At 63.2% G+C, this 56,557-nt stretch carries 53 protein-coding genes and 1 tRNA gene (2 of these 54 running past the window's edge); 32 read left to right on the top strand and 22 right to left on the bottom strand.

The window, feature by feature from the left end:
• The 4 genes from EN861_RS01075 to EN861_RS01060 form a co-directional block, all read left to right on the top strand.
• Positions 1–359 carry the final stretch of a polyamine ABC transporter substrate-binding protein gene (locus EN861_RS01075; RefSeq protein WP_135861895.1) on the top strand. 739 nt of this gene lie to the left of the window's left edge, so 359 of the gene's 1,098 nt are visible here — the last part of the coding sequence; its start codon lies off the left edge, out of view; its stop codon occupies positions 357–359.
• A gap of 78 nt (positions 360–437) precedes the next feature.
• Positions 438–1,580 carry an ABC transporter ATP-binding protein gene (locus EN861_RS01070; protein WP_127277032.1) on the top strand — a complete coding sequence of 381 codons (1,143 nt, stop codon included), beginning with the start codon at positions 438–440 and terminating at the stop codon, positions 1,578–1,580.
• 10 nt (positions 1,581–1,590) lie between these two features.
• A complete protein-coding gene (locus EN861_RS01065) occupies positions 1,591–2,559 on the top strand; it encodes an ABC transporter permease subunit (RefSeq protein WP_127870860.1) in 969 nt (322 codons plus the stop codon).
• A complete protein-coding gene (locus tag EN861_RS01060; RefSeq protein WP_127277034.1) occupies positions 2,556–3,374 on the top strand; it encodes an ABC transporter permease subunit in 819 nt (272 codons plus the stop codon). The genes EN861_RS01065 and EN861_RS01060 overlap by 4 nt, the downstream gene beginning before the upstream one ends.
• Positions 3,375–3,524: 150 nt before the next feature.
• Here the strand turns inward: EN861_RS01060 and EN861_RS01055 are convergent, their stop codons facing one another.
• A complete protein-coding gene (locus tag EN861_RS01055) occupies positions 3,525–5,378 on the bottom strand; it encodes an AsmA family protein (RefSeq protein ID WP_127277036.1) in 1,854 nt (617 codons plus the stop codon).
• A 204-nt stretch (positions 5,379–5,582) separates the two neighbouring features.
• Here EN861_RS01055 and EN861_RS01050 point away from each other — a divergent pair, with 204 nt between their 5' ends.
• A complete protein-coding gene (locus EN861_RS01050; RefSeq protein WP_127870861.1) occupies positions 5,583–7,541 on the top strand; it encodes an acetoacetate--CoA ligase in 1,959 nt (652 codons plus the stop codon).
• Positions 7,542–7,843: 302 nt separating this feature from the next.
• Here EN861_RS01050 and EN861_RS01045 read toward each other — a convergent pair whose 3' ends face one another.
• The 4 genes from EN861_RS01045 to EN861_RS01030 form a co-directional block, all read right to left on the bottom strand.
• Positions 7,844–9,952, bottom strand: coding sequence for a catalase (locus tag EN861_RS01045; RefSeq protein WP_127870862.1), 2,109 nt, complete (start codon positions 9,950–9,952; stop codon positions 7,844–7,846).
• Positions 9,953–10,032: 80 nt separating this feature from the next.
• Entirely contained in the window at positions 10,033–10,641 is a 609-nt protein-coding gene (locus tag EN861_RS01040) for a general stress protein (RefSeq protein WP_127870863.1), read from the bottom strand.
• Between the two features lie 24 nt (positions 10,642–10,665).
• Positions 10,666–11,421 carry a DUF4142 domain-containing protein gene (locus EN861_RS01035; RefSeq protein WP_135861891.1) on the bottom strand — a complete coding sequence of 252 codons (756 nt, stop codon included), beginning with the start codon at positions 11,419–11,421 and terminating at the stop codon, positions 10,666–10,668.
• A 169-nt stretch (positions 11,422–11,590) separates the two neighbouring features.
• Positions 11,591–15,601, bottom strand: a complete 4,011-nt coding sequence (locus tag EN861_RS01030) for a PAS domain S-box protein (RefSeq protein WP_135861889.1) — start codon at positions 15,599–15,601, stop codon at positions 11,591–11,593.
• A 247-nt stretch (positions 15,602–15,848) separates the two neighbouring features.
• Between EN861_RS01030 and EN861_RS01025 the strand changes: the two genes are divergently transcribed.
• From EN861_RS01025 to EN861_RS01010, 4 genes are all read left to right on the top strand, one after another.
• The gene (locus EN861_RS01025) at positions 15,849–16,307 is read left to right on the top strand and encodes a phasin (RefSeq protein WP_127870866.1); all 459 of its coding nucleotides are present in this window, start codon (positions 15,849–15,851) and stop codon (positions 16,305–16,307) included.
• A gap of 350 nt (positions 16,308–16,657) precedes the next feature.
• Positions 16,658–16,734 (top strand) — tRNA-His (locus EN861_RS01020).
• Between the two features lie 201 nt (positions 16,735–16,935).
• The gene (locus tag EN861_RS01015) at positions 16,936–17,127 is read left to right on the top strand and encodes a hypothetical protein (protein ID WP_245464296.1); all 192 of its coding nucleotides are present in this window, start codon (positions 16,936–16,938) and stop codon (positions 17,125–17,127) included.
• Between the two features lie 43 nt (positions 17,128–17,170).
• Positions 17,171–17,392: a hypothetical protein gene (locus EN861_RS01010; protein WP_127870867.1), complete on the top strand. Its 222-nt coding sequence runs from the start codon at positions 17,171–17,173 to the stop codon at positions 17,390–17,392.
• 11 nt (positions 17,393–17,403) lie between these two features.
• Here the strand turns inward: EN861_RS01010 and EN861_RS01005 are convergent, their stop codons facing one another.
• Complete coding sequence (locus EN861_RS01005; protein WP_127276932.1) at positions 17,404–18,123, bottom strand: Crp/Fnr family transcriptional regulator; 720 nt, start codon at positions 18,121–18,123, stop codon at positions 17,404–17,406.
• 206 nt (positions 18,124–18,329) lie between these two features.
• Here EN861_RS01005 and EN861_RS01000 point away from each other — a divergent pair, with 206 nt between their 5' ends.
• Complete coding sequence (locus tag EN861_RS01000; RefSeq protein WP_127276934.1) at positions 18,330–18,566, top strand: hypothetical protein; 237 nt, start codon at positions 18,330–18,332, stop codon at positions 18,564–18,566.
• 5 nt (positions 18,567–18,571) lie between these two features.
• Here the strand turns inward: EN861_RS01000 and EN861_RS00995 are convergent, their stop codons facing one another.
• Complete coding sequence (locus EN861_RS00995) at positions 18,572–18,829, bottom strand: hypothetical protein (protein WP_127276936.1); 258 nt, start codon at positions 18,827–18,829, stop codon at positions 18,572–18,574.
• A 404-nt stretch (positions 18,830–19,233) separates the two neighbouring features.
• On the opposite strand from EN861_RS00995, the gene EN861_RS00990 reads away from it, so the two are divergent.
• From EN861_RS00990 to EN861_RS00980, 3 genes are all read left to right on the top strand, one after another.
• Positions 19,234–20,217, top strand: coding sequence for an ABC transporter substrate-binding protein (locus tag EN861_RS00990; RefSeq protein WP_127870868.1), 984 nt, complete (start codon positions 19,234–19,236; stop codon positions 20,215–20,217).
• A 92-nt stretch (positions 20,218–20,309) separates the two neighbouring features.
• On the top strand, positions 20,310–21,113 hold the full coding sequence (locus EN861_RS00985; protein WP_127870869.1) for an ABC transporter permease: 804 nt from the start codon (positions 20,310–20,312) through the stop codon (positions 21,111–21,113).
• Between the two features lie 122 nt (positions 21,114–21,235).
• Positions 21,236–21,994 (top strand): ABC transporter ATP-binding protein, encoded by a 759-nt coding sequence (locus EN861_RS00980; protein WP_245511674.1) that lies wholly within the window; start codon positions 21,236–21,238, stop codon positions 21,992–21,994.
• Positions 21,995–22,317: 323 nt separating this feature from the next.
• Here EN861_RS00980 and EN861_RS00975 read toward each other — a convergent pair whose 3' ends face one another.
• Positions 22,318–23,937 carry a GMC family oxidoreductase N-terminal domain-containing protein gene (locus tag EN861_RS00975; RefSeq protein ID WP_135861887.1) on the bottom strand — a complete coding sequence of 540 codons (1,620 nt, stop codon included), beginning with the start codon at positions 23,935–23,937 and terminating at the stop codon, positions 22,318–22,320.
• A gap of 387 nt (positions 23,938–24,324) precedes the next feature.
• On the opposite strand from EN861_RS00975, the gene EN861_RS00970 reads away from it, so the two are divergent.
• From EN861_RS00970 to EN861_RS00950, 5 genes are read left to right on the top strand one after another with little or no spacing between them, the layout of a single operon-like run.
• A complete protein-coding gene (locus tag EN861_RS00970; RefSeq protein ID WP_135861884.1) occupies positions 24,325–25,599 on the top strand; it encodes an NAD(P)/FAD-dependent oxidoreductase in 1,275 nt (424 codons plus the stop codon).
• A 44-nt stretch (positions 25,600–25,643) separates the two neighbouring features.
• Positions 25,644–26,090 carry a RidA family protein gene (locus EN861_RS00965; RefSeq protein WP_127870873.1) on the top strand — a complete coding sequence of 149 codons (447 nt, stop codon included), beginning with the start codon at positions 25,644–25,646 and terminating at the stop codon, positions 26,088–26,090.
• A complete protein-coding gene (locus tag EN861_RS00960; RefSeq protein ID WP_127870874.1) occupies positions 26,087–26,761 on the top strand; it encodes a DUF1028 domain-containing protein in 675 nt (224 codons plus the stop codon). The genes EN861_RS00965 and EN861_RS00960 overlap by 4 nt, the downstream gene beginning before the upstream one ends.
• Before the next feature lie 19 nt (positions 26,762–26,780).
• Positions 26,781–28,271 carry an aldehyde dehydrogenase gene (locus EN861_RS00955; protein WP_127870875.1) on the top strand — a complete coding sequence of 497 codons (1,491 nt, stop codon included), beginning with the start codon at positions 26,781–26,783 and terminating at the stop codon, positions 28,269–28,271.
• 48 nt (positions 28,272–28,319) lie between these two features.
• The gene (locus EN861_RS00950; RefSeq protein WP_135861883.1) at positions 28,320–29,255 is read left to right on the top strand and encodes a LysR family transcriptional regulator; all 936 of its coding nucleotides are present in this window, start codon (positions 28,320–28,322) and stop codon (positions 29,253–29,255) included.
• A gap of 15 nt (positions 29,256–29,270) precedes the next feature.
• Here EN861_RS00950 and argE read toward each other — a convergent pair whose 3' ends face one another.
• On the bottom strand, positions 29,271–30,428 hold the full coding sequence (gene argE, locus EN861_RS00945) for an acetylornithine deacetylase (protein WP_127870876.1): 1,158 nt from the start codon (positions 30,426–30,428) through the stop codon (positions 29,271–29,273).
• A 225-nt stretch (positions 30,429–30,653) separates the two neighbouring features.
• On the opposite strand from argE, the gene EN861_RS00940 reads away from it, so the two are divergent.
• Positions 30,654–32,723: an FAD-dependent oxidoreductase gene (locus EN861_RS00940; protein ID WP_135861881.1), complete on the top strand. Its 2,070-nt coding sequence runs from the start codon at positions 30,654–30,656 to the stop codon at positions 32,721–32,723.
• Between the two features lie 53 nt (positions 32,724–32,776).
• Here the strand turns inward: EN861_RS00940 and EN861_RS00935 are convergent, their stop codons facing one another.
• From EN861_RS00935 to EN861_RS00910, 6 genes are all read right to left on the bottom strand, one after another.
• On the bottom strand, positions 32,777–33,802 hold the full coding sequence (locus tag EN861_RS00935) for an ABC transporter ATP-binding protein (RefSeq protein WP_135861879.1): 1,026 nt from the start codon (positions 33,800–33,802) through the stop codon (positions 32,777–32,779).
• Positions 33,803–33,810: 8 nt separating this feature from the next.
• On the bottom strand, positions 33,811–34,653 hold the full coding sequence (locus EN861_RS00930; protein ID WP_135861877.1) for a carbohydrate ABC transporter permease: 843 nt from the start codon (positions 34,651–34,653) through the stop codon (positions 33,811–33,813).
• Complete coding sequence (locus tag EN861_RS00925; RefSeq protein WP_127275847.1) at positions 34,650–35,504, bottom strand: sugar ABC transporter permease; 855 nt, start codon at positions 35,502–35,504, stop codon at positions 34,650–34,652. Before EN861_RS00925 ends, EN861_RS00930 begins: the two co-directional genes overlap by 4 nt.
• Positions 35,505–35,594: 90 nt before the next feature.
• A complete protein-coding gene (locus EN861_RS00920; RefSeq protein ID WP_135861875.1) occupies positions 35,595–36,839 on the bottom strand; it encodes a sugar ABC transporter substrate-binding protein in 1,245 nt (414 codons plus the stop codon).
• Between the two features lie 75 nt (positions 36,840–36,914).
• A complete protein-coding gene (locus EN861_RS00915; protein WP_135861873.1) occupies positions 36,915–37,700 on the bottom strand; it encodes an SDR family oxidoreductase in 786 nt (261 codons plus the stop codon).
• Entirely contained in the window at positions 37,697–38,455 is a 759-nt protein-coding gene (locus EN861_RS00910) for a FadR/GntR family transcriptional regulator (RefSeq protein WP_135861871.1), read from the bottom strand. The genes EN861_RS00915 and EN861_RS00910 overlap by 4 nt, the downstream gene beginning before the upstream one ends.
• Positions 38,456–38,586: 131 nt before the next feature.
• Here EN861_RS00910 and EN861_RS00905 point away from each other — a divergent pair, with 131 nt between their 5' ends.
• The 4 genes from EN861_RS00905 to EN861_RS00890 all read left to right on the top strand — a co-directional run bounded on the left by EN861_RS00905 (position 38,587) and on the right by EN861_RS00890 (position 41,839).
• Complete coding sequence (locus EN861_RS00905) at positions 38,587–39,726, top strand: mandelate racemase/muconate lactonizing enzyme family protein (RefSeq protein ID WP_245511975.1); 1,140 nt, start codon at positions 38,587–38,589, stop codon at positions 39,724–39,726.
• Positions 39,727–39,784: 58 nt separating this feature from the next.
• On the top strand, positions 39,785–40,651 hold the full coding sequence (locus EN861_RS00900; RefSeq protein ID WP_127275846.1) for a DUF6772 family protein: 867 nt from the start codon (positions 39,785–39,787) through the stop codon (positions 40,649–40,651).
• Positions 40,651–40,986 carry a hypothetical protein gene (locus tag EN861_RS00895; protein WP_127275836.1) on the top strand — a complete coding sequence of 112 codons (336 nt, stop codon included), beginning with the start codon at positions 40,651–40,653 and terminating at the stop codon, positions 40,984–40,986. The genes EN861_RS00900 and EN861_RS00895 overlap by 1 nt, the downstream gene beginning before the upstream one ends.
• A gap of 70 nt (positions 40,987–41,056) precedes the next feature.
• Positions 41,057–41,839 (top strand): SDR family oxidoreductase, encoded by a 783-nt coding sequence (locus EN861_RS00890; protein WP_127275835.1) that lies wholly within the window; start codon positions 41,057–41,059, stop codon positions 41,837–41,839.
• A gap of 53 nt (positions 41,840–41,892) precedes the next feature.
• On the opposite strand, the gene EN861_RS00885 is transcribed toward EN861_RS00890, so the two are convergent.
• Positions 41,893–43,215, bottom strand: a complete 1,323-nt coding sequence (locus EN861_RS00885) for an MFS transporter (protein ID WP_127275845.1) — start codon at positions 43,213–43,215, stop codon at positions 41,893–41,895.
• A 205-nt stretch (positions 43,216–43,420) separates the two neighbouring features.
• Here EN861_RS00885 and cyoA point away from each other — a divergent pair, with 205 nt between their 5' ends.
• The 8 genes from cyoA to EN861_RS00845 all read left to right on the top strand — a co-directional run bounded on the left by cyoA (position 43,421) and on the right by EN861_RS00845 (position 51,681).
• Entirely contained in the window at positions 43,421–44,602 is a 1,182-nt protein-coding gene (gene cyoA, locus EN861_RS00880) for a ubiquinol oxidase subunit II (RefSeq protein ID WP_127275834.1), read from the top strand.
• Between the two features lie 10 nt (positions 44,603–44,612).
• Entirely contained in the window at positions 44,613–46,610 is a 1,998-nt protein-coding gene (gene cyoB, locus EN861_RS00875) for a cytochrome o ubiquinol oxidase subunit I (protein ID WP_135861867.1), read from the top strand.
• 9 nt (positions 46,611–46,619) lie between these two features.
• Positions 46,620–47,246, top strand: coding sequence for a cytochrome o ubiquinol oxidase subunit III (cyoC, locus tag EN861_RS00870; protein ID WP_135861865.1), 627 nt, complete (start codon positions 46,620–46,622; stop codon positions 47,244–47,246).
• Positions 47,243–47,620 (top strand): cytochrome o ubiquinol oxidase subunit IV, encoded by a 378-nt coding sequence (gene cyoD / locus EN861_RS00865; RefSeq protein WP_127275832.1) that lies wholly within the window; start codon positions 47,243–47,245, stop codon positions 47,618–47,620. Before cyoC ends, cyoD begins: the two co-directional genes overlap by 4 nt.
• Positions 47,617–48,432 carry an SURF1 family protein gene (locus EN861_RS00860; protein WP_135861863.1) on the top strand — a complete coding sequence of 272 codons (816 nt, stop codon included), beginning with the start codon at positions 47,617–47,619 and terminating at the stop codon, positions 48,430–48,432. The genes cyoD and EN861_RS00860 overlap by 4 nt, the downstream gene beginning before the upstream one ends.
• Positions 48,429–49,781, top strand: a complete 1,353-nt coding sequence (locus tag EN861_RS00855) for an ATP-binding protein (protein ID WP_127275830.1) — start codon at positions 48,429–48,431, stop codon at positions 49,779–49,781. The genes EN861_RS00860 and EN861_RS00855 overlap by 4 nt, the downstream gene beginning before the upstream one ends.
• The gene (locus EN861_RS00850) at positions 49,771–50,307 is read left to right on the top strand and encodes a response regulator transcription factor (protein ID WP_189343529.1); all 537 of its coding nucleotides are present in this window, start codon (positions 49,771–49,773) and stop codon (positions 50,305–50,307) included. The genes EN861_RS00855 and EN861_RS00850 overlap by 11 nt, the downstream gene beginning before the upstream one ends.
• Before the next feature lie 111 nt (positions 50,308–50,418).
• Complete coding sequence (locus tag EN861_RS00845) at positions 50,419–51,681, top strand: DUF763 domain-containing protein (protein ID WP_135861861.1); 1,263 nt, start codon at positions 50,419–50,421, stop codon at positions 51,679–51,681.
• An 18-nt stretch (positions 51,682–51,699) separates the two neighbouring features.
• Here EN861_RS00845 and EN861_RS00840 read toward each other — a convergent pair whose 3' ends face one another.
• Complete coding sequence (locus tag EN861_RS00840; RefSeq protein WP_127281024.1) at positions 51,700–51,900, bottom strand: KTSC domain-containing protein; 201 nt, start codon at positions 51,898–51,900, stop codon at positions 51,700–51,702.
• A 67-nt stretch (positions 51,901–51,967) separates the two neighbouring features.
• Positions 51,968–52,354 carry a GFA family protein gene (locus EN861_RS00835; RefSeq protein WP_245511998.1) on the bottom strand — a complete coding sequence of 129 codons (387 nt, stop codon included), beginning with the start codon at positions 52,352–52,354 and terminating at the stop codon, positions 51,968–51,970.
• 218 nt (positions 52,355–52,572) lie between these two features.
• Here EN861_RS00835 and EN861_RS00830 point away from each other — a divergent pair, with 218 nt between their 5' ends.
• A complete protein-coding gene (locus tag EN861_RS00830) occupies positions 52,573–53,184 on the top strand; it encodes an alpha-ketoglutarate-dependent dioxygenase AlkB (protein WP_127281025.1) in 612 nt (203 codons plus the stop codon).
• Between the two features lie 122 nt (positions 53,185–53,306).
• Here the strand turns inward: EN861_RS00830 and EN861_RS00825 are convergent, their stop codons facing one another.
• From EN861_RS00825 to EN861_RS00810, 4 genes are all read right to left on the bottom strand, one after another.
• Positions 53,307–54,092 (bottom strand): DUF1236 domain-containing protein, encoded by a 786-nt coding sequence (locus EN861_RS00825; protein ID WP_135861859.1) that lies wholly within the window; start codon positions 54,090–54,092, stop codon positions 53,307–53,309.
• Between the two features lie 120 nt (positions 54,093–54,212).
• Positions 54,213–54,914, bottom strand: a complete 702-nt coding sequence (locus tag EN861_RS00820) for an RraA family protein (protein WP_127278944.1) — start codon at positions 54,912–54,914, stop codon at positions 54,213–54,215.
• The gene (locus EN861_RS00815; RefSeq protein ID WP_135861857.1) at positions 54,914–56,029 is read right to left on the bottom strand and encodes a mannonate dehydratase; all 1,116 of its coding nucleotides are present in this window, start codon (positions 56,027–56,029) and stop codon (positions 54,914–54,916) included. The genes EN861_RS00820 and EN861_RS00815 overlap by 1 nt, the downstream gene beginning before the upstream one ends.
• Before the next feature lie 4 nt (positions 56,030–56,033).
• A protein-coding gene (locus EN861_RS00810) for an SDR family oxidoreductase (RefSeq protein ID WP_135861855.1) crosses the window boundary here: on the bottom strand, positions 56,034–56,557 show its 3' portion. It continues 262 nt past the right edge of the window; 524 of the gene's 786 nt are visible here — the last part of the coding sequence; the start codon falls outside the window, past its right edge; it ends in the stop codon at positions 56,034–56,036.

Here is a 56,557-nt window from a genome sequence, read left to right as displayed (position 1 = left end):
GCAACCGCGCGGTCGAGGCCAAGCAAGGCGTGGAAATCGGCTATTCCGTGCCGAAGGAAGGCGCCCAGATGTGGTTCGATCAGATGGCGATCCCCGCCGATGCGCCGCATGTCGCCGAGGCGCTCGAATTCATCAACTACATGATGACGCCGGAAGTGATCGCCAAATCGTCGAACTATGTCCTTTATGCCAACGGCAACAAGGCATCGCAGCAATTCGTCGACAAGGCGCTGCTCGACGATCCTTCGGTTTATCCGGACGCCGCGACCTTGCAGAAGCTCTATACCATCCAGCCTTACGATCCCAAGACCCAACGCATCGTCACGCGCAGCTGGACCAAGATCGTCACCGGCCAGTAGGCAATCCGACGCGACCCCGGCAGCCAACTGCCGGGGTCGTTTTCTGTTTTTGGGGAATATAAAAACACGGAGTGGGATATGAAATCGCTTGGCAGCATCCGCAGGGACTTCGCGCCATGGAACGACCCGAACGCCAAGCCATATATCCAGTTTGACAACGTCACCAAGAAGTTCGGTGACTTCACCGCCGTCAACAATCTGTCGCTGACCATTTTCGAGCGCGAGTTCTTCGCCCTGCTTGGCGCCTCGGGTTGCGGAAAGTCGACGCTGCTCAGGATGCTTGCCGGCTTCGAGGAACCGACGGCCGGCCGCATCCTGCTCGATGGCCAGGATCTGCGCGGCATTCCGCCTTATCGCCGGCCGGTCAACATGATGTTCCAGTCCTATGCCCTGTTCCCGCATATGACGGTAGAGAAGAATATCGCCTTCGGCCTCAAGCAGGAAGGCATGGCCAAGCCCGATATCGAAAAGCGCGTCGCCGACATGCTGAAGCTGGTCAAGCTCGAGCGGTTCGCCAAGCGCAAGCCCCATCAGCTCTCCGGCGGCCAGCGCCAGCGCGTCGCGCTTGCTCGCTCGGTCGCCAAGCGACCTAAGGTGCTGCTGCTCGACGAGCCGCTCGGCGCGCTCGACAAGAAACTGCGCGAGGAAACCCAGTTCGAACTGATGGATCTGCAGCAGGAGCTTGGTCTCACCTTCGTCGTCGTCACCCATGACCAGGAAGAGGCGATGACGATGGCCGACCGCATCGCCATCATGGACAAGGGCGAGGTGATGCAGGTGGCGACGCCGCCGGAAGTCTACGAAGCCCCGACGTCGCGCTTCGTCGCCCATTTCGTCGGCAACGTGAACATGTTCGAGGGCAAGGTTGCCGAACAGTCGGCCAACACGACGCGCATCACAGGTCCAAGCGGGGCCCAGATCGTCGTCGAGAATGGTGGCGCGAATGCAAAGGCCGATGCCAATATCGTCTTCGCCATCAGGCCGGAGAAGATCAGGGTCTCGTCGAAGAAGCCGGCCGATGCCGTCAACGCGCTGGAGGGCGAGGTTTACGACATCGCCTATCTCGGCGACATGACGGTCTATCACGTCAGGCTGGACGACGGGCAGATCGTGCGGGCAAGCGCGCTGAACGCGGCCCGTGTGACCGAGGACCCGCTGACCTGGAACGACCGTGCCTGGGTGTCCTTCCGGCCCGACGCCGGCGTCGTGCTGGCGCGGTAGGGGGGCGGTCATGTCCAATGTCGCCGTCGCCGATGCCGCCGCGCCATCGACTGCCGCCGAGCCGTTCCTGATACGGCTGGGTGCCGGCTTCGTCAGCCGGCTCGTCATCATCGTTCCCTATCTCTGGCTGTTGTTCTTCTTTCTCGTCCCCTTCATCATCGTCTTCAAGATCTCGCTGTCGCAGACGGCTATCGCCATGCCGCCCTATACGCCGGTGCTCGATTTCAGCGACGGCGTTTCCGGCTTCTTCGCCGGCTTTCGCGACCTCAACTTCGACAACTATGCCTGGCTGACGCAGGACGCACTCTACTTCAGGGCCTACCTCACCAGCGTCGTCATCGCTGCCGTCTCGACGGTGTTGACCTTGCTGGTTGGCTATCCCATCGCCTATGGCATGGCGCGCGCTCCGGCCACGATCCGCCCGACATTGCTGATGCTGGTCATCCTGCCGTTCTGGACCTCGTTCCTGATCCGCGTCTATGCCTGGATCGGGATCCTGAAGCCCGAGGGCCTGCTCAACCAGCTGCTCCTGGCGCTGCGCATCATCGACCAGCCGCTGGTGATCCTCAACACCTATACGGCAATCTTCATCGGCATCGTTTATTCCTACCTGCCGTTCATGGTGCTACCGCTTTATTCGTCGCTGGAAAAAATGGACTATTCCTTGATCGAGGCAGCCAAGGACCTCGGCTGCCCGCCGACAGCTGCCTTCTGGAAGATCACCTTCCCGCTGTCGCTGCCGGGCGTCATTGCCGGCTGCCTGCTGGTGTTCATCCCGGCCGTCGGCGAGTTCGTCATCCCCGACCTGCTCGGCGGCTCACAGACGCTGATGATCGGCAAGACGCTGTGGAACGAGTTCTTCGCCAATCGTGACTGGCCGGTGTCGTCGGCCGTTGCCGTCATCCTGCTATTGCTGCTGATCGTACCGATCGTGTTGTTCCAGCATGCCCAGGCCCGCGCGCAGGAGCAGGACAAATGAACACCACCTGGAGCCGCTTCAACATCACCTCGATCACGCTTGGTTTTGCCTTTCTCTATTTGCCGATCGTGCTGCTCGTCGTCTTCTCCTTCAACGAGTCCAAGCTCGTCACCGTCTGGGGCGGCTTCTCGACCAAATGGTACGTGTCGCTGTTCCACAATCAGGGCCTTATGGACGCCGCATGGGTGACCATCCGCGTCGGTCTGATTTCAGCGACCGTGGCCACGGTTCTCGGCACCATGGGCGCCTTGGCGCTGACCCGCTACACACGCTTCCGGGGCAGGGTCCTGTTCTCGGGCATGATCTTCGCACCATTGGTCATGCCTGATGTCATTACCGGCCTGTCGCTGCTCCTGCTGTTTGTCGCCATCGGCATGGATCGCGGCATGACGACCGTGATCCTCGCGCATATCACCTTCACAATGTGCTTTGTCGCGGTCGTCGTGCAGTCGCGGCTTGTCAGCTTCGATCGTTCGCTGGAGGAAGCCGCCATGGATCTTGGCGCGCCGCCGGTGAAGACCTTCTTCCAGATCACGCTGCCGGTCATCCTGCCGGCGATCGTGTCCGGCTGGATGCTGGCCTTCACGCTGTCACTGGACGACCTGGTCATCGCCAGCTTTGCTTCGGGCCCTGGCGCCACCACGCTGCCGATGAAGATCTACAGCCAGGTCCGTCTCGGCGTGACGCCGGAGATCAATGCCGCCTGCACCATCCTGATCGCGATCGTCACGGTTGGCGTGATCATCGCTTCGGTCGCCAACAAGCGACGCGAGGTGCAGCGGCAGCTTGACGAGCGGGCCGCGCAACGCGGGTAGAGCAATTCCAGGAAAAGTGCCTAGCGGTTTTCCCGGGAGAAGCGCGTAGCGCTTCCCCTTGGGAATTGCATAGAAACAAGAAGTTAGAGCGGATCGGCGATTCTATCAAACGCTGAACCTCTCTAGGAGCGGCGCTTCAGGAGCAATGCCTTATTCGCCCGAAACGCCACGGCTGATGGGTGAAATGAACGGCGTGCTCCACGTTCCGCCGACGAAAAACGACGACTGGTTGGGGCCTTGCTGGCCAGTTTTTTGCGTTGCAGGCTGATCCGGCTGGATAACACCGCCCGACAGTGCCAGTCCGCGTCCTGCGTAGGATGCGATGCCGGAAAGCCAGATCTTGTATTTCGCCGAATTGGCCTCTGCCTTGTCGAGTCTCGCCACACCTCTCGAAATGGTTGCCTTCACTTCGGCGCCATCGATGGGCAGCGTCCCGTCCGAGACGTCGTCGAGCGCGAAGAAGCCGCCTTGTTCGGTATGCTTGAGAAACGCCGGCAGGTTGAACTTGCTGAGCGCGCCAGGGCCGAAGGTCGCCGAGACCGAGCCGTCGGCGTTTTCGAAGATCGAATCCCAGGTCCTTCCCGGTCCCTTGAGGATGACCGAAACGGTGCCCGTGCCAACCGGCACCAGCCGGGTCATCCCGGCCGCGGTACCGAACGCGCCGCCATCGACGTCGGAGGCCAGTAGCCGGATCTCGACCTGGGTGCCTTCGGGTTTGCGGTCGAAGCGAAGGCTGGTCTGGACGTTGCCGCCAAAAGCCGAGGCGTCGGAGATATCGAAGACGGAAAGACCGTCCTTGACCTGGGCGGTGGCCGCGACATCGGCAAGCTGGATGCTTCCCGCCGTGGCATGGGCCGCCGACAACCTGAGATCGAGGTTGACCCGGTCGGCGAAACTCGTGTCGACCTGGCCCGGCTCGGCGCTGGTCGCCGGTCCCAGTGGCGTGAAGGCGGACAGGAACGACCTGAGGTCGAGCGTGTCGAAGGCAAGCGTGCCCGAAATCACCGGCTGCGTCTCGCCGAGCGACACGTCCAGCGCGCCCATGCCCGGGTTATTGTCCAGCGCCAGCGCCGTGTTCTCGAATTTGATGCGGCCGGCCGACGCCGTGACCTTGCTCGAAATGCTGACCGAGCCGATTGCCGCGCTCGGCGCGATGCCGGCCTGCGACCATTCCAGTACGCGGCGCAGCGATGGGGCCGCGAATTTCACCTGGCCGTCGAAATAGGCGTTTTCGGACATGCTGGCGGTGCCGTCGAAGGAGAAGGTGGCGGGCGCTGCCTTGAAGGACAGGGTGAGCGGCGCCGTGCCCCCGGCAAACAGCACCAGCGGTCTCGGCGAGGCGGCATCCACCGTCACGCTTTCGCCGCGCCAGATCCCGGTCGCGGACAGTGTCGCATTGCTGTTCATCGCCGCCCAGGTGGCCTGGCCGCTAAGACTGCTCAGGATCTCCACATCCTTGCCGTTGACGGACGCCACCATGCGGCCATCCCTGAACTCGACGGTGCCGAAAGTGTCGGCTGGCAGCTTGTCGAGATCGGGCTTGGCGGGGTCGGCATTGACCACGCCGCGAGCCGCGTCGATGGAGCGCGCGATGCGCCCGCCCGTCGGCGCCGTGGGCAGGAACAGGCCATCCGCCGTGCGCTGCACCCGGATTGTCGGCCGCACCAGCCGTGCCGTGGAAAACGCCACATCGCCCTGCAATGCCGCCATGGCCGAGAGGTCAACCTCGACCCTTTCGGCTTCGACGACCGGCGGGGCATCGCCGTCGGTCCACTTCGACAGTGTCACATCGGTCAGGATCGCGCGGAATTTCGGCCAGACCTCGATGCGCGGCGACCCTTCGATGGCAACTCGAAAGCCGCTCCAGGCGCTTAACTCCCACGCGATGCGGTCACGCACGATCCGCGTCGAGGCGATCAGCGGCAGGGCCGCGACCACCAGCGCGATGACGATGGCGGCAACGCCGATCGCCCACACTCCGCGGCGGATCAAGGATGATGGCATATAGCCCCGTATGCTTCCATTCCGATAAAAACCGATCGTCCGACGGGTGTAACCCTGTCGTCACTACGACTTAGGGCTGACGCATTTCAAGTCTTTATGGCCCAGCGATGGCATTTGCGCACACCTGGGCGCATCGGCCCAACAAAATCTTGCTCTGCTGCGCTGCGATATGCATAAGCGATGGCGACCGTGGGAGGATCGATCATGGCTGGCGAAGTACCGCTCTGGACCCCGACGCAAGACCAGATTGATGCCTCCCCCTTGACCGCCTTCATGAAGGCCGCGGCAACGACTACCGGCAGTCCGTTCTCGTCCTATACCGATCTTCATCGCTGGTCGGTCGAGAACCGGGAGGCGTTCTGGGATCTCGTCTGGGATTTCTGCGGACTTGAAGGCGACAAGGGCGAGCGACTGCTACTTGATGGCGGCAAGATGCCCGGCGCTTCGTTCTTCCCGGACGCGTCGCTGAATTTCGCCGAAAACCTTCTGAAGAAGACCGGTGCCGGCGAAGCAATCGTCTTTCGCGGCGAGGACAAGGTCGAGAGGCGGCTGTCGTGGAACGAATTGCATGGCCTGGTTTCGCGCCTGCAGCAGCTTTTCCTGTCGCTTAAGGTGAAGAAGGGTGACCGTATCGCGGCAATGATGCCCAACATGCCCGAAGCCGTCGCCGCCATGCTGGCCGCGGCCTCGATCGGGGCGGTGTGGTCATCCTGTTCTCCTGATTTCGGCGAGCAGGGTGTGCTCGACCGGTTCGGCCAGATCGAGCCTGTCGTCTTCATCGCGCCGGACGGCTATTGGTACAATGGCAAGGCGATCGAGGTCGCCGACAAGGTCAAGGCGGTCGCGGCCAGGCTCGGCAGCGTCCGCAAGGTTCTGCTCGTCGACTATCTCGGCACATCCGCGGATGTTGCCGATACCATCGACAAGGCCGTGGCGATGGAAGAGGCGCTGTCGCCCTTCGCCGTCAAACCAGTCACCTTCGAGCGGCTGCCGTTTTCGCATCCGCTCTACATCCTGTTTTCGTCCGGCACCACCGGCATTCCCAAATGCATCGTCCATTCGGCCGGCGGCACGCTGATCCAGCATGCCAAGGAACACCGGCTGCATGCCGGCCTCGGTGATGGCGACCGCTTCTTCTACTTCACCACCTGCGGCTGGATGATGTGGAACTGGCTGGTATCGGGTCTTGCCTCCGGCGCCACGCTGCTGCTCTACGACGGTTCACCCTTCTATCCCGACGGTAATGTGCTGTTCGACCTCGCCGATGCCGAGAAGATGACCTTCTTCGGCACTTCGGCCAAGTTCATCGATTCGGTGCGCAAGGCCGGTCTCAAGCCGATCCGCAGCCATGATCTGTCGACGGTGCGCGCCATCTCCTCCACCGGATCGCCGCTTTCGCCCGAGGATTTCCGCTTCGTCTATGACGGCATCAAGAAGGATGTGCACCTGGCCTCGGTGTCCGGTGGCACCGATATCGTCTCGTGCTTCGTGCTCGGCGTGCCGATCGAGCCGGTCTGGACAGGAGAGATCCAGGGGCCGGGCCTCGGCCTCGCCGTCGACGTCTGGGATGATGACGGCAAGCCGGTCAGGCAGGCGAAGGGCGAACTGGTTTGCACCAAGGCTTTCCCGTCCATGCCGATCGGCTTCTGGAACGATCCCGACGGCAAGAAATACCAAGCCGCCTATTTCGAGCGTTTCGACAATGTCTGGTGCCATGGCGATTTCGCCGAATGGACCGGTCATGGCGGCATGGTCATCCACGGCCGCTCGGACGCGACGCTCAATCCAGGTGGCGTGCGCATCGGCACGGCGGAAATCTACAACCAGGTCGAGCAGATGCCCGAAATCCTGGAGGCGCTGTGCATCGGCCAGGATTTCGACAATGACGTGCGCGTCGTGCTGTTCGTGCGGCTGGCCGCTGGTGTCCAATTCGACGAGGATCTGGAAAAACGCATCCGCGCCAAGATCCGCACCGGCGCCAGCCCGCGCCATGTTCCGGCCCGGATCGTCGCCGTGTCGGACATCCCCCGCACCAAGTCGGGCAAGATCACCGAGCTTGCGGTGCGCGATGTCGTGCACGGCCGCGCCATCAAGAACAAGGAAGCGCTCGCCAACCCGGAAGCGCTGGAGCTATTCAGGAACCTGCCGCAACTTGCGCAGTGACCGCAACCGGCATGGTTAACGAAATATGTCGCGCGAATTTACCTAGATTTCACGAGTGGTACACATTCGTAAATTTTTTGGCGACCCGGTAAGGACTTGTTAAGGGCCGGCGTCGATAGTCGCATGTAACTTGAGGGAGAAATCCCGTTCCTCAGCCCCCGAGGAGCTGAATTCAGCTCAAGCCCCCGTTGTGACAGCAATCCCATCTCTTAAGGCGTCCTTTGGGCGCCTTTTCTTTTACCGGAGCAGTCTCTTCCCAAGGCTTCGTCGGTGCACTCGGCTCGCAGAAGGGCGCAGGCTGATCACAGTTTTACAGCCATTTCCCGCCCCCAGAGACGGAGTTTGCGGCATGATTCCACAAAGCCGGCAACAGCTTTGGGGTCGGTCAGGTCAATCATGCCCTCATCGGCCTTCGGGTCGACGCCCGCTTTCTGCAGCAGCGGCACAGAAGCGGCCGTGAAGGCGATGAACTTGCAGTGGGCGAATGCGTCGGCGACGAAGTCGCGCGCCGCTGCCTCGCCGGTCAGCCGTTGCGCCCCCTCGTCCGACAGGACGAGGGCGACGGCGTCGAACAGGACGGAGGGACCGCCGTCGATCATATGCCGGGCCTCGATCCAGCTTCCATCGCTGGCCTCGACGCCACCGACCTTGGGGGCGACCACTTCCATGGTGGCTCCCTCCTTCTCGACCGCCGATTGCAGCCGCTTCAGAAGCGCGGCATCCGCGCCCGCGCTGACAAGCACGCCGACCTTGCGGCCCGCGAAACTTTCCGGTCCGTTCTGGATGATGCTGAGCGCCGGCGACGGTGCGAGATCGTTCCTCGGCACGATTGCGGCGTCCGCCGGTCTGGGCAATTCCTTGATGCCCAGCCTGTCGGCAACGGTTACGGCAAGTCCTTCGTCGATATTCATGAGATGGGCGACCATTCGCTCGCGTATGACCGGTGTCTCGACCTTGCTCAGCTCGAAGGTCAGAGCCATCGCTATGTGCCGCTGCTCGGGCGGGGTCTGGCTGTTGAAGAACTGCCGCGCCTGGCTGTAATGGTCCGCGAAACTCTCGGCGCGCAGGCGTAGTTTTTGTCCGGCTTCGGCGTCGGCGAAGGAACGAAAGCCGCGCTGAGGCGATTCCCTCGGGCCTTCATCGAATGAATTTGGCTGGTAGTTTGTCCTGCCCACAGGATTGCGCATGGCCATATGCCCATCCTGCTGGAAGTGGTTGAACGGGCACTTCGGCGCGTTGATGGGGATGTGCGTGAAGTTCGGGCCGCCCAGGCGCTTCAACTGCGTGTCGAGATACGAGAAGTTCCGGCCCTGCAGCAAAGGATCGTTGGAAAAGTCGACCCCAGGCGGGACGTTCTGCGTCATGAACGCCACCTGCTCGGTTTCGGCGAAGAAATTGTCGGGCATGCGGTCGAGCACCAGGCGGCCGACCGGGATCGGCTCGAGCACCTCTTCCGGAATTAACTTGGTCGCATCCAGGACATCGAAATCGAAGCTGTCGGCGAAATCCTGGTCGAAGAGCTGAACCCTGAGTTCCCATTCCGGGAAATTGCCGGATTGGATGGCCTGCCAGAGGTCGCGGCGATGGAAGTCCGGGTCGGCACCGTTGATTTTCACCGCCTCGTTCCAGGCCACCGACTGCAGGCCGAATTTCGGCTTCCAGTGAAATTTGACGAATGTCGATTCGTCCTTGGCGTTCAAAAACCGGAACGTGTGCACCCCAAACCCTTCCATGAAGCGGAAGGAACGCGGGATCGCGCGGTCCGACATGACCCACATGATCATATGCATGGACTCTGGCGTCAGCGAGATGAAATCCCAGAAATTGTCGTGTGCGGACTGGGCCTGTGGAAACGCCCGGTCGGGCTCTTCCTTGACGGCATGCACCATGTCCGGAAACTTGATCGCGTCCTGGATGAAGAAAACCGGTATATTGTTGCCGACAATGTCCCAGTTTCCTTCCTTCGTATAAAGCTTCACCGCGAAGCCGCGGACGTCGCGCGCCAGATCGAATGAGCCCTTCGACCCGGCAACCGTCGAGAACCGGACGAAGGCTGGCGTCTTCTCGCGGGCGCGCTGGAAAATGTCGGCCCGGGTGTATTTGGCGAGCGAGTCATAGGTCTCGAAATAGCCATGCGCTCCGTAGCCGCGCGCGTGCACGACCCGCTCGGGTATGCGTTCATGGTCGAAGTGGAAAATCTTTTCGCGAAAGTGGAAATCCTCGAGGACCGTCGGTCCTCGCGGTCCGATCTTCAGCGAGTTCTGATCGTCCGAGACCGGTCCGCCCTGGGCCGTGGTCAATACCGCGCCGTCGCTTTCGGCGCGCTGGTGCAATTCACCGCCATCACCTCTCGTCAAGGTCTGATCGTGAATAGCGGCGGTGTTGCCGTTGCGGCGTGGTGCCTTGGCCATTTAGCGTGTTCCTTCGAGCTTCGATGCGGGCTTGCGCGCGGCAGACTTTCCCCCGCCGCCTTTGGCGGCGGGCGAGGGGATCAAGGGCGATTGGCGTAGCGCCCGCGATCGCTTTCGATCTCATCGGGTGTGAAGGCCTTGGCGTTGCTGTCGAAACCCGTCCAGCCGTCGGCCTCGTATGCGCTGCGGCGGTCTTCCAGATTGACCGAATTGGCTTGTCCGAGAATCCGCTCGGCTTGGCCAGCCAACTGATCATCGACCTTGGCTGTCACCAGCGTGCCGCCACGGCGCACACCTTCCGCATAAACATGGGCATCCCTTTCTGGGACTCCGGACTCCGTCAGTGCCCCGACGATTCCGCCGGCAGCTCCGCCGACGACAGCGCCTCCAACGGCGCCGACAGCAGTGGCGGCCAGCCAGCCGGCGGCCACCACCGGGCCGACGCCGGGAATGGCCACGATGCCGAGCCCGGCCAGCAAGCCACCCGCACCGCCGATGACGGCACCCACACCCGCGCCGCTGGCGGCATCCTCGGCGGCATTGGAGCGGTCGTCATCCCCGTCGTACCATTCGGTCGAATTGTTGGCGACGATGCTGATATCGGCGTGCGGCACTCCGCTTGCCTCCAGCTCGCCGACAGCATCGGAAGCGTCATCATAATTGTCGAAAAGTCCGGTCACGGTTTTCATGGTCAAGATCTCCAGATTTGCTGTTCAGTTGGTGCCGGCAACGACGTTGCCCTGGTAGTCGAGCGCGACGGCCGTCTTCTTGCCGTCCTTGGTCGCCTGTCCGCGCCAGATGCCCTGTTCGTCCTTGTTCAACGCGGACACATCCGAGAAGCCGGCATCCTGGATGCGGCTCTTGGCCTGATCTTCGGTGAAGCTGTTGGCGCCCGGCACCGGGGCGGACGGATCTGCCGTGTCGGTCGTGGTGACGGCAGGGGTCGTCGAACCCGTCGCGGAAGACTTGTCATCCATCGTGGAAGCGATCTTCTCGATCATGTCCTGATGCATCTTGAGCGTCGGCAAGGTCTGCTGCGCAAACGTCTTCAACTGCGCGTTGTCGCCGTCCTTGGCGTAGCCGTCGAACAGCTTCACCGCATCGGCATGGGCATCGCGCTGCATCTGCACGTAAGATTTGTCGACCGGATCCTTCGCGCTTTGCAGAGCGTCAATATCGCTCTTGTGCTTGGCGTCCGTTGCCGACGGCACCTGCAGCTTCTGCTCGCCGGCGATCGTCTCGAGTTTAGCATTGGCCGCGCCATGATCAGCGATCATCTTCTGGGCGAAGTCCTTGACGCTTTGATCCTGCGCCTTCCCTTCGGCGATCTTGCTCGATTCCACCTCGAACATCCCGCCGGACGCCGCCTTGTCGATGAAGTCCTGCGCCTTGTCCGCGGCCAGGGCAGGCATGGCAAAGGTGATTGCCGTGGCCGCGCCGAGCGCGGCCAGTAACAGCCGATTTTTCATGAATAGATCCTTGTTAGGCACACATCGTGCTGTGTGCCTAACAAGCGCCTGCAGGCTTTGTTCCGGCGGCCGAACGATTTTCCCGACGGTCCCGGATTCGGCGGGCAGCCAATATCACCGCGCGGAAACTGCAAAGCTTGCGGCAGAACCGCTGCCGCGGAGGCTCACCTTACTCGGCGAGCACCCGGGTCGACGGGAAGGCGACTTCGACCAGCGTGCCTTCGCCGGGCGTCGAATTGATGGTGAACCGGGCGCGGTTGGCTTCCACCATCGCCTTGGTCAGCGGCAGGCCAAGGCCGGTGCCGTCGCCGCGCCCGCGCTTCAGGGCGTTGATCTGCTTGAACGGCTTCAGCGCCTGCTCGATCTCGGCCTGGCTCATGCCGATGCCGGTGTCGCGCACCCGCATGACGACGTCACCCGAGGTCTCATAGGCGGTCGAGACGATCACCTGGCCGCCGGCCTGGGTGTAGCGGACGGCGTTGGACAGGATGTTGAGCGCGATCTGGCGCACGCTGCGCAAATCCGCCACCACTTCCGGCAGCAGCGAGGCGAAGCTGGAGCGGATGATGACGCGTTCGCGGTTGGCCTGTGGCTGCATCATCGCCACGGTTTCGGCCAGCGTATCGTTGAGCGACACCGCCTCATAAGCCATTTCCTGCTGGCCGGCCTCGATCTTCGAGATGTCCAGGAGATCGTTGACTAGGTCGAGCACGTGGTTGCCCGAGCGGTTGATGTCGCGCAGGTAGTCGCGGTAGCGGTCATTGGCGACCGGCCCGAACTTCTCGTCGACCATCAGCTCGGAAAAGCCGATAATGGCATTGAGCGGCGTGCGGATCTCGTGGCTGATGCGGGCGAGGAAATCGGTTTTCTGCGAGGAAGCGCGTTCGGCCACCGCACGCGCCTGGGTGAGATCCTCCTCGGCCCGCTTCCACTGTGTGATGTCGCGTACCACGGCGCAGAAGCCGCTGTCGTTGGGCAGCCGGCCGATGGTCATGAACAGGGGGATGAAGCGCCCCTGTGCTTCGCGGCCGATCACCTCGCGGCCGTCATTCAACACGCTCGCCACGCCAGGCTCCGACAGGCCGGTGAGATAGTCGCGCGCCGCGCGTTGGCTCTCGATGGCAAACAGCGAGGCGAAAGGCTTGCCGGTCACCTCGTCGCTGTCGAAACCGAACAGCGCCTCGGCTGGGCGGCTGATCGAACGGATGGTGCCGTCGCTGCCGATCAGCACGACCCCGTCGGTGGCGGTGTCGATGATGGTACGCATCTCGGCGATGCGTGCCTTGAGCTCGGAAATGTCGGGCTGCGTTGGCCCCTCGCCAATCGCGTGCGCCGCCGCGGGGGCATCATCCTCGCCGGAACGGCGAACGACCAGCATCAGCGCCCTGCCGTCGCGCCAGGGCACGGAGCGCAGGATGGCGTCGATAGGAAATTCCTGTCCGTCGCGCGTCTTCAGCCGCAGAGCCCGGTCGCTGCCGTCGAAAGCGCCGTCATCGGCATAAGGATCGGCAAACAAAGCGCCGAGGCCACCCGCTTCCTCCAGGTCCTCCAGCGTCTCGTATCCGGTCAGGTCGAGGAATTCGTCGTTGGCATAGTGCAACTGGTCGCCCGAATGGATGATCAGCGGCACGGGCAGCTTGCCGAGCAGCGATGTATCCGGCGTCTTGTTTTCGCTACCGACGGAAAAGGCCGACGGCATGAATCCTTCGGTTTTGAGTGGTGGCACTTGCAGGCGTGGCCGCTCGGCAAATGTCCCGGCCGCATCATCCGGGCCGCCGCTTCGGCCGGGGGCAGCAATCGGTTCCTCGCCGGATGCAGTCGCGTCCTCGTCGGTCCAATCCTCATTGTCTTCGGCGTCGCGTAAATCGTCCGCCGTCATGTCGTCGTCATCAGCTGGCGGTGACTTGGCGGATCCTGCCTGCGCTGGCGCCTCGCGATCCTCGGCCATCGCTTTCGTCGCGATTATCTCTTGTGCCTCGGGCGCTGTGGCCTCGTCGCTGCCGTCGGCGACATCAGCAGGCTTGTCCTCTTTATCGGCGTAGTCGAGCAGGGAGCCCGAGGCCGCCGGCGGCGAGGATTCGGAGCTCGGCGCCTGTTGTTCGACCTGGTCCGCTTGCGCACCGTCGAGCCGCGCAAGATCCCTTTGATCCTCGGCATCGCTCAGGGAGGGTTCGCCCGCGTCCGGTGCGTCTTGCGCATCAGGCGTTGGCATACCATGCGCCTGGCCGGTCGCCGGTTCCTGGCTCGAGTCTGCTGGTTTGGTATCTGGGGTGGCGATGTCCGCCGGCGGCGTCGCATCGGTCGCGGGCTTGGTCGCGTGGTGCGGCTCCGACAAAGGGCCTGTCCCGGCATCTGGGTCCGCCTGCCTTGCCGGCTCGGCCGGTTCAGCCTCCGGCGAACTTTCTTTCTTCAGCCGCTCGCCGATCTCGCGGAACGCGCTGCGTTCCAGCGTCGACAGTCCCTTGTCATTGGCCGGTTGCCGGTGTTCGGCCAGCCGGATGACCTTGTCGGCAAAGCGCCGCTCCGGTTTCGGTACGATGGTCAGCGCCGGCACTTCGCCCTTGAACGGGTCCGATACCTTCGGCCCCTCGGCCTCGGGTTGTTCAGGCGCCGTCTTCACGGCCTCGGGTTTCGGTCCCGCCGGCATTGCGCCATTGGGCACCAGTGCCATGCCGATCGCTTCCGGATCGACGACCGCATCCCCGGTTCGCGCGACGCCGAAGCCGCGAAAACCTTCGAAGGCGCGGCTGCGGCCATAGACGGGCAATGCCGCCAGGTCGACGGGTATCTTCAGGTCGGTGCCGACGACCGGCCACAGCACCGAGCGGCCGGACCAAGTGTCGCGCCGCTCCAGCAGGCCGGCGATCTCGCCGGACGCATCAAGACCGAAGGCCGCCGCGACATCCCTGAAGCGTCGACCGATCACGTCGGCTGCCGGATGGCCGACGATATCGGCGAATTCCGGCGACAGCGCGCTGAACTTGCCCTCGGCGTCGGTACGCCAGACAAAACGCAACGGTGCCGCCGAGCGGTCTATCCTGCGGGTGGCCACGGTTGCGGCCGGGGCCGTAGGCGAGATGGCCTGCTTCACGCTGTCCGCTGAAGTTTCGGGGCCAACCGCTTCGGTCCCGCCTTTCGGTTCCGGCGCGGTTGACGCGTCGTCTTCCCCAGCATGGAAATACCAATGATCGTGCTGTGCCGGCGTGCCCGCCGCCGGCTGATCATTGTCGGCGGCGACCGGTGTCGGGCCTGTCGGTTCCTCGATCTCCCGCGTTGCCTGTTCCGGCCTATCGTCAGCCACGGGCCCGGAAGGGGCGGGCGCCTGTTCGGTCTCGGCAGCGGCAGCGGGCTGTTTGGTCGCCTCCGTCCGCGAAACATCGGCCGTCGGCTGATTGTTCTGCCGAGACCCGGATTCGACCGTGGCGGTTTCCGCCGCCTCCGTTGTGCGGTCAATCTCCTTGGCAGGGCGTTCCGTTGCCGCGGACAAGCCGTCCGCCGAAGCGCCAGATGCGCTGTCCTCGAGTTGATCCTCGTCGATCACCACCAGCAGATGCCGCTCCGGCGTCAGCCGGGCGAGGCCCGCCGGGTAGGAGGTTCTGCCGCCCGGAACGAGGCGCTTGACGATGCGCTCGCCCTCGGCCGCGACGTCGGCCACCAGGGCCGCCAGTGTCGCGGGCTGGATGCCGAGTGCCGAAAATCCCTGCGAGGCGGCCTCGACATTGCCCTTGGCATCGATAAAGGCAATGAAATGGCCGTCCTCGGTAAGGCCGCTGATCGCCCGGTTGGCGATCTCGGCGGCACTGCGCGAGCCGGTCTGCGCCGCCGGCACGGCCAGCATGATGGCATGCTCGCCATCGGGCAGCGTCAGGGCACTGGCAAGAAAGCCGACGGCGCGGCTGGTCATGCCGGTCGCCAGGCGCACCGTGATCGAGCGATCGCCGCCGATCTGCGGGAAACCGCTGGTCGCCATGATCTGGCGGCGCGCGACCAGCGGCAGCCGCGCCGAGGCGCCGATGATCGCCTCGATATCGGGATAGCCGAACATGGCGGCGCCCGGCCCATTGGCCCAGATGACCTGCTCGAGGTCCACCGACAGGATCGCGATCGCGTCGCCGGCGGCAAACCGCTGGCGGACCGCGTCGAGCACGGCGACGTCGAGGAAGGAATATTCGGACGGCATGCGCTTGGCGGACCCTTACGGAGCGGCGATTTGCAGTTAACGCTTTGTTAATAAAAGCCGCAGCCACGAAGGTCCACAAGCCAGAACGTGCAAAGGCTGAATTCTGGCTGTTTGGTTAACGGCCAAAAACATTTTTTTGTGCACTGCAACAAGGATATTGCAATGCACAAAATTTGCCTTTATATTGCCATCATACATGAACGAGACGGCTTTCTGTCAAAGCCGCTGCCGCTGAAAAGGATGGAAAATGTCCAGGACCAAGACTGCCGAGACGATCGAAAGCGTTGAATTCCCGAGCTTCGACGCTTCCAAGGCCACCGACCAGATGCGCGCTTTCGCCGAAAAGGGCGTTGAGCAGTCGAAAGAGGCCTACGCCAAGCTCAAGACCGGTGCCGAGGAGACCCAGAAGGCTCTGGAGTCGACCTACGAGACCGCCAAGACTGTTTCCAGCGACCTGTCGCTCAAGACCATTGCCGCGCTGCGCGCCAATGCCGAGGCCGGCTTCTCGCATCTCGAAGCCCTGATCGGCGCCAAGTCGCTGTCGGAAGTCGTCGAGTTGCAGACCGCCTTCCTGCGCAAGCGCGTCGAACTGACCGTCGAGCAGGCCAAGGACTTCCAGGCTGTCGCCTCCAAGGCGGCCGAGGATGTCTCGAAGCCGATCAAGACCGCTTTCGAGAAGGCGATCAAGGAAATCAAGGCCGCCTAATAATTGCGCATCGTCCGCGGATGCAACAAAAGGTCGCATTTTGTCGGACAAATAGATGTGAGATAGTGACGGTCGAGCGAATACCCGGCGGGTGGAACCTCCTCCCTCCACCTCCGGGGTGACCAGCCAGCACCTCCTCCCGCTGGCTCGTAACAGGAAAAGGCCGGCACCTCCTCCCGCCGGCCTTTTTCTTTGCCCGGCGAAAGCTGCACCGCTGTGGGGAAGTGGCCTTTGCTTTGCAAAAGCCTTGAATTAGAATCCATAAGCCCGTATGGACGCATCGCCGAACGACAGAGCGGATCGCGGAGAGTGAACCTTCCACCTCGATCCTGCTACCAACGTTAAGACGTGCCGTTGTAGCTCAGATGGTTAGAGCGCCGGATTGTGGATCCGGAGGTCGCTGGTTCGATCCCAGCCAACGGTACCATCGGCTTTGCCAAGCTATTGGATCTTCTGTTTAGGGCTCCCGAGCCTAATCCTGTGCGAGCCGCGTTTTATGCCGCCGGCGCGACAGATTGGCTCGGCACGGTTTGGCAAAACTCGTACAGCGCAAAGACATCAAATTTAAATGACGGAACCTCGTTCTGGTGCGAGAATCCCGCGTTGGCTGATGCTTGCGAGGAAAGCCGTGCACGATACCCAGCACAAAAGCAAAGTCGGAACCCGGATCGAGGTCGTCGAAGGCTGCGGTGAATGGTTCGTCCGTGTGATCGGCGGCGGTGAGGAAACGACCTGCCAATTCGACCTCGAATCCTTTGCCCTGGCCTATGCCGAGGGCCAAAGGCTTCGCTTGAAGCTGGGTGGTATCAAGCGCCTTTAAACACCTGCCATGCCGATTAGGCAGGCGAGTCGGACGTAAGGCCATGTCGATAAATCCCGAACCGACAAACGTCGCGGCGTCGGTGGACGCCATCCTCGACGAGTTGCAGGACCGTCCCTTTTCGTCGATGCAAGCCGCCATAGCCATGCTGCGGGAGCGGACCGGCACAGAGCGATCGGATGCGGATCTGAAAGGCTTGATCACCAAGAAGGCTGCTGTGCGGGGCATTCAGTTTTTTGACGAGAACAGCAGCACCGCAAATTGAGCCAAGCCTGTTTATCTCGGTTCGTTGTTGATGCTCAGATAGGTGGGATCGAACTCGGCAAGCCTGGCAAGTTGGTCCCAGTCCAGAATGGTGACCACATGGTTCGTCCAGGTGATCACCTTGATCTTTTTCAAGCCCCCGATCACCCGGTTCATGTGCACGACCGACAACCCAAGCACGTCGGCCATTTCGGCCTGTGACAGCGGTAGATGGAAGCTCATGCCGTTGGTGCGTTTCACCGCCTGCAGGCGCACGAACAATTCGCACATGAGATGGGCCAGGTGCGAGGTCTTGGAACGGCGGCCCATCGCCACGATCCATTCGCGATGAATGGCGCCATCGACCAGCGTGTCCAGCCACAACAACCGGGTCAGGTGAGGGGCCTGTTCGGTAATGGCTTTCAGCTTGTTGTGATCCGCGAACATCACCCGGCAAGGCGACAGCGCGACGATGCCGTGATCCATGGTCTTGAGCAAAAAGGCGTGGAGATCGACAAAGTCGCCGGGCACCTGCAAGGACGTGAACTGCCGGCCGCCGTCCTCGAGCACCTTATAGCGTGCCGCCAAGCCATCCAGCAGCATGGTGCTATAGGTTGGCCGCGACCCCGCCTTGACCAGATCCTGCCCCTTTTCGAACTCCCGTCCGAAACAAACCGTTTCGGCCAACAAGGCCTTCTCTTCGTCCGACACTGTGTCGTGCTGGCCGAGTTGCAGATAGAGAGACTCTAACATGATGGCCTCGAAGGGATCGGGGTTGAAACGCCGATCGCCAACTGTCTCGGACGCAAGGATAGCGCTCGGACCCTAGGCCTTCGGAAGATGGCGGACACTATCATTTGACAGCCTGCGCCCATTCTGGCGCAAACGCCGGAGCCGACAGGGAACCTCCAGCGTCGCCAAGTATTTAGCACGCTAGAGATGTCCAAGGCTGCCCGAAAATGAAACGGTATCATTTCGATCTTTATAACGGCGATGGCCTCGTGCCGGACGACGATGGCCAGCCGTTCGAATCGCGAGAACAAGCGAGAGCAGAAGCCATTCGCATTTTGCAGGATGTCGCCCGTGACGAAATGCCGGATCGCGACCTGGTCAAGATCACCGTCAAGGTGCGCAATGAGACCGGTGCCCAGGTGCTCGAGGCGTCGCTTGTCCTGACCGCCTTGTGGAGCGCGTGACCCGGTCAGCGTAGGAGTCGCTCTGGAATTTGCACCACATTTTCCGATCCAGGCAGCTCGAAGGCCATGGCCAACCGACGCAAGGAGGCCATTTCCACGATCAGCTCTTCAATTGAACGGTCCGGCAAACCCGTCTTCACTTTCTGCCTTACCCTTGCTGTGAGTTCATGAACCCGGACAGGCGCGAAAAGAGCGCTGTCGTCCAGCAACCTGCTGATTTCGATCACCACATCGGCGTCAATGTCTTTCGGCAATTCCCGCATGGGCGTCACCTTTGGTCTCGAACCGGCCCGAAGCGATCAGGCATTGCGCACCAGAAGGCATGCCGGACGCGCGGATCGATCACCGGATTCATAAAACCACCCGCCCAGCGTGTCACGAAAAAACATTTGTACGAAAATAACCAAACGGCTGGCTCCCGCAATCCATGCATGAAGACCGGCACTAGGTCGCCGATTTGGCTATCGACCGCGCTTCGGTTTCGACGAAGCAATGGGCAGAAAAAGACTTCTTTTTGCGATCCGGTCCGGATGCTCTCTTGCGGACCTTAAAACACGCAAGGCTCGCTGGGAGGCGACGCCCAAACAAGAGCGGCTGCCGAAACACAGCCGGCATACGCCACTTGCATGAGGCCGATGTCGGCAACAGCCATAGGGGAACGACGACAATGAAGACATTCCGAAATTGCCTGATGGGCGCGGTCGGCGCAGGCCTGCTGGGCCTGGGGCTTGCGGCGCCAGCCAACGCAGGCGCCATTCGTCTTGGCATGACGACCTGGGTGGGCTACGGGCCGCTGTTTCTTGCCCGCGACCTTGGTTACTTCAAGGAGGCCGGCGTCGATGTCGACCTGAAGATCATAGAAGAATCAGCACTTTACATGGCGGCGGTCGCCGGCGGCGATCTCGATGGCGCCGCCTCCACCGTCGACGAGCTGATGAAGTACCGCTCCGACGATCTCTGTTTCAAATACGTCCTGGCGCTGGACGACAGCCATGGCGGTGATGGCGTCGTGACGCAGCCCGACGTCAAGGCGCTCAAGGATCTGAAGGGCCAGCAAGTGGCCTTGAACGAGGGCTCCGTTTCCGAATTCTGGTTCAACGTGCTCCTGAAAAAGGAAGGCATGACCGAGGACGACGTCACCATCACCAACATGACCGCCGATGACGCGGCGACCGCCTTCATCGCCGGCCAGGTTCCCGCCGCGGTGACCTGGGAGCCTCACCTCACCGAAGTCCGCAAGGGCGGCAAGGGCAAGGTGCTGATCGATTCCACGACCACCCCCGGCCTGATCGTCGATGTGATCGCCCTCAAATGCGATCTGATCGAAAAGCATCCCGAAGACGTGAAGGCCCTCGTCAAGGGCTATTACAAGGCGGTCGAATACATCAAGACCAATCCGGAAAAGGCCTATGAGATCATGGCCAAGGGCATTGGCGGCTATCTCGAAAAGCCCGAGGATTTCGCCGCCGGCGCCAAGGGCGTGCGCTATTACGACCGCGATCGCAACCTGGAATTCTTCGGCACGCCGCAGAAGAGCGAGGCGTCCGACCTGGTGAACTTCGCGCAGGACATCTGGGGCAAGGCCGGCAAGCTCAAGATGACGATCGACGCGAAGACAATCCTCGACACCGATTTCATCAGGGAACAGTGAGCCTTCGGGAAGCCGGGTCGGTCCGTGTGGGCCGAACCCGGTTTCCGACAGGCCAGAACTTCGCGCTTCAGAAGATCAACGGAGACCATCCCATGGCACAGAGGCGGACGGCGTGGACGCGCCTGACGACCCCATTCGCCAACATTCCCGCCAGCACGGCGACAACGCTGGCCCTGGCGATGTGGGTGGTCGTGATCGGCGGCTGGGCTTTGCTGTCCTATGGCCGCGTCGTGCCGAACATGTTCCTGCCGACGCCCGGAACCGTGCTGCAGACGACCTATCGCATGTCTTTGGACGGCAGCCTTTTCTACCACACCTTGACCAGTGCCAAGGTGGTGATCCTGGGCTTCATCGTCTCCTCGCTGATCTCGGTGCCGCTGGGACTGTGGATGGGGACCTACCGGGTGGTGCAGGCGCCGCTCGAGCCCCTGGTCAACTTCATCCGATACTTGCCCGTGACCTCGTTCGTGCCCCTGTTCATCCTCTGGATCGGCATCGGCATCGAGCAGCGCATAGCAGTGATCTTCTTCGGCACCTTCTTCCAGCAGCTCGTGATGATTTCCGACTGCGCGCGCGGCGTATCCAGGGATCTGGTCAACGCCTCCTACACCCTCGGCACGAAGCGCAGCGAAGCCGTGTGGCACGTCATTTTCCCCGCAGCGCTTCCAGCGATCCTCGACACGCTTCGCGTCACCATGGGCTGGGCCTGGACCTATCTGGTGGTGGCCGAACTCGTCGCCGCGTCGAGCGGCCTTGGCTACATCAGCCTGAAGGCGATGCGAGGTTTTCAGGTCGATGTGATCTTCATGGCGATCGCCGCCATCGGCCTTCTCGGCCTCATAACCGACACGGCGTTCCGTCTTGTCCGGGCGAGGGTCGCGCCATGGGCACCCTGATTTTGAACGCAAGCTCGCAAACCGCAGTCGGATCAAGGATGGCAATGACCGAAACCATCAAGGCGAAAAATCTGGCCGGCACGGCCTCGACGACCGGCGATCCGCGCCCGACCGGCACGACGATGGCCATCGAAGACGTGACATTGCGTTACGGCGACGCCAACGGCGTGCTGGCGCTGGACGATGTGTCGCTGGGGGTGGCAAGGAATGAATTCTGCGTCATCGTCGGCCCTTCGGGATGCGGCAAATCCAGCCTGCTCTACCTTGCGGCCGGCCTCAATGACGCGACTTCGGGCAGCATCAAGGTCGATGGCAGGGAAGTGATCGAGCCTGGCCCCGACAGAGGCATGGTGTTCCAGAGCTACACCTTGTTTCCCTGGCTCACGGTGCGCGCCAACATCGAATATGGGCCCAGGCGCAAGGGTCTGCCGGCGGGGCAGCGCAAGCAGATCGTCGACCAGTATCTCGACGAGGTCGGCCTCGCGCCCTTTGCCGACCACTACCCCGCTCAGCTTTCCGGCGGCATGAAGCAACGCGTGGCGATTGCGCGTGCCCTTGCCAACGACCCGGCCGTTCTGTTGATGGACGAGCCCTTCGGCGCCCTGGACAGCCAGACGCGCGGCACCATGCAGAAACTGCTCTTGCGCGTCTGGGAGCGGCAGCAGAAGACGGTGCTGTTTGTTACCCACGATATAGACGAGGCGCTTGTCCTGGGCGATCGCGTTCTGGTGATGACGGCCCGGCCCGGCAAGATCAAGGCCGAGATCAAGGTCGAGATCCCCAGGCCGCGCTCGATGGACGTGATCCTCGAACCCGAGTTCATCGCGCTCAAGCGCCGCATCCTCGGCCTCTTGCATGACGAGATCGACGAGGACCACTGAACCAGTCTCTCGACATGGGGCCTCTGAAAAGGCTGCAGGCTTTCAGCGCGGATGCTGGGAATTGGCCGAAGCCTCTCTGCTTCGTCATCCACGGGCGGAGCGGGAGCGAAGCGGACGCGGAGACCCGAGGATCCATTCCGTGACCTTGGCCGAGCGACGCAGCGGGGCAGAATTCTTCACCGTGGCAACGCCTCGGCGTCACGGCATGGATTCCAGGGTCTGCGCGACGGAGCTTCGCTCCTGCTCCGCCCTGGAATGACGACGTTTGGGAGGGCTTAAGACAATTCTGGACGTTTGCGACGGTTCACCAGAACAGCGATGGCCTACTTGCCACCGCGATGTGCCGAGCCGAGGATCATTTCGGAAACCTTCTGTCCGATCATCATGCTTGGCGCGTTCGTGTTGCCGCCGATCAGCTTCGGCATGACCGACGCATCCGCGACCCGGAGCCCGTCCACGCCGCGCACTTTCAGCGTCGCCGGATCAACGACCGCCATCGCGTCCGTTCCCATCTTGCAGGTCCCGACAGGGTGGTAGACGGTCAGCGCTTCGGCGCGCAGATAGGCGAGGATCTCGTCATCGCTGCGAACGTCCTTGCCAGGAAGCATTTCCTTGCCACGCACCGGATCGAACTCGGATGCGGCGAGGATTTTGCGCGCGATCTTGATGCCTTCGACAAGCACCGTGGCGTCGTCTTCATGCGTGAAGAAGCGGTGGTCGATCAGGACGTCCCGGCGGGAGCTGTCGCGTGACAGCCTGATCTCGCCCACGCTTTTCGGCCTCAGCACGCAGGTATGAATGGCATAGCCATGGCCATATTCGATGAGCCTGCCGCGGTGGCTGCGATAGCCCGGCACGAAGTGGAACTGAATGTCGGGCAGGCCGTTCGCATGCCTGGTTTTCGCAAAGCCGCCAGCCTCGACATAATTGGTGGTGAGCATGCCCTTGCGGCGCGCGAAATACTGGAACGGTGCTGCCGCGATGCGGGGCAGGTTGGCAAGCGACAGGCCGAGCGTCCTGGTGCTCCTGGAGCGCACGGTGATCATGCCGTCTATGTGGTCCTGCAGGTTCTTGCCGACGCCGGGCAGGTCGAGAACTGGCGTGATGCCGATCCGCCGCAACTCGTCCGCGGGGCCGATGCCGGACGCCATCAGGATCTTGGGCGAGTTGATGGCTCCGGCACAGAGCACGATCTCGTGGCTGGCCGAGAGCATTTTCTCCTGGCCGTCATGGCGCACGCGCAGTCCAGTCGCGCGCCCTTCGGCGATGACAAGGTCGATCACCTCGCATGCGCTGAGCAGGGTCAAGTTCTTGCGATTGAGCACCGGACGCATGAAAGCGGTGAAGCTGCTGAAGCGCTGGCCCCGGTTCTGCGTGACGTTGTAGATGCCGAGGCCGAACTGGCCCTCGGCATTGAAATCTGCGTTGGCGGGCAGGCCGGCATTTTCACCGGCCTTGACGAACATGCCCGAAAGCACGTTTGGATCGCGCGGATTGTCGACCATAAGCTCGCCGTCCGTGCCGTGGTAGCGCGGGTCCTGGGCGACCAGATTGCGCTCCAGTTTCCTGAACACGGGCAGCACGTCGCTGTAGGCCCATCCGGCGCAGCCGAGCCCGGCCCATTCGTCATAATCCTGCGCGGCGCCGCGAATATAGACCATGGAGTTGATCGAGCTCGATCCACCCAGCGCCTTGCCCCGGTTTACCGGAATGCTGCGGTTGTTGAGATGGGGCTGTGGCAGGCCGACGAAACAATAGTCGTAGTTCGGGTTGCCATAGAGCGACAGAATGCCTGCCGGCACGCTGACCCGCAGGCTGTTGTCGCTGCCGCCTGCCTCTATCAGGCACACTCTGACCGAGGGATCGGCACTCAGCCGATTGGCCACCACGCAGCCGGCCGAACCCGCGCCGACGACAATGTGATCATAGCGTTCAGCCTTCATGGCAGCCCCTCGAGAATGCCGGCGCGCGAGGCATTGCGGAACGGGCCGCCGCGGTAGCGCATCCTGTTCCGCAACCAGTTCCGTGCCGACCCATGCCCGGCTTCGCCCGCCACGCCATGCGGCGCCGCGGACCCCATCGCTGAAACTGTAGATGCGTCTGTCGGCGCGAGAAATTCGGAAATGGTTACGCGTGACTTCGGAGATTCGTTATGGGCGCCCACCGGCACGTGCTGCTACTTGTGAGCGCCAATAGCGAGACCGGATGGCGCAAGCGGTTTGTCCGGGACACGGCGAAATGGATCACGCCGGGCTGCGTCTGCCAGCCGCCGGAAATCGGCTTTCGTCCCGTGCGGCAGGAGCTGTCGGATGGTCAGGAGAGGACTGGGCATGTCGGTTGAGACGATAGACACGCTTGTTGTTGGCGGCGGCCAGGCGGGAGTGGCCATGAGCGAGCACCTGAGCAAGTGCGGGGTGCCTCATCTCGTTCTAGAACGCGGCCGCATTGCCGAGCGCTGGCGCTCGCAGCGGTGGGATTCCCTGGTCGCCAATGGCCCGGCCTGGCACGACCGCTTCCCGGGCATGGAGTTTCCGATTACGGGTCCCGATGGCTTTCCCTCCAAGGAGGAGGTTGCCGACTATTTTGTCGCTTACGCAAAGCAGATCGATGCGCCGATCCGTAGCGGCGTCGAGGTCAGGCTTGTGCAAAGAAATGTCGGCCGGCCCGGATTCCGCGTCGAGACGTCCGATGGCCTGATCGAGGCAAACAGCATCGTCGCCGCGACCGGACCCTTCCAGGTCCCCGTCATCCCGCCTCTCGTCCCCAAGGAGGCAGGCATCCTGCAAATCCATTCCAGCGCCTACCGCAATCCCGATCAGCTGCCAAAAGGCTCGGTGCTGGTGGTCGGCGCGGGATCCTCGGGCGTGCAGATCGCCGACGAACTCCAGCGCGCTGGCAAGCGCGTCTACCTCTCGGTCGGCCCGCACGATCGCCCGCCGCGGGCCTATCGCGGGCGCGACTTCTGCTGGTGGCTGGGTGTTCTCGGCAAATGGGACCTCGAAACCCCCGGACCCGGCACGGAACATGTGACGATCGCGGTGAGCGGCGCGCGCGGCGGCGAAACGATCGATTTCCGCCGTCTGGCGAAGCAAGGGCTCACCTTGGTCGGCATGACAAGGACCTATCAGGACGGGCTGATGAGCTTCGCGCCTGATCTTGCGAAGAACATTGCCCGCGGCGACGCCAATCTGATGTCGCTGCTGGACGAGGCCGACGCCTATGTGGCGCGCAACGGTCTCGACCTTCCCGAAGAGCCCGCTGCCCGACGGATCGAACCGGATCCCGAATGCATGACCAATCCGATCCGCGAACTGCACCTGGCCGAGGCGGGGATAGCGGCGATCATCTGGGCGACGGGTTTTGCCGCCGATTACAGTTGGCTGAAGGTCGATGCCTTTGACGAGAAGGGAAGGCCAAGGCACCAGCGCGGCGTCTCGACGGAACCCGGAATCTATTTCCTGGGCTTGCCCTGGCAATCGAGAAGGGGTTCCAGTTTTATCTGGGGCGTCTGGCACGACGCCAAGCACGTGGCCGACCGTATTTCGACGCAGCGCAAATATCTGGCCTACGACGCCGCCGCGAAGCGCGAGCCAGTGGACGCCTGACCAAAGCCGACGACCGCCGCGAGCCCGACCTGATGGAGACCAATATGGCGCATACGCGAATTCGCACCTTCAATACCAAGGATACCTATCCCGAGCAGAAGCTCGACAACGATCTGTGCCAGGCGGTCGTCACGCGAGGTGGCCGCACGATCTATCTGCGCGGCCAGTGCCCGCAGGATCTCGACACCGCCAAAAACATCGGCAGCCACGATCCGGTCGAGCAGACCCACAAGGTCATGCAGAACATCAAGCAGCTCATAGAGGAATGCGGCGGCACGATGGAGCATCTGGTCAAGGTGGTGATCTATCTGACAGACGTGCGCCATCGCGAAGCCGTCTACCGGACAATGGGCGAATACATCAAAGGCGTGCATCCGGTTTCGACCGGCCTTGTCGTATCGGCCCTGGCGCGGCCGGAATGGCTGGTCGAGATCGACGGCACCGCCGTAATCCCGGATGATGCACAGCCATCATCCCGGACTAGGCCATGACCTTCTCCATCGTCGCGCGGTGCCGGCGCACAGGCATGTTCGGAGTGGCGGTGTCCTCGTCGTCTCCCGCCGTCGCGGCCCGCTGCGCCTACGCGCAGGCCGGCGTCGGCGCGGTTGCCAGCCAGAACGTCACGGACCCGACGCTCGGGCCACGGGCGCTGGAGCTGATGGCGCGAGGTGCCTCCGCCGCTGAAGCCGTCGCGATTCTGAAGCGCACGGCCGCTTTCAGCGAATACCGGCAGGTGCTGGCGGTCGACGCGGCCGGCGGCAGCGCAATCCATTCGGGACCGAAAGCACTCGGCATCTGGGCCGAGGCGCGCGGCGAGGACGTCGCCTGCGGCGGCAATCTGCTTGCCAGCGACAGGGTTCCGCAAGCCATGGTCGACGCCTTTCTCGCCTCCGAAGGCGATCTCGGCGACCGGCTGATCGCCACCATGCGGGCCGCGCTCGATGCAGGCGGGGAGGCGGGACCTGTCCGCTCCGCCGGCATGAAGCTGGTGCGCGATGTTTCATGGCCGGTCGCGGACCTGCGTTGCGACTGGACCGAGGACTGCCCGATCGAGCAGTTGGCGGCGCTGTGGGAGATCTACAAGCCCCAGCTCGACGCCTATGTCACGCGCGCTCTCAATCCGTCCGGTGCGCCAAGCTATGGCGTTCCCGGTGACGAATAGTCCGACATCTGGAGCCAGCATGAGCGAACTCAGTCATAAGGATTGGATCGGCAAGGCGTCGGCGATCCGCTTTCGCGACAGGGCGTTCATCGACGGCAAGGCGGTGCCCGCCCGCTCTGGCCGGACCTTCGCCAGCATCAATCCGGCCACGGGCGCAACGCTCGCCGAGGTTGCTTCCTGCGGCGAAGAGGACATCGACCTCGCGGTCGCTGTGGCGCGGCGCAGTTTTGAGGCTGGCGTCTGGTCGCGAGCGAGCCCTCAGCATCGCAAGCAGGTGCTGCTGCGGCTGGCGGAATTGCTGCGCGAGAACCTGCAGGAGCTGGCGCTGCTGGAATCGCTGGACATGGGCAAGCTGATCAAGGACGCGGCGACAATCGACGTGCCGGGGTCGGCGGCGATCTTCCAGTGGTACGCCGAAGCGATAGACAAGGTCTATGACGAGGTGGCGCCGACGGGCCGGGGTGACCTCGCCTTGGTGCGGCGTGAGCCGCTTGGGGTCGTGGGCGCCGTTGTGCCGTGGAACTTTCCGCTCGACATGGCGACCTGGAAATGCGCGCCCGCGCTAGCCGCTGGCAATTCGGTGGTGCTGAAACCCGCCGAGCAATCGCCATTCTCGGCGCTCAGGCTGGCCGAGCTTGCCATGGAGGCGGGCCTGCCCGCCGGCGTGCTCAATGTCGTGCCCGGCCTCGGCGAGACGGCTGGCCAGGCGCTTGGCCGCCACATGGATGTGGATTGCCTCGCCTTCACGGGGTCGACCGCTGTCGGCAAGATGTTCCTGCAATATTCCGGCCAGTCGAACATGAAGCAGGTCTGGCTGGAGACCGGTGGCAAGAGCCCCAATCTGGTGTTCGCGGATTGCGGCGATCTGGATGCGGCCGCCGACATGGCCGCCTTCGGCATCTTCTTCAACCAGGGACAGGTCTGCTCGGCCAATTCCCGGCTTCTGGTGGAACGCGGCATCAAGGATGCGCTGGTCGAGAAACTGGCAGAGCGCGCAACCGCGACCCAGCCCGGCGATCCGCTCGACCCAGCATCCAGGATGGGTGCGATGGTGGACGCGCGCCACGCCGCGACCGTCATGCGTTTCATCGATGGCGGCAGGAAGTCGGCACGGCTGGTGACCGGCGGCGACCGGGTCGCCGTCGATGGGCGCGGCAGTTTCGTGCAGCCCACGATCTTCGACAACGTGTCGCCCGACGACCCGCTTGCCCGCGACGAGATCTTCGGTCCGGTTCTGTCGGTGATCGCCTTCGACACCGAAGACGAGGCGCTTCGCATCGCCAACGATAGTGTCTACGGCCTGGCTGCATCGCTGTGGACCGACAGCCTGTCGCGGGCGCATCGCCTCGCGGAAAGGCTGCGCGCGGGCACGGTTTCCGTGAATACCGTCGATGCGCTGAGCCCGATGACTCCCTTCGGCGGTTTCAAGCAGTCCGGTTTCGGGCGCGACCTGTCGCTGCACGCGCTGGACAAATACACCGCGCTGAAGACCACCTGGATCAAGTACTGAGGAGTGGCCGCGACTTGATCACCAGCCGCAAACCGGCAACATAGAACCATGCCGCTCCGCTTTACGCTCAGACAGCTCGAATATTTCGTCGCCGTTGGCGAAGCGGGTTCGATCGCCAAGGCGGCCGAGCAGGTGAATGTCTCGCCGCCGTCCATCTCGGCGTCGATCGCTCAGCTCGAAGCCGAGTTCGGTGTCCAGCTTTTCGTGCGCAAGCACTCGCATGCCCTGGCGCTCACCGCGGGCGGACGCCTGTTTCTCAAGGAAGCCGCGCGGCTGCTCAATGATGCCGACGCGCTGCACGACATTGCCGGCGACATCGCCGAAAAGGTGCGCGGACCGCTGGCGATCGGCTGCCTGCTCACTTTCGCGCAGATCGTGCTGCCGGCGCTGCGCAAGAAATTCGAGGATGCCTATCCCGATGTGCGCGTCCGGCAATTCGAACGCAACCAGGGCCAATTGTTCGAGATGCTGCAGCGTGGCGAGATAGACACCGCGCTGACTTACGATCTGGAGCTGTCGCAGGACATGACCTTCGAGCCGCTGATGCAGTTGCCGGCCTATGTGATGCTTCCGGCCGCGCATCGCCTGGCGGCGAAGGCAGGCATCACCCCCGAGGAACTGGTCGATGAGCCGATGGTGCTGCTCGATCTGCCCTACAGCCGCGAATACTTCCTGTCGGCTTTCCAGCCCAGGGGCCTGCGGCCCAAGATCGTCGAGCGCACCGGCGACATCGCCGTGATGCGCTCGATGGTTGCCAATGGCTTCGGCTACGGTATCGCCAATATGCGGCCGCTCAACACCATGTCGCCGGACGGAAAATTGCTGGTCTTCGTGCCTTTGCTGGGGGACCTCAGGCCGCTGACCATAGGCATTGCCTTGCCCAACGCCGAGCATCGCACGCTGACGGTGCAGGCCTTCATCGACCACTGCCGCCGCTTCGTCGTCGAGCAGGGTGTCTTCGGCACCGAACGCATCGTGAAGTGAGGGCTGCCATTCGCATCACGGCCAGCCGTCCGTGAGCCGTTCCAGCAATCTGTCCAGCATCCCGTCGCAACGCCGCAGCTGTTCGACGCTGACAAATTCATCCGGCTTGTGTCCCTGCGCCATCGAGCCCGGCCCGCAGACGACGGCAGGCGTGCCGAGATCGCGGCTGAACAAGCCGCCTTCCGTGCCGAACGCGACTTTCATCGTGTCGTTGGCACCAGTCAGCGATTTGACGAAAGCCACCGCCGCCGATGCGGCCGGCGTGTCGAGGCCCGGATAGGTATTGGTGATCTCGATTTCGATCGCGGCCTCGGCCGCGATCGAAGCCGCGTCCTCAGCGATGCGCGCCGCAGCAATGCGCAGCCTGTCGAGAATGCCGGCGGCATTGTCGGCGGCAACGTTGCGGATCTCGAAATCGACCTGGCACAGGTTGGGCACGATGTTGAGCGCGACGCCGGCATTGATCTTGCCGACATGCACCGTCGTGTAGGGAATGTCGTAGTCGCCGTCGCGGGCGCCGTCGCGGGCCAGCCGCTCCTGTTCGTCGCGCAAGGCGCGCACGAAATCGCAGCCGAGATGGATGGCATTGAGCGCCAGTGGGGCGAGCGCCGAATGGCCTTCGCGTCCCCTGCAGATGGCGCGAGCGGCAAGCTTGCCCTTGTGCCCGGTCGCCACCTGCATGTTGGTTGGCTCGCCGACGATGCACAGCAGCGGGCGTTGCGGCGCCGCGCTCAGCATTTCGATCAGGTCGCGCACGCCCAGGCAGCCGACTTCCTCGTCATAGGAGAGCGCCAGATGCAGCGGCGTCCGAAGCGCCATCTTGGAGGCCTTGACGCAGGCCGCGAGCGCGCAGGCCACAAAACCCTTCATGTCCGCAGCGCCGCGTCCATAAAGCTTGCCGTCATGCTCGGTCATTTCGAACGGCGGCAGCGTCCAGTTCTGGCCGTCGACGGGAACGACGTCGGTGTGGCCCGACAGCATGACACCGGGCCGGTCGGCCGGGCCGATGGTGGCAAAGAGGTTGGCCTTGTGTCCGTCCGCGCTGCGGACGATCTGGCAGGCAACGCCGTTCGCTTCGAGCAAGTCGGTCACATAGCCGATCAGGTCGAGGTTCGAGTCGCGGCTCACCGTCGGGAATGCAATCAGCCTTTCGAGTATCCTGATACTGTCCATGTTCCAGTCTCGCTGTGAGGTCCTGGCTGTCTAGCACCATGCCGCCAATGCCCTGAAGTCGCATTTCGCTCAGCCCCGGTTCAACACAGACTAATCCGCGCCGGCGCGCGCGATTAGGCGCGTCCTAATCGGCGCAGAAGAAATCCGTAGTTTTCCCGCGCCGGCTCCAATCTATGAGTAGTCTCGGCGGGACCGGCAGTGCCGGGCCGGCACGGAGGAAGCACCATGCGCGACCAACGCTACGACATCCTGTTCGAGCCGATGAAGATAGGTCCGGTAACGGCCAAGAACCGTTTCTATCAGGTTCCGCATTGTAATGGCGGCGGCTATCGAGATCCGTCGGCCGCGGCCGAGATGCGCCGCATCAAGTCGGAAGGCGGATGGGGCGTCATCTTCACCGAGCAGACGGAGATGCACCACACTTCCGAGATCACGCCCTTCATCGAATTGCGGCTATGGGACGACGCCGACATTCCGGCCTTGGCCAAGATGGCGAGAGCCATGCACGAGCACGGCGCGCTGGCCGGCATCCAGCTCGCCTATTCCGGGATCAACGGTCCCAACCTCTACACCAAGGAGGTGCCGCGAGGGCCGTCGGCCCTGCCGATCCGCACCTTCACCAACGATCCGGTGCAGGCACGCGCCATGGACAAGCAGGACATCCGCGACCTGCGTCGCTGGCACCGCAATGCCTTCAAACGCGCGAAGCAGGCGGGTTTCGACCTGGTGTGCCTCTATGGCGCGCACGGTTTCGGCATCATCCAGCATTTCCTGTCGACGGCCACCAACCAGCGCGGCGACGAATATGGCGGCTCGCTGGAAAACCGTTCGCGGCTGATGCGCGAGCTGATCGAGGAAGGGCGCGACGCGATCGGCGACACCTGCGGCCTGACGCTCAGGCTGTCGCTGGACGAGATGATCGGCGAGCTCGGCTTTGCCAATTCGGAAGTCCGCGACATGATCGAGATGCATGCCGACCTGCCCGATCTGTGGGATCTCGCGCACGGCGCCTGGGAGGATTGCTCCGGCCCGTCGCGCTTCAAGGAAGAGGCGGCGCAGGAAAACCTGGTGTCGGGCATCAAGAAGCTGACCTCGAAGCCGGTCGTCGGCGTCGGCCGCTTCACCTCGCCCGACGTGATGGTGAGAATGATCAGGTCAGGCACGCTCGACTTCATCGGTTGCGCCCGCCCGTCGATCGCCGATCCCTTCCTGCCGAGGAAGGTCGAGGAGGGCCGCATCGAGGACATCCGCGAATGCATTGGCTGCAACATCTGCATCACCGGCGACATGACCATGTCGATCTCGCGCTGCACGCAAAACCCGACCTTCATGGAGGAATGGCGCAAGGGTTGGCATCCGGAGCGCATGCAGGCCAAGGGCGACAGCGACAGCGTGCTGATCGTCGGCGCCGGGCCTGCCGGACTGGAGGCCGCGCGTGCGCTCGGCATGCGCGGCTACAAGGTGGCCATCGCGGAAGCAGGTACCGAGCTTGGCGGGCGCGTGGCGCGCGAAAGCAAACTTCCAGGCCTGTCCGCCTGGGGCAGGGTGCGCGACTATCGGCAGCATCAGCTCGGCCAGATGCCTGATGTCGACATCTATTTCGAAAGCCGGCTGACGGCGGATGACATCCTGTCCTTCGGCTTCCAGAACGTCGCCATCGCCACCGGATCGACCTGGCGCCGCGATGGCGTCGCGCGTGCCCATGTCGTGCCGATGCCGATCGACGCCGCGATGTCGGTTCATACGCCCGATGATCTGATGGCCGGCAAGGTACCAGGCGGCAAGGTCGTGCTGTTCGACGACGACCACTACTACATGGGCGGCGTACTCGCCGAGCTGATGGCCCGTCAGGGAACGAAGGTGACCTTGGTGACGCCATCGGCCTATGTCTCGGACTGGACCCGCAACACGCTGGAGCAGGGGGCCATCCACCGCCGCCTGGCGGAGCTCGGGGTCGATATCGTGCTCAACAGGAGCGTCGTGAGTGTCGCTTCAGGCGGTGTCGTGACGGCTTGCGTCTACACCGGCGCAACGCAGAATCTGGCGGCGGACGCCGTCGTCCTGGTCACCTCTCGCAATCAGGACGACGCCGTTTGGCGCGATCTCAAGGTCCGGGAAAACGAGTGGGCCGACAATGGCATCCGTTCGGTCAAGGTCATCGGCGACGCCGAAGCACCGGGGCCCATCGCATGGGCAACCTATGCCGGCCACCGCTTCGCCCGCGAGCTGGACGAACCCGACATCGGCGACGCATTGCCGTTTCGGCGGGAAGTCACGGCGCTGGCGGCGGGATAGATCGTAAGGCACGGATCGCAGGAGCGTCGCGCTGCTTGATCGCGCGGCAGATATCAGACCGCCCGTCCTTCCTTGTCGAAGAAATGCAGATGTCCGGGTTCGGCCCGCAGGCCGACCTCGGCGCCGGTTTCGGGCGCCGGTCCTTGATTGTGGATGACGAGGCAGGTCTGGCCCCCATCCAGCGCGACATGGAGCAGCGTGACGGCGCCGGTATATTCCGCCAGCCCTACCTTGCCGCGCAACGTGCTGTTCGAGGGCTGGCCCAGCGACAGGTGCTCGGGTCGAATGCCGACCGACGTGGCCGTCGCGGGGACCGACGCGCCAAGCGCGATCGGCTGTCCGTCGGCAAGTGGCAGAATGTTCATCTTGGGGCTGCCGATGAACTGAGCGACGAAGATGGTCCGCGGGCTGTCGTAGAGGTCGCGGGGCGAGCCGACCTGTTCGATCCTGCCGTCGCGCAACACCACGATCTTGTCGGCAAGCGTCATGGCCTCGATCTGGTCGTGGGTCACATAGATCATCGTCGTCGACAGGCGTTGGTGCAACGCCGCGATCTCGGAGCGCATGTGGACACGCAGTTCGGCATCGAGGTTCGAGAGCGGCTCGTCGAAAAGGAAGACGTCCGGATTGCCGACGATGGCCCGGCCGATGGCCACGCGCTGGCGCTGTCCGCCCGACAACTGACGCGGGAAACGGTCGAGCAACGGTTCGAGCTTCAGCGTCGCGGCGGCTTCAGAGACGCGGCGGGCGCGTTCACTGGCCGGCACTTTGCGGACCTTGAGACCGAAACCCATGTTGTCGCGGACCGTCAGGTGCGGATAGAGCGCGTAGGACTGGAACACCATGGCCACGCCGCGCCTGGCCGCCGGCACCTCGTTGACCAGGCGGCCGCCAATGTGGAGTTCGCCGTCGCTGATATGCTCAAGGCCGGAGATCAGCCGCAGCAGCGTCGACTTCCCGCATCCCGACGGACCGACGAAGACCACGAACTCGCCATCCTCGATCTCGAGGTCGACGCCGCGGATGACCTCGACAGTACCGAAATTCTTGCGGATGTCCTTGAGCAGAACCTTTGTCATGACGTCCCTTATCCCTTGACGCCGGAGAGGGCGAAGCTCTCGATGATCTGGCGCTGGGCGATCAGATAGATGATGAGGATGGGAACCACCGCCAGGCTCGTCGCCGCCAGTTGCAGGTTCCACAGGGGCAGGCCGTAGCTGTCGTTGAAATTGGACAGCGCCAGCGGCAGCGTGAACTTCTCCAGCGAGCTGAGGAAGATCAGCGGTTCGAGGAACAGGTTCCACGAATGCAGGAAAGTGATGATCGCGACCGCGGCAAGCGCCGGCCGCGACATGGGCAGCGCGATCTTCAACCAGACGCCGAAGCGCGATAGTCCATCCATCTTGCCGGCATCCTCGAGTTCCTTGGGCAGCGCCAGGAAGAACTGGCGCATCAGGAACGTCGCCACCACGCCCTGCGGGCCGAAGACCGGCAGCAGGACGAGCGGCCAGTGCGTGTCGATCAGGCCCATGGCGCGGATCAGGAAGAAGTTCGGGATGATGGTGACCTCCTCCGGCACCATCAGCGCCATCACCAGGAACAGCATCAAAAGACCCGCACCCGCAAAACGGATGCGCGCCAGCGCATAGCCTGCCAGCGAGGCGATGAACAGGGTCAGCACCGTCACCGTCGCGGCAATGTAGAGCGAGTTGAAATACTGCCGCGCGAAGGGCTGATAGGTGAACACTTCGACAAAATTCTCGAAGCGCCAGATGCGCGGGATCAAGGTCGGCGTGCCGAAGATTTCGGTGGTGCTCTTGAAGCCACCGGAAATCATCCACAGGAACGGGAACACGAAGGGCACCGCCAGCAGCAGCAGGGCCACGGTCCAGCAGATACGATAGAGGATCTCGGTCCGGCGCGCGGTCACTCCATATCCCTCCGCCGCAGCATCACCTGCACCAGGGTCAGCGCCATGACGATGACGAACATGATCAGCGCCAGTGCGGCCGCGTAGCCGACGTTGAAGAATTTGAAGCCCTGCTGGTAGATGTAGAACGCCAGTACCAGCGTGCCGTTTTCCGGGCCGCCGCCGGTCATCTGGTAGATGTGGTCGAACACCTTGAACGACCCGATCGTCGTCAGAACCATGATGACGAGCGTCGTTGGCGCAAGCAGCGGCCAGGTGATCATGCGGAAGACCTGCCAGCGCGAAGCGCCTTCCAGCGTCGCCGCTTCCTCGTAGTCGCGCGGTATCGACTGCAGCGCCGCGATGTAGAGGATCATGTTGAGCCCGACCATCTTGATGACGCGGGTGACGATGACCGCCGCCATCGCCCAGTTGGGCTCGCGCAGCCAGTTCGGACCGTTTATGCCGATCCAGGCCAGCATCTGGTTCACGGCGCCGCCTTCACCTTGCAGCATGAATTTCCAGACGATCGCCCAGGCAATCGCCGACGTGACCACCGGCGCGAAGAATACCGTGCGAAAGAAGACGACGCCGAAGAACGGCCGCGACAGCGCCAGCGCAAGCGAGAGCGCCAGTGCCATGTTCAGGGGCACGAGCCCCAGCGCGAAGATCACGGAATTGCGCACGACATGCCAGAAGTCGGGATTCTCCAGCAGGACGTTGTGGAAATTGCGGAGCCCGACGAACGTCGCCTGCTGGCTGAGCAGGTTCCACTCGGTCGTCGAATAGTAGAAAATGGCGACCAGCGGGCCGAGGAAGAAGATCAGGAAGCCGATCAGTGTCGGGCTGACGAACAGCCACGCTTCAAGCATTTCCCTGGTCTTCAAGGTCAACCACGGCGCGCCCGCAGCGCGCGCCGCATTGTCCCGGAATGCCTTGCCGGCCACGAAGCGGAGCCCCTGTCAGAGCAGCGGCTGGATGGCTGCGCAGACGCCCTTCAGCGCGTCTTCGACATTGGCGTCGGCCCGCCACAACGCGTCGACGCGCGGCGCCATCGCCGCGAAGATCTGCGGCACATGCTCATGCGAGGGATGGACGCGGCCGTTGACGATCGCAGCGGCCACGCTCTTCATCTGTTCCGGCGGGATCAGCTTGTTGGAATTGACAAAGGCGTTGCTCTCCAGAACGCTCTTGCGGGCCGGCGGGAAGAACTGCGCCATGACAGCCACATTGTCCCTGCTGGTCATCTCGGCGACCAACTGGGCGGCGAGCTCCGTGTTCTTGCCCGATGCAAAGACGGTCAGCGCGGCCTGGCCGATGACCGGAGCCTCGCCGGCAGGTCCCGAAGGCAGCGGAGCGATGCCCCATTTGAAACCCGCCTCGGGCATCTTCGAGGCTCGCGAAATCTGGTTCACGGTCATCGCCGAATTGCCGGAGAAATAGTCGCCCTGTTCCCCCGGCGGCACGATCGACTTGTCCTTGAACACCATGTCGTGGAGCTGCTTGACGGCGGCCACCGCTTCCGGCTTATCCAGGCCGCACTGGCCGTTGGCCCACAGATCGCCGCCATAGGCGCGCACGGGTGGCAGCAAGGCGTGCGTCATGCGCGATGCATAGCCTTCGCCGTCCTTGAACTCGAAGCCCCATTTGCCGGGATTGGCGTCGGTGACCTTCTTGGCGACCTCCTGGAATTTCTGCATGTTCCACTCGCCCTTCGCGGCAAGCTGGTTGGGATCTTCGAGACCCGCTTTGTCGAACATGTCCTTGTTGTAGTAAATCAGGAAAGGCGAGGTCGAGAACGGCATGCCGTAGACCTTGCCGTCCTTTTGCCAGAGCGCCATCGCCGGCTCGGAGAAATCCTCGAAATTGTATCCCTCGGTCGCCTTCAGCGTCGGGCCGATGTCCATGAGTAGGCCGGCGTTCTCGAAGGCCGGTGCGGCATCTTCCATCATCCAGGCGATATCGGGGGCGTTACCGCCGGCGACCTGGAAGGTGAGCTTCTGCGTATAGTCGGCGACCGGAACGGTCTCGAACTTCACCGTGACGCCCGGGTGCTTGGCGATGAAACCCGCGGCGATGCCGTTCAGCATCTTGAGATGGGCCTCGTTGCCGGTCCACACCGTCATCCGGAGTTCCTGGGCCATCGACTGTGCCGATAGGGCGCACAGCGCCACGGCCGATAGTGCGAGCTTGATTGCGGTCTTCATGATTTCCTCCCGAAACGCTGATGGTCACTCAACAACTGTGGGCGCGATATCAATGGCCCGGCCGGCGGCGTGTGGTCATGCTGTCGCTCCTGGCAAGGCACCGGGCGCGTCACCGATCGTCCAACCGCCATCGACGGGGATGTCGGCACCGGTGATGTAGCGGGCCGCATCGCTGCACAGGAAAACGAAAGCGCCGACGACGTCGTCGGGCTGGCCGTGGCGTTCGGCGGGAATCTTCGCCGCAACCGCCTGGCGGAAAGCGGCGTCCCGGTACCGCTCGGCGGTGGCCTCCGTCTCGATCGCGCCGGGCGACACCACATTCATGGTGACGCCATGAGGCGCGACGTCACGCGCCATGGCGCGCACCGCCGTCAGTTGCGCCGCCTTCAGCGACGCGTAGACGATCGTTTCGGCGCGCGGCCGCCTCGCCATCACGCTGCCGGTCGCCACCACGCGCCCCCATCCGCGCTTTGCCATGGCTGGAACCAGCCGCGTGGCCAAGGTGAACAGGGCCGTGAAGTTGGCCGCGACATGTGCCTGGATATGCGCTTCGTCGACTTCGCCCCAGGCACGGCGTCGCTCGATCGCGCCGTTCGAGACCAGGATGTCGATGGCGCCGTTGCCGACTTCGTCCGCAAAGGCCGACATTGCCCTGCTGTCGGTGAAATCGGCCTCGTGCACAACGGTGCCGAGACCGATGGCCGCAGCCGTGTCGCGCGCTCCGGCGGCGTCGCCGAAATGGTGCAGCGCGACCGTGGCCCCCTGCTGGGCAAGGGCGATCGCAACCGCGCGCCCGATGCCGGAGCTGGCGCCGGTGACCAGCGCTCGACGACCGGCAAGGGAAAAACGGTCCTGGCTCAAGGCGACGGCTCCCCGAGCTTGTCGGCGACCTCGAACGAAGCGATGTCGGCCGCGTCGAAGTGTTCGTGGACGCGCCGGTCCGCGAGGTCGGTGTCGCCCGCCGCGATCGCGTCATGGATTGCCTGGTGCCGTTCAACGGTGGCGCGCCAATCCGCCTCGGTGCGATTGGAGCGTCGTGAGAACAGCTCCGAAACCTCCCGTTGGACCGAACGCATCCCTTCCATCTGGATGCGGATCATGGAATTTCCAGTGGCTGTCGCGAGGCCGAGGTGGAACATGATGTCGGCCTGCGTGAAATCACCCGGCTTGCCAATGCCGGCCCGCATGTCGAGCAAAGCCTGGCGCATCAGGTCCAGCCCCCGCGGATCGCGGCGCTCGGCGGCAAGCCGGGCGATGCCGACCTCGATGACCCGGCGCATCTCGTTGGCTTCCTGAAGCCGCGTCAGGCTTGAACGGACGGCATAGGCATAGATGCGGTCCATAGGCTCGCCACTGAGCGCCTTGGCGCGCGCGACCTTGCCTTGCTGCGTCGACACCAGGCCCGCGCTGGTCAGCTGGCGCAGCGCCTCGCGTGCAATCGGCTTGGAGACGCCGAACTCCCGGGCGATCTCGCCTTCCGGCGGCAACGCCTCGCCAGGGGCGATGCGCCCGTCGAACAGCGCCGCTGCGATTGCATCTGAGACCCCATCCGCGAGGCGTGATGGGCTCGCGGGCTTCACGGCGAAAATCGATTTGCGTGCTGCTTCTGTGGCCATTCGGGATCCTCTTTTGGCTGCCTAGCACGATTGTCCCAAACATAGCAACTAAGTTTTCTGGTTGCTAAGTTTATAAGTGAGCGTTATGACGAGCCATCCGCAGGGACGAGGGAAGTCTGGTATCGATGCGCATGAGCGATCCAACCGTGGCCGGGCCGCTGAAGATTGCCGAGGTGATAGCCCATCCCCTCAGTCAGACGCTGCCCAGGCCGACGGTCACGTCATGGGGCGTCTACGAAAAGGTGTCGCTGGTTCTGGTCGAAGTGCGCACCACCGACGGCATTGGCGGGGTCGGCGAAACCCTGGCGCGATTTTCACCCAAGGCCTATGTCGAGTTGATCGAAAGTTCACTCAGGCCGCGCCTGCTCGGCCAGGACGCTCGCAACATCGGCGCCTTGTGGCAGTCGATGCGCCGCGCTTTGTCGGGCAGGGCAGGCGGTATGCTGATCGAGGCCATCGCCGGCGTCGATATCGCGCTATGGGATATACTGGGCAAGGCAACCGGACAGCCGATCGCCAAACTTCTTGGCGGCGTCGGACGTGATCGCATCGACGTCTACGCGGCGGCCGTCAACTGGGTCGACGACAAAGCCGCCGACGCTGAACTCGACCGCTACGTCGCCGAGGGTTTTACATGCATCAAGGTCAAGATGGCACGCCCTGTGCGGGACGCCTGCAAGCGCATCGAGCGCATCCGCAAGCGGGCCGGAGACGCGATCGGGCTCTGTGTCGATGCGAACTGGGCCTACAATCTGGACGAGGCCGTAGAGGTCGGCTGCGCGCTTTCGGCAAATGGCTATTTCTGGTTCGAGGAGCCGCTGCAGCCGGAGAACGAGCAGGGCTATGAGGAATTGCGTCGGCGCTGCGACGTACCGCTGGCCGGGGGCGAGAGCAATTTCACCCTCGACCAGGCGCAACGCCTGATCGCCAACCGCACGCTATCGGTGCTGCAGCCGGACGTGGCGCGCGCCGGCGGCATCTCCGAGACGCGCCGCATGGCCGAATACGCCGCCGCGCATGACGTCCGCTACGCTCCGCATATCGGCATGTCCGGCATCGTCTGCGAGACCGCAAGCGTCCACCTGGCAGCCGCTATGCCGAACTTCGGCGTGATGGAATGCGAGTGTGATGTCAGCCCGTTCAAGACGCATCTGGCCGATCTCGCGCCCGGCTGCGTCAGGCAGAAGAACGGCACGCTCGATGTCCCGCAAAAACCCGGGCTCGGCATCGAAATCGATTGGAAAGCCGTCAAGAAACTGAAAGCCGAATGAGGCCGAAGACCAGATGAAGAACCAGACTCCAGACCAGACCGGCGACCTGACCGAGGCGATGCGCTTGGCGCTGCTGCGCGCGGACCCCGCGCTCAGCCGTTTCGATCCGCTGCCGCGGATATTGTCGTTCGACAATTTCGCGCGCGGTCATTGCGGCTGGTCGCAGCTTGTCGGCAACTACGAGGACGATCTCGACACCATGCTGCCGGGCTACGCGCAGCACACCAGCGCGATGCTGTCGACGCTCGCCCACTGGGACGCGGGCTCGCATGGCGGGATGGATTCGTCCTATGCCCTCAAGATCGCGACGCGACCGGTGGCGGGCGCCCGCAACGTCGCCATCAAACGCCACACATTCCGCAAACGCGGGCCGATCCGTTTCGAAATTTATTTTACCTTCAAGCCGGAGGCCAACACGCTGAAGCTGTCCGAAACCGACGTGCGCTCCGTCGGCCTCCTCTTCGATCTGCAGGGCGGGGACCAGGACGGCAACAACGATCGCGTCATGCCGCATCTGCGCTTCTTGAACGCGCTCGACGGCCAGCATCTGCAGAAATGGCAGTACAAGCGCGAGACCGAAAGGATCACCCCGATCGGCACCGACAACAAGACGATCAGCCACTACCATCTGTCGCCGGAGGGCTGGGTCGATCTTCCCGGCGGATCGCAGCGTCTGTGCTACAACGAAATCCCCACCAAGGTGAACTGGACGTATTTGTGCTTCGATTTCGATCTGGCGACGATGACGGCGCTCGGGCTCAGGTGCAACGATCGCAGCTTTGATCTCTCGGGCTTCGATTCGATCCGCATCCCGGCGATGAAGAACCTGTGGTGCATGCTCAACTTCGGCCTTTTCGCCGAAACCGACGTCGCCAAACGAGCCTTCCTCTACGTCGATTCCATCTGCATCTCGGGAGATTTCTGATGCTGCCCGAGAACATCACCGCGGTCGTCTCCCGCAACGAACGCTGGCGTGGCGAAGCCGCCAGCGAGCCCTACGAGGCGGGATGGGCGCGCGAGGCGATCTTCTTCGTGCGGGCGCTCAAGCAACCCGTCGGCCCCATCGCCACGGCATGGGTCGAGGTCTCGCCGGACGGCATGCACTGGCTGCGCGAGGGCACCGAGTTTCCGATGCCAAAGGAGCGCGACGCCGTGGCGATGGCGCGGCTAGCCCATTTCGGCAACTGGCTGCGCGTCGCGGCAAGGTTCGACAGCGGCGCCGAATGTACAGTGCTGGTGACGCTGCACCTGAAGGCCTGAACCGGCTCGCGCCAACGTCACAGGCCTCGCCTACGGCTGGCCATCCCTCTTTCGATCTCATGGAGAAATCATGATCGACGCATACGCCACATTTGCCCCGGACAGCTTTGCCGGCAAGACTGTGCTGGTGACCGGTGCCGCAAGCGGCATGGGTTTCGAAACCGCCCGTGCATTCCTCTCCAAGGGGGCCGAGGTCGTGATGTGCGACCGTGATGCGGACGGCCTTGCAAGGCGCCATGAAGAGCTGGGCGGGATGGCCGGGACGCCGCACAAGGTGGTGGCCGACATGGGTGATCCCGACAGCATCGGGCGCATGTTCGACTATTGCGATGCCAGGCTGGCGCGGCTCGACAATGTCGTCACCTGTGCCGCGATTATCACCGCCAAGCGAATCCCCGACCAGGATTGGGCGCACTGGCAGCGCGTGCTGGGCGTCAACTTGCTGGGCACCTTCTTCACGGTCCAAGGCGCGGTGCAGCGCATGCAGGGCAGCGGCGGGGGAAACATCGTCTGCGTGGCATCGGACGCCGGCGTGCATGGCGGTGGCGGCCTTATCGCCGACACGGCCTATGCGGCCTCGAAGGCCGGCACGCTGTCGCTGGTGAAGTCGGTCGCGCGCGAACTGGCGGGAAAGGCGGTGCGCATCAACGCCCTCAATCCGGGGCCGACCGATTCGCCGATGCATTCCCACATCGACCCGGCCCTCAAGGACCGCATCGCAGCCAATCTGCCCATACGCCGCATGGGCCGGCCCGACGACATGGCCGCCGCGATCCTGTTCCTGTGCTCCGACGCCGCGAGCTTCGTCTATGGCGCGGCGCTCGACGTCGATGGCGGTTCGATGTTCCGCTGACCGGCGGGGCAGCCGCCCTGCGACGCTCGCTGACCCTCGCCGCCATAGAGCGTTCAGTCGGTCGGACGGTCCGCGGCCGAACGCCGTCCATCGATCCACAAGGCAAGCAAGGTGCAGGCCGCGCCCGAAAGCAGGTAGGCGCCCGCGGCGATGAGGCCGAAATTGCCGGCCAAAAGCAATGCCGCGAGTGGCGCGAAGCCGGCGCCGAACATCCAGGCGAGATCCGAGGTTATCGCCGAACCGGTATAGCGATGCTGTCGCGAAAAGCTCGATGCGACGACACCCGACGATTGCCCGAAGCTCAGCCCCAGCAGGATGAAGCCCAGCACCATGAACAGGGCCTCGCCAACGGTGCCGCCATCCAGCAGCTGCGGGGCAAAGCCGCTGAACGTCGCGATGGCGATCGCCGAACCGCCGAGCAGCGCGCGGCGTCCGACACGATCGGCGAGCGGGCCTGACGCGACGATGGCGGCGATGCCGAACAGCGCGCTCACCGCCTCGATCGCCAGGAAGCGCGCCGGCCCCTCATTGGTGAACAGGAACACCCAGGAGAGCGGAAACACCGTCACCATGTGGAACAGGGCGAAACTCGCCAGCGGCGCGAAGGCGCCGATAACGACATTGCGGCCCTCGGCCCTGATCGTGTCCCTTATGCGCGTCGGCTGGAGGTCGCCGCTCTCGTACAGTTTCGAGAATTCGGGCGTCACCACAATGCGCAGCCTGGCGAACAGGGCCACGACATTGATGGCGAACGCGACGAAGAAGGGATAGCGCCAACCCCAGGCAAGAAAGTCGTCGGCCGACAGGTTGGCGACGAAGAAGGCGAAGAGAGCGCTGGCCACGATGAGGCCGATCGGAGCCCCCAGTTGCGGGATCATGGCATAGAAGCCGCGCCGGTTCCGTGGCGCGTTCAGCGCCAGCAGCGAGGGCAGGCCGTCCCACGTCCCGCCGAGCGCCACGCCCTGCCCGATGCGGGCCAGTGCCAAAAGCCAGATCGCGAGCGCGCCGATATCGCCATAGGCGGGAAGGAACGCGATGGCGACGGTCGAGGTGCCGAGCAGGAACAGCGCGATCGTCAATTTCGCACCGCGACCGTAGGCGCGATCGACCGCCATGAACAGGACGGAGCCGAAGGGACGGGCGATGAAGGCCAGCGCGAAGATGGCGAAGGAGTAGAGCGTTCCGACGAGCGGATCATGCGTCGGAAACACCAGCTTGGGGAACACGATGACGGACGCGATCGCATAGACGAAGAAGTCGAAGAATTCCGACGTCCTGCCCACGATCACGCCGACCGCGATATCGCCCGCGCTGACCTGGCCATGATGCGAGCCGATCAACTCGCTGTTTGTTTCGGCAGTCGAAGTCTGAGCCATCTTGTCCGTCGCCACCGCGTGGATGAAATACCCGGGACGCATTTGTAGCAATCCCATTGTGCAATGCACACTGCGCCAGACCCGGCCCGGCTGGGCATTGGACAAATTGTCCAATGTCACCGTGCCGTCGCCGGCAGTAGCCCTCTGTCGATACCGCACTGCAACATCGCAACGCGCTGCGGCGATCCATCGAGGGCAGTGTCTGATGAAACGATTTGGAGCCTTGCTTCTGCTTTCCCTGGCCGGGCTGTTGAGCGGCTGCGACATGGTCGTGCTCGCGCCGGCGGGCGATGTCGCGGCCCAGCAGCGCGACCTGCTGGTGGTCTCGACCCTGCTGATGCTGATCATCATCGTGCCGGTTATGGCGCTGACGGTCTTTTTCGCCTGGCGCTACCGGCAATCCAACGCCTCGGCGACCTATGCGCCGGACTGGGACCATTCGACGAAACTGGAACTGGTGATCTGGGCGGCACCGCTCCTCATCATCATATGCCTTGGTGCGCTGACCTGGCTCGGCACCCACCTGCTCGACCCATACCGCCGCATCGACCGGATCGAACCCGGCCAGCCCGTCACTCAGCTTCACAAGCCCCTCAGGGTCGAGGTCGTGGCGCTCGACTGGAAATGGCTCTTCATCTATCCCGATTACGGCATCGCCTCCGTCAATGAGCTGGCGGCGCCGGTCAACCAGCCGATCGATTTCCGCATCACCTCGTCGGCGGTGATGAATTCCTTCTACATCCCAGCCCTTGCCGGACAGATCTACGCGATGCCGGCGATGGAGACGAAGCTGCACGCCGTCATCAACCGGCCGGGCACCTATAGCGGTTTCTCCGCCAACTACAGCGGCGCCGGCTTTTCGGGCATGCGTTTCGCCTTCCACGGCCTGTCCGACCAGGCCTTCGACCAGTGGGTGGCACAGGCCAGGACCGCGTCGGCGGCGCTCAACCGCGACAGCTATCTCGAACTCGAAAAGCCGAGCGAGAACGAACCGGTCCGGCACTACGCCTCCGTCGATCCCAACCTCTATGGCGCCATCCTCAATCTGTGCGTCGAGCGCGGTAAGATGTGCATGAACGAGATGATGTCGATCGACGCCAAGGGTGGTCTCGGTCTTGCCGGTGTGCGCAACACCTTGCCGCTGCAATACGACAAGCTCGCGCGGCGTGGCGCGGTGTTCGGAAACGACCCCTCCTATGTCGCCAGCATCTGCACGGCGGAAGAGGCGGCTGCCGTCTCACGCGCGTCGCGCGATGCCTGGCCGAGCTATTGGCCGGCGAAGAACCTGTCGCCGCTTCGCGGGGCGGGGCTGCTCCGGCCAGGAACAGACAGCCGCAGCGCCGAGGCGGATACGCCGCCTCTCGGCCTGCTGCGGCGTGAATTGTGAGAGACAGCCGATGCCCGATACGCTGACCAAATTCATTTTCGGCCGCCTCACCTTGGAGTCGCTGCCGCTGCACGAACCCATCGTCGTCGCCACCTTCGTCGCTGTGGCGCTCGGCGGCATCGCGCTTCTCGGCGCGATCACCTATTTCAAGCTCTGGACCTATCTGTGGCGCGAATGGTTCACCAGCGTCGACCACAAGAAGATCGGCATCATGTACATGGTGCTCGGCCTCGTCATGCTTTTGCGCGGCTTCTCGGACGCCATCATGATGCGGCTCCAGCAGGCCATCGCCTTCAACGGCTCCGAGGGCTACCTGAACTCACATCACTACGACCAGATCTTCACCGCCCACGGCGTCATCATGATCTTCTTCGTGGCGATGCCCTTCGTCACCGGGCTGATGAACTTCGTCGTGCCGCTGCAGATCGGGGCGCGCGACGTGTCCTTCCCATTCCTCAACAGTTTCTCGTTCTGGATGACGGTCGGCGGCGCCATCCTCGTCATGGCCTCGCTGTTCGTCGGCGAATTCGCCCGCACCGGCTGGCTTGCCTATCCGCCGCTCTCCGGCATCGGCTACAGTCCCGACGTCGGTGTCGACTACTATATCTGGGCGCTGCAGGTGGCGGGTGTCGGCACGACGCTGTCGGGCATCAACCTGATCTGCACGATCATCAAGATGCGCGCGCCCGGCATGACGATGATGCGCATGCCCGTCTTCACCTGGACGTCGCTCTGCACCAACGTGCTGATCGTCGCCTCCTTCCCGGTGCTGACGGCGGTGCTCTCGCTGCTCGCGCTCGATCGCTATGTCGGCACCAACTTCTTCACCAACGACTTCGGCGGTAACCCGATGATGTATGTGAACCTCATCTGGATATGGGGTCACCCGGAAGTCTACATCCTCATCCTGCCGCTGTTCGGCGTCTTTTCCGAGGTCACCTCGACCTTCTCCGGCAAGCGCCTGTTCGGCTACACCTCGATGGTCTACGCCACGGTGGTCATCACCATCCTGTCGTATCTTGTTTGGCTGCACCACTTCTTCACCATGGGCTCCGGCGCCAGCGTCAATTCCTTCTTCGGCATCACCACGATGATCATCTCGATCCCGACCGGGGCGAAGATATTCAACTGGCTGTTCACCATGTATCGCGGCCGCATCCGCTTCGAACTGCCGATGATGTGGACGCTGGCCTTCATGCTCACCTTCGTTGTCGGCGGCATGACCGGCGTGCTGCTTGCCGTGCCGCCGGCGGACTTCGTGCTGCACAACAGCCTGTTCCTGATCGCCCACTTCCACAATGTCATCATCGGCGGCGTGCTGTTCGGCCTGTTCGCCGGCATTGCCTACTGGTGGCCCAAGGCCTTCGGATTCAAGCTCGATCCGTTCTGGGGCAAGGTCTCGTTCTGGTGCTGGGTGGTCGGCTTCTGGTTCGCCTTCATGCCGCTCTACATCCTCGGCCTGATGGGCGTGACGCGCCGCATGCGTGTGTTCGATGATCCCTCGCTGCAGATATGGTTCGTCATCGCCGCCTTCGGCGCGGTGCTGATCGCCTGCGGCATCGCCGCCTTCCTGATCCAGATCTTCGTCTCCATCCGCAGGCGTGAGGCGCTTGCCGATCCGACCGGCGATCCCTGGGACGGCCGCACGCTCGAATGGTCGACCTCCTCACCGCCGCCCGCCTACAATTTCGCCTTCACGCCGGTTATTCGCGACAACGATGCCTGGTGGGAAATGAAGCAGGCCAGCTACATCAGGCCGCTCGCCGGCTTCAAACCGATCCACATGCCCAGCAACACCGGGACCGGCATCATCCTAGCCGCCTTCAGCGTCGCGCTCGGCTTCGGCCTGATCTGGTACATCTGGTGGCTGGCGGCGCTGAGCTTCGTCTGCCTCATCGCCACGGCGATCGGCCATACCTTCAATTATCACCGCGACTTCCACATTCCGGCGGCCGAAGTCTCGCAGACGGAGAAGACGAGGACCACGCTCCTCGCCGCTCAGGGTTAGGGTTTGAGCATGACATCGACGGCAATCACGGCCGACACCGAACCGGTCTTCCACCTGGAAGAAGAGCATGCGCACGCCGAAGGCGGCTCAACCATGCTCGGCTTCTGGCTTTACCTGATGAGCGACTGTCTGATCTTCGCGATGTTGTTCGCCGCCTATGGCGTGCTTGGCGGCAACTATGCGGCCGGGCCCGCGCCCAAGGACCTGTTCGACCTCGATCTGGTGGCGGTCAACACCGCCATGCTGCTCTTCTCCTCGATCACCTATGGCTTCGCCATGCTGACCATGGACAAGGGGCGCGTCGCGGCGACACAAGCCTGGCTTGCCGTGACCATGCTGTTCGGCCTGGCCTTCCTGTCGATCGAACTCTACGAATTCGCGCACATGATCCATGAAGGCGCCACGCCGCAGCGCAGCGCTTTCCTGTCGTCCTTCTTCACGCTCGTCGGCACGCACGGCCTGCACGTGACCTTCGGTATCGTCTGGATGGTGACGCTGATGATCCAGGTCGCGAGATACGGTCTCATCGAGGCCAACCGCCGCCGGCTGATGTGCCTCAGCATGTTCTGGCACTTCCTCGACGTCGTCTGGATCGGCGTCTTTACCTTCGTCTATCTGATGGGGATGTTGCGATGAGCGCTCACGATCATGCCGAGGGGCACGGCCACGCCCATGGTGGGGCAGCACACGGATCGCTCCGGGGCTATCTGATCGGCTTCATCCTGTCGGTGATCCTGACCGCCATTCCATTCTGGCTGGTCATGAGCGGCGTCATCGATGACAAGCAGGCCACGGCCATCGTCATCATGGCCTTCGCGGTCGTGCAGATCGTGGTCCACATGGTCTTCTTCCTGCATATGAACACCGCCTCGGAAGGCGGATGGTCGATGCTGGCGCTGATCTTCACGCTGATCCTGGTTGTCATCGTGCTGACCGGTTCGCTCTGGGTGATGTACCATCTCAACGCCAACATGATGCCCGGGCTGCACGACATGCGCGAGATGCCATGAGCCCGGCGGGCTCTGGGAGGACCACCATCGAGGCGATCGGACAAACAGGCATCGGCCCGCGTCCCGTCCTGCAAGAGCGCGGCGGCAGGTCGTCCGTGTCGCGCCTTGTCCTTGTACTGCTCGGGCTCCTCGGCGTGCTGGTGTTTGCCGGGCTCGGCATATGGCAACTGGAAAGGCGGGTCTGGAAGCTCGACCTGATCGCTCGTGTCGACCAACGCATTCATGCCCCGGTTGTCGATGCGCCTGGCCCGGAGAGCTGGAACGGCATCACCGCGGCCGGTTACGAATACAGCCATGTGCGATTGGCGGGACGCTACCAGGGCGGCGCCAACACGCTTGTGCAGGCGGTGACCGAGCTTGGCGGCGGCTATTGGGTGCTGACGCCGATGCGGACCGACCGTGGCTTCGTCGTGCTGGTCAACCGCGGCTTCATTCCCCTGGAGCGCAAGACTGAGTTCGAACGGGAGAGAGGCGGCCCAACGGCGCCGGCCGTCATCGACGGCCTGTTGCGCATGAGCGAACCCGGCGGCGGCTTCCTGCGCAAGAACGACACCACGGGCAATCGCTGGTATTCGCGAGACGTCGCCGCCATAGCAACCGCGCACGGCTTGACGAGCAATGTCGCTCCCTATTTCGTCGATGCGGAAGCGTCACGCATGGAGGGCTGGCCGCGCGGCGGCTTGACCGTCGTGACCTTCCGCAACAGCCACCTGGCATATGCTTTGACCTGGTTCGCGCTCGCTGCGATGCTCGCCATTGCCCTGGCCAGGCCGATGATCGGCCACGGCCGACGGCGAGGACCCGCGAGATGAGCGTCCCCACGCAAGCGCTTCATCATGACAAATCCCTGGTGGCGGCATCCCTAGCCGGCAAGAACGGGGCAGTATCGCACCCTGATGCAACGAACAGGAAGAACCTGTTCCTGCTCATCCAACTGCGTTGGCTGGCGGTGGCGGGTCAGGTGCTCACCATTCTGGCGACGGAATACTGGTTCGATATCCCATTGCCGCTGGCGGAGATGGCCGGCGTGGTGCTTTTCCTGTTGGGCCTCAACATCTTCAGCCTGCTGGTCCTGCGCGGTATCAGGCCTATCAGCAACACCCAGCTCTTCGTTGCGCTCATCTTCGACATGGCGGCACTGACGACGCAGCTTTACCTGAGCGGCGGTGCGTCCAATCCGTTCGTATCGCTCTATCTCCTGCAGATCACGCTTGGCGCGGCACTGCTGACGCCAAGGTTTACCTGGATCCTCGTGGCGGCTGCGTCGGCCTGCTTCGTCTTCCTCATCTTCCTCTTCCAGCCGATCGCGATCCCGCATCATGGCGGCAGCGATCTCCTGTCCCTGCATATAAGGGGCATGTTCATCTGCTTCGTGCTGGCGGCCGGACTGATCGTGATCTTCATGACGCGCATCAACCGCAATCTGCGCGAGCGCGACGCCTATCTCGCCGATCTGCGCCAGCGCTCGGCCGAGGAGGACCACATCGTGCGCATGGGCCTGCTGGCCTCCGGCGCCGCGCACGAACTCGGCACGCCGCTTGCCACGATATCCGTCATCCTGTCCGACTGGCGCCAGATGCGCACGCTCACGCGCAACCGCGAAATGGCCGCCGACATGGCCGAGATGCAGGCCCAGATCGAGCGCTGCAAGCGCATCGTGTCCGGGATCCTGATGTCTTCCGGCCAGGCGAGGGGCGAGGGAACGATACGCACGACCATTCGCGGTTTCCTCGACGATCTGGTCGAGGAATGGCGCATCAGTCGCCAGCCATTCAAGCTGGAATACAAGAACGATTTCGACCCGGACGAGCAGATCGTATCCGACACGGCGCTGAAGCAGGTCATCTTCAACGTGTTCGACAATGCCCAGGAAGCATCGCAGGATTGGGTCGGCGTCACCGCCGAGCGGCAGGGCGACAAGCTGGTGATTTCCGTGCGCGATCGCGGGCCGGGTTTCAACGAGGGTATTCTGGCAGCACTTGGCCAACCCTATATGTCGAGCAAGGGACGGCCGGGCGGCGGTCTTGGCCTGTTCCTCGTCATGAACGTGGTCCGGAAACTGGGAGGCGATTTTTCGGCGCGCAACATGGAACAGGGCGCCTGTGTTACTCTTTCGCTGCCACTTCCGGCGCTGACCGATGGAGATGATCGTGAGGCCTGATCGATCCCTGTTTATCGTAGAGGACGACGCCACCTTCGCCAAAACGCTGAAGCGCTCCTTCGAAAAGCGCGATTACGACGTCGTCGTCTGCCACGACCGGGAAGCATTGCTTAGCGCCCTCGAAACAACTGTTCCGGCTTACGCTGTCGTCGACCTCAAGCTTGGAGCCGGCGGCTCCGGACTGGAGTGCGTCAAGCTGCTCAGCGCCCGCGATGCTTCGATCAGGATTGTCGTGCTGACGGGGTTTGCCAGCATCGCCACGGCTGTCGAGGCGATCAAGCTCGGCGCGAGCCATTACCTGGCGAAACCCGCCAACACCGATGACATCGAAGCCGCCTTCGGCCGGGCCGAGGGCGATGTTTCCGTACCGCTCTCCTCCCGGCCCACCTCGATCAAGAATCTGGAATGGGAGCGCATCCACGAAACGCTGGTCGAAACCGGCTTCAACATCTCCGAAACCGCGCGCCGGCTTGGCCTGCATCGCCGCACTCTGGCCCGCAAGCTCGAGAAGCGCGTGGTGAGATAGCAGAGCGCATTTGCGTTCGCGATCGGGCCGGGTGCGACCATTCAGTGCTTCCGTGTGCGCTCCGGGATACCTATTTGTCTGAGATTCGCGGGCACCGGAGCAGGCAAGGACGTGGCGCAACGATCGGGCAGTGCTGATCTTCCCCTTCACGGCGGACGTGTGCCGAAATGGCTGGGCGATCGCATGACGCGTCTCGGCGCCGTCATGTCCGAGGCGATCATCCATCACTATGGCCGCAATGAATTGCTGCGGCGGCTGGCGCATCCGTTCTGGTTCCAGTCCTTCGGCGCCGTCATGGGCATGGACTGGCACTCGTCCGGCATCACGACCAGCGTCGTCGGCGCCTTGAAACGCGGTCTCACGCCGCTGTCGGGCGAGCTTGGCATTCATGTCTGCGGCGGCCGTGGCGCGCATTCGCGCAAAACCCCGCATGAATTAGCCGCCATCGGCGAGCGTATCGGCTTCGACGGCGCGCGCCTGGCAACCGCCAGCCGGCTGGTCGCCAAGGTGGACAGCGCCGCCGTCCAGGACGGTTTCGACCTCTATTTGCATGGCTTCATCGTCACCGACGACGGCGACTGGGTGGTGGTGCAGCAAGGCATGAACGGCGACAGCAAGGTGGCGCGCCGCTATCATTGGCTGTCCGAGGGTTTGAAGAGTTTCGTCGACCAGCCGCATGCCGCCATTGAAGGCGCCAACCAGGGCGAGATCGTCAACCTGACCGACCGGCGCGCCGAGGCCTCGCGCCAGGGACAGCTGGACCTGCTCCAGGATCTCGGGCCGGACCGCATCATTCGGGAGTTCGCCGCCTTGGAACCCGGTGCCGCGCCGGCTCCGGCGCAGCCATTGCTGCCGCATCTGGTCATGCCGGCTCACCATGATGTCCGCGAAAGCGATGTCGTGATGCATCGCCTTCACGGCAACATGGCCGCCGCCGCCGAGCGGGGTCCCGCCGATTTCGCCGAGCTTCTCCTGGTTCCCGGCGTCGGCGCCCGCACGGTGCGCGCATTAGCGCTGGTTGCCGAAGTGGTGCATGGCGCGCCGTGCCGGTTTTCGGACCCGGGCCGTTTTTCGCTGGCGCATGGCGGCAAGGACAGGCATCCGTTCCCTGTTCCGCTCAAGGTCTATGACGAGACGATCGGTGTGTTGAAGTCCGCCGTGCAAAAGGCCAGGCTTGGCCGCGAAGAGGAAATCGGCGCATTGAGGCGGCTCGACGATCAGTCGCGGCAGGTCGAGCGATACGTCACCGGTCCCAGCCTGAAGGAGATTGTCGCCGGCGAATTCGACCAGTCGCATCTGCTTGGCGGCCGCAGTGTCTTTGGTTGGGAACCGCCGCCGGATGAGGTGACCGCCGGGCAGAACAAAAAGGCGTGACGGGTCGCTGGCGGGGTATCACGCCACGCGACGGTAGCTGTGACGATCCTTGATGAATTTATTGAAGAAGCGGCCTTTCGAGGAAGCCCTCATGAACGCCGCATAGGTAGCCGGGGAGACTTCCTCATAGTCATAGCGGTTGCCGTGCGGCACGAACCAGACCGAGAGGGTCCTGGTCGCGGGATCATATTGCGTGCTTCGAATGACGTTCGACGGCATGGTGGCACCTGACGGCTCCTCCGATTAACCCGCCAGGCATGGTCCGGTTCCGTACCGCCCGAAGGTGCTACCTGTCGCGTGGATTGCCGAATTTCTCGTCGCGCTTCCTCGAATATCGACCGATGTGCGGCAGCTCGTCGGCAAAGTCGACCCAAGGCAGCCTCAGGTCCCAATAGGCATGGGCATGTGGCTGCAGCCCTTCGGGTCTGTCGAAGAACCCGATTGTCAGATACAACTCGTCCGGCAGGCCTTCGTCGCTATAGCCTATGGAGCTCCCACAGTCGGGACAGAAAGTACGGACAACGCCCGGCGTCCTGGAGAAAGCCTTTGGCGTTCCCTTCAAAAGGCGGAACTGACTCGGCCGATATCCGACCCAGATGGTGAGCGGACTGCCGATCGCCCGTCGGCAATCGTCATCGTGATCGTAGCATATCCAGAAAGGCTCACCGTCCATGGCGGCGGCAATCGCACCGCAAAAGCAGGCCCCGGTTTCAACGCGCGGCATCCGGCACTCCAAGGCTGGAACAAGTCCGGCGGCCTCCGACGGAACCGCCGTCTCCTAAACTTTCACGCCGCTCCGGTGTTCCGTTGCGCCGGTTTCGAGATGTGTCCGAGGCAAGCAAGCGCGGTTCCCGTCTTGCCCTGTGGTCCGGCCTTCACCATCTAGGCACGATGTCGCCGCTCAAACCGAAAACAGCCGGCCGTGTGGCCCAGTACGATCTCTTTGGTGCCGCTCAGGATGATTTGCCGGAGGGCTTCGCGTACCAGCCCGGACTGATCACGCCGCAAGAGGAAATCGAACTTGTCCGACAGCTTGAAGGACTGCCCTTCAAGGCCTTCGACTTCCACGGCCATCTGGCGAACCGGCGTGTCGTCGGTTTTGGCCTTCGCTACGATTATGACCGGCGCGAGGTCGTCGAGGCACCGCCGATCCCTGACTTTCTGCTGCCCCTGCGCGAAAAGGTCGCGGCCTTTGCGCGCCGGCCCACCGACGCCTTCGCCCAGGTCTTGATCAATGAATACCGGCCCGGCGCTGGTATCGGCTGGCACCGCGACAAGCCTCATTTCGAGGACGTCGCGGGCGTCTCGCTGCTGGCGCCCTGCGATTTCCGCCTTCGGCGCGAGAACGGATCTGGATGGGAGCGCCGGACCGTCACTGTCGAGCCGAGATCGGCCTATCTCATGACGGGCTCTTCGCGAACAGAATGGGAGCACAGCATCCCGCCGCTTGCCGAGCACCGCTACTCGATTACCTTGCGGACATTGCGGTCTCGGAATTCCTGAGCTGCGCTGAGGTGTGCAGGGGAAGCTGCCCGCATCCATCTCGCCATAAGTGCTCAACCCGACCCGCGTGCGGCGGAGCGGGTTGAGCAATGTCGTGCTGTTAAATTTTCCTGGAATTGCTCCTAGGTCAGGATCAGCACGATCTTGTAGGTATCCGGATCGACGATGACGATCCGGCCGTCGGCGAGAACGAAATACTCGTAGGCTTCGTAGGCCGGAACGATCTTGACGATGCGAGCCGGCAAACGATGCAGCCTGATCTTGTGCCGCGGGACTTCGATGCCGACGGAGACGTCGAAATTGACGCTGGCGACCGGCTCGACCTTGGTTTCCCTGAACACCTGGGTGATCTGGGTCTTCTGTTCGACCGTCACATTGTTGATGGACGCGGTCGAAGTCTTGTCCTGCGTGGAGGCCTTACCCTGAGCCTGCTGATCGGTCTGGACCTTAGCCTTGCCCTGGGCCTGCTGGTCCGTAGTGGCGCCTGCCTTGCCCTGGGCCTGCTGATCGGTCTGGACCTTAGCCTTGCCCTGGGCCTGCTGGTCCGTAGTGGCGCCTGCCTTGCCCTGGGCCTGCTGATCGGTCTGGACCTTAGCCTTGCCCTGGGCCTGCTCGTCCGTCTTGGTGCCTGCCTTGCCCTGAGCCTGCTGATCGGTCTGGACCTTGGCCTTGCCCTGGGCTTGCTCGTCCGTCTTCATCTTGGCCTTGCCCTGAGCCTGCTGATCAGTCTGGGACTTGGTGCCCTGTGCCTGGTCCTTCATCTTCGAGCCGTTTTGGCAGTTGGTCGTGCCGGATGCGCAGTTCGTATCCGCTCCTGATTGGCTTTCGGCGGGCTGCCGTGTCTGAGCCATCGCCGTCCCGCAGCCGAGCCCGATCGCAAGCATGCTGGTCATGAGAACATGTTTCATAGGAAATCTCCTTCGGAGAGTTCGTCCCTTCAAGGGGGGAACTTCGACCAAAAAAGATTGTTCCGGACTGGATGCGTTAATGCCGCCACCCACGGCTGGATCCGAGCCCCTCGGGACCGATCACATGATGCCGAAAGTCCTGTAGGCTTCCACCGCGCTCATGCCTTCGCGGATCGCCCTGGCGACGAGCTTTTCGCCACGCACTTTTTCCAAGGCCAGCCGCACCACTTCTTCCTCGGCCTGTCGCGGGATGACGATAACGCCTTCCTTGTCGCCGAACAGCAGCGTCCCCGGCTCGATCCGCACGCCGCCGATTTCGAGCGCGCAGCGATAATCGATCACCTTGCCGCGCACGCCCTGGTCCTGTGCGTAGTAACCGGTGCAGAAGCAGGGAAATCCAAGCGCCTTGATGCCGTCCGTGTCGCGGGCGAAGCCGTCGACCAGGGCGCCGTGCGCGCCGAGGATTTTGGCGCGCGTCGACATCAGCTCGCCCCACAGGGCGTAACGGGGCGAGGCACCGCTCGCGACGTAGATCTCGCCGGGCTTCAGATCGTCCAGCGCCTCGAACATCAGCCCGAACGGCTTGGTCATCAGCGGATTGTGCGTCGGCTCGTCGGACAGGAAGATATCTGTTTCAAGCACCGGCATGGCCCGGCCGAGCAGGTGCGTCTTGTCGTCGACCGGCTTGAACACCGGCGGCAGGAACTGGTGTTGCAGCCCGAGCGTATCCATCACGTCGCCAACCACGGCGACGAACAGTTCGGTTTCGAACAGGCGATACATTTCGGCGTCGTCACCATCGAGGCGGGTCGATCCGGTCATCAGGCTTGCCTCCGAAGGTCGGTGGATGGGGCGGTGCGGGAAGGCCCGAGGGCCGTGGCGTTCTGCACCAGCGCACGCATATAGCCGAGTGCAAAAGCCTTGCCGGCATGCCAAGGCGCGTCGCAGGACATTTCCGGCGTATGGTCGGGGATCATCACGCCTTGATAGTTCTCATCGCGCAGGATGCGGACGATCTCGGCCATGTCGATGTCGCCATCATCGACGAAGGTCTCGTGATATCTGGGCACCTTGCCGCGCACGTTGCGGAAATGGATATAGCCGATACGGCCGCGTCGGGCGAAGCGCCTGACGTGGCCGTAAATATCCTCCGTGCCAGGCATCTCCTGAAGCGAGCCGAGACAGAGTTCCAGACCGTTGGACGGCGAGTCGACGATGTTCATCAGCCGGTCGTATTTTTCCGGCCGGTTGACCAGCCGCGCCGCCCCGCGCAATGCTTCGGCCGGCGGATCGTCGGGATGCGCCGCCAGCATGACGCCAGCCTCTTCGGCCACCGGGACGATCTCGCGCAGAAACACGTCCAGGCGCTGCCAAAGTTCCTCGCTGCTGACGCGCACGGGTTCCGCATCCGGCCTTCCCGCACGGTAACGCATGTTCCAGACGACGCCGTCTGGCAGCGGCAGATCGGCATCGATGGCGGAGAGATCGAGCCCGACCGACATCGCCTCGCCGCGCGCGAAAGGTCCACGCGACCAGCCCCAGACCCCGGCAATCGAGAAATTATAGCCGATGCAGGGAATGCCGGCGCGCCCGGCGTCGCGGATAAGGCGCTTCAGCCCCTCGATCTGCTTTGCCCTGTCGGGACCACCGAGCAGGATGTCGGACCAGAAGCGAGGCGAGAAATTCTCGATCGCGGCTATTTCCAGACCATTGTCGCGCACGGTCTTCACCAGGCCGGCGAAATCCTCGTAATTCCAGAGTTCGTCGGCGGAGCAGTCGCCCCAGCCTTCTTTCTCGCTGCCGGCGGACAGCGAAGGGTCGCGGCCGCGAAAATAGTTGGTGAGGTGGGCAACGATGTGGGTCGCGCCTGCCTGTCGGGCAAAGCGGAAATTATCCGGCGTGAGCGACTCCCGGTAAAGGCCAAGACCGATCTTCATGGTGCTACTTCACGCCAATGCCGGCGGTCAGCCCGCCATCTATTCTGTAATCGGCGCCGGTGCAGAATCCGGCCTTCGACGAGCACAGGAACGCGATAAGCTCCGCCACTTCCTCGGGCTCGCCGATGCGGCCGAGCGGATGGGCGGCGCCAAAGCGCCTGTAGGCCTCTTCGACGTCGGCATCGCTGCCATTGTTGCCGCGCGCGGCTTTCTCCAGGATCGGTGTTCGGATCGAACCCGGGCTGACCGAATTCACCCTTATGCCCGATGCGGCGTAATCGAGCGCCAGCGACCGCGTCAGCGTGTGGATGGCGCCCTTGGTCGTGGCGTAGGCGGCGACATTCTGCTGGCAGGCAAAGCCCTGCACCGAGGCGACGTTGACGATGGCACCGCCGCCGCGCTTGACCATTTCCGGGATGCCGAAATGCGCGGTCAGGTAGATCGAGCCGACATTGACCGTCATCGCCCGGTTCCAGGTTTCCCAGTCGGTCGTCGTTGCCGTTCCATAGGGATGCACCGCCGCCGAAT

This window comes from Mesorhizobium sp. M8A.F.Ca.ET.218.01.1.1 (assembly GCF_004791165.1).
Lineage (GTDB): Bacteria > Pseudomonadota > Alphaproteobacteria > Rhizobiales > Rhizobiaceae > Mesorhizobium.
The sequence above is the reverse complement of the archived record's forward strand: the minus strand, read 5'-3'. Positions and strand labels throughout refer to the sequence as shown.

What these genes read in the sequence shown, in the direction of transcription:
- EN861_RS01070 (WP_127277032.1), top strand. Translation starts at nt 438, where the DNA reads ATGAAATCGCTTGGCAGCATCCGCAGGGACTTCGCGCCATGGAACGAC.
- EN861_RS01065 (WP_127870860.1), top strand. Translation starts at nt 1,591, where the DNA reads ATGTCCAATGTCGCCGTCGCCGATGCCGCCGCGCCATCGACTGCCGCC.
- EN861_RS01060 (WP_127277034.1), top strand. Translation starts at nt 2,556, where the DNA reads ATGAACACCACCTGGAGCCGCTTCAACATCACCTCGATCACGCTTGGT.
- EN861_RS01055 (WP_127277036.1), bottom strand. Translation starts at nt 5,378, where the DNA reads ATGCCATCATCCTTGATCCGCCGCGGAGTGTGGGCGATCGGCGTTGCC.
- EN861_RS01050 (WP_127870861.1), top strand. Translation starts at nt 5,583, where the DNA reads ATGGCTGGCGAAGTACCGCTCTGGACCCCGACGCAAGACCAGATTGAT.
- EN861_RS01045 (WP_127870862.1), bottom strand. Translation starts at nt 9,952, where the DNA reads ATGGCCAAGGCACCACGCCGCAACGGCAACACCGCCGCTATTCACGAT.
- EN861_RS01040 (WP_127870863.1), bottom strand. Translation starts at nt 10,641, where the DNA reads ATGAAAACCGTGACCGGACTTTTCGACAATTATGATGACGCTTCCGAT.
- EN861_RS01035 (WP_135861891.1), bottom strand. Translation starts at nt 11,421, where the DNA reads ATGAAAAATCGGCTGTTACTGGCCGCGCTCGGCGCGGCCACGGCAATC.
- EN861_RS01030 (WP_135861889.1), bottom strand. Translation starts at nt 15,601, where the DNA reads ATGCCGTCCGAATATTCCTTCCTCGACGTCGCCGTGCTCGACGCGGTC.
- EN861_RS01025 (WP_127870866.1), top strand. Translation starts at nt 15,849, where the DNA reads ATGTCCAGGACCAAGACTGCCGAGACGATCGAAAGCGTTGAATTCCCG.
- EN861_RS01010 (WP_127870867.1), top strand. Translation starts at nt 17,171, where the DNA reads ATGTCGATAAATCCCGAACCGACAAACGTCGCGGCGTCGGTGGACGCC.
- EN861_RS01005 (WP_127276932.1), bottom strand. Translation starts at nt 18,123, where the DNA reads ATGTTAGAGTCTCTCTATCTGCAACTCGGCCAGCACGACACAGTGTCG.
- EN861_RS01000 (WP_127276934.1), top strand. Translation starts at nt 18,330, where the DNA reads ATGAAACGGTATCATTTCGATCTTTATAACGGCGATGGCCTCGTGCCG.
- EN861_RS00995 (WP_127276936.1), bottom strand. Translation starts at nt 18,829, where the DNA reads ATGCGGGAATTGCCGAAAGACATTGACGCCGATGTGGTGATCGAAATC.
- EN861_RS00990 (WP_127870868.1), top strand. Translation starts at nt 19,234, where the DNA reads ATGAAGACATTCCGAAATTGCCTGATGGGCGCGGTCGGCGCAGGCCTG.
- EN861_RS00985 (WP_127870869.1), top strand. Translation starts at nt 20,310, where the DNA reads ATGGCACAGAGGCGGACGGCGTGGACGCGCCTGACGACCCCATTCGCC.
- EN861_RS00980 (WP_245511674.1), top strand. Translation starts at nt 21,236, where the DNA reads ATGGCCATCGAAGACGTGACATTGCGTTACGGCGACGCCAACGGCGTG.
- EN861_RS00975 (WP_135861887.1), bottom strand. Translation starts at nt 23,937, where the DNA reads ATGAAGGCTGAACGCTATGATCACATTGTCGTCGGCGCGGGTTCGGCC.
- EN861_RS00970 (WP_135861884.1), top strand. Translation starts at nt 24,325, where the DNA reads ATGTCGGTTGAGACGATAGACACGCTTGTTGTTGGCGGCGGCCAGGCG.
- EN861_RS00965 (WP_127870873.1), top strand. Translation starts at nt 25,644, where the DNA reads ATGGCGCATACGCGAATTCGCACCTTCAATACCAAGGATACCTATCCC.
- EN861_RS00960 (WP_127870874.1), top strand. Translation starts at nt 26,087, where the DNA reads ATGACCTTCTCCATCGTCGCGCGGTGCCGGCGCACAGGCATGTTCGGA.
- EN861_RS00955 (WP_127870875.1), top strand. Translation starts at nt 26,781, where the DNA reads ATGAGCGAACTCAGTCATAAGGATTGGATCGGCAAGGCGTCGGCGATC.
- EN861_RS00950 (WP_135861883.1), top strand. Translation starts at nt 28,320, where the DNA reads ATGCCGCTCCGCTTTACGCTCAGACAGCTCGAATATTTCGTCGCCGTT.
- argE (WP_127870876.1), bottom strand. Translation starts at nt 30,428, where the DNA reads ATGGACAGTATCAGGATACTCGAAAGGCTGATTGCATTCCCGACGGTG.
- EN861_RS00940 (WP_135861881.1), top strand. Translation starts at nt 30,654, where the DNA reads ATGCGCGACCAACGCTACGACATCCTGTTCGAGCCGATGAAGATAGGT.
- EN861_RS00935 (WP_135861879.1), bottom strand. Translation starts at nt 33,802, where the DNA reads ATGACAAAGGTTCTGCTCAAGGACATCCGCAAGAATTTCGGTACTGTC.
- EN861_RS00925 (WP_127275847.1), bottom strand. Translation starts at nt 35,504, where the DNA reads ATGCTTGAAGCGTGGCTGTTCGTCAGCCCGACACTGATCGGCTTCCTG.
- EN861_RS00920 (WP_135861875.1), bottom strand. Translation starts at nt 36,839, where the DNA reads ATGAAGACCGCAATCAAGCTCGCACTATCGGCCGTGGCGCTGTGCGCC.
- EN861_RS00910 (WP_135861871.1), bottom strand. Translation starts at nt 38,455, where the DNA reads ATGGCCACAGAAGCAGCACGCAAATCGATTTTCGCCGTGAAGCCCGCG.
- EN861_RS00905 (WP_245511975.1), top strand. Translation starts at nt 38,587, where the DNA reads ATGAGCGATCCAACCGTGGCCGGGCCGCTGAAGATTGCCGAGGTGATA.
- EN861_RS00900 (WP_127275846.1), top strand. Translation starts at nt 39,785, where the DNA reads ATGCGCTTGGCGCTGCTGCGCGCGGACCCCGCGCTCAGCCGTTTCGAT.
- EN861_RS00895 (WP_127275836.1), top strand. Translation starts at nt 40,651, where the DNA reads ATGCTGCCCGAGAACATCACCGCGGTCGTCTCCCGCAACGAACGCTGG.
- EN861_RS00890 (WP_127275835.1), top strand. Translation starts at nt 41,057, where the DNA reads ATGATCGACGCATACGCCACATTTGCCCCGGACAGCTTTGCCGGCAAG.
- EN861_RS00885 (WP_127275845.1), bottom strand. Translation starts at nt 43,215, where the DNA reads ATGGCTCAGACTTCGACTGCCGAAACAAACAGCGAGTTGATCGGCTCG.
- cyoA (WP_127275834.1), top strand. Translation starts at nt 43,421, where the DNA reads ATGAAACGATTTGGAGCCTTGCTTCTGCTTTCCCTGGCCGGGCTGTTG.
- cyoB (WP_135861867.1), top strand. Translation starts at nt 44,613, where the DNA reads ATGCCCGATACGCTGACCAAATTCATTTTCGGCCGCCTCACCTTGGAG.
- cyoC (WP_135861865.1), top strand. Translation starts at nt 46,620, where the DNA reads ATGACATCGACGGCAATCACGGCCGACACCGAACCGGTCTTCCACCTG.
- cyoD (WP_127275832.1), top strand. Translation starts at nt 47,243, where the DNA reads ATGAGCGCTCACGATCATGCCGAGGGGCACGGCCACGCCCATGGTGGG.
- EN861_RS00860 (WP_135861863.1), top strand. Translation starts at nt 47,617, where the DNA reads ATGAGCCCGGCGGGCTCTGGGAGGACCACCATCGAGGCGATCGGACAA.
- EN861_RS00855 (WP_127275830.1), top strand. Translation starts at nt 48,429, where the DNA reads ATGAGCGTCCCCACGCAAGCGCTTCATCATGACAAATCCCTGGTGGCG.
- EN861_RS00840 (WP_127281024.1), bottom strand. Translation starts at nt 51,900, where the DNA reads ATGCCGTCGAACGTCATTCGAAGCACGCAATATGATCCCGCGACCAGG.
- EN861_RS00835 (WP_245511998.1), bottom strand. Translation starts at nt 52,354, where the DNA reads ATGGACGGTGAGCCTTTCTGGATATGCTACGATCACGATGACGATTGC.
- EN861_RS00830 (WP_127281025.1), top strand. Translation starts at nt 52,573, where the DNA reads ATGTCGCCGCTCAAACCGAAAACAGCCGGCCGTGTGGCCCAGTACGAT.
- EN861_RS00825 (WP_135861859.1), bottom strand. Translation starts at nt 54,092, where the DNA reads ATGAAACATGTTCTCATGACCAGCATGCTTGCGATCGGGCTCGGCTGC.
- EN861_RS00820 (WP_127278944.1), bottom strand. Translation starts at nt 54,914, where the DNA reads ATGACCGGATCGACCCGCCTCGATGGTGACGACGCCGAAATGTATCGC.
- EN861_RS00815 (WP_135861857.1), bottom strand. Translation starts at nt 56,029, where the DNA reads ATGAAGATCGGTCTTGGCCTTTACCGGGAGTCGCTCACGCCGGATAAT.